The 57,671-nt window shown below is 43.5% G+C and carries 55 protein-coding genes; 21 read left to right on the plus strand and 34 right to left on the minus strand.

Translation table 11 applies throughout. The features are described from left to right. Nucleotides 1-164: 164 nt before the first annotated feature. The gene (gene tsaD / locus FTU03_RS05065; RefSeq protein ID WP_004782431.1) at nucleotides 165-1,181 is read right to left on the minus strand and encodes a tRNA (adenosine(37)-N6)-threonylcarbamoyltransferase complex transferase subunit TsaD; all 1,017 of its coding nucleotides are present in this window, start codon (nucleotides 1,179-1,181) and stop codon (nucleotides 165-167) included. 146 nt (nucleotides 1,182-1,327) lie between these two features. Between tsaD and rpsU the strand changes: the two genes are divergently transcribed. Both rpsU and FTU03_RS05075 read left to right on the plus strand, forming a co-directional pair. Further along, nucleotides 1,328-1,543 (plus strand): 30S ribosomal protein S21, encoded by a 216-nt coding sequence (rpsU, locus tag FTU03_RS05070; RefSeq protein WP_001136722.1) that lies wholly within the window; start codon nucleotides 1,328-1,330, stop codon nucleotides 1,541-1,543. Nucleotides 1,544-1,576: 33 nt separating this feature from the next. After that, entirely contained in the window at nucleotides 1,577-2,023 is a 447-nt protein-coding gene (locus FTU03_RS05075) for a GatB/YqeY domain-containing protein (protein ID WP_004782432.1), read from the plus strand. 80 nt (nucleotides 2,024-2,103) lie between these two features. Here the strand turns inward: FTU03_RS05075 and FTU03_RS05080 are convergent, their stop codons facing one another. The 13 genes from FTU03_RS05080 to FTU03_RS05140 all read right to left on the minus strand — a co-directional run bounded on the left by FTU03_RS05080 (nucleotide 2,104) and on the right by FTU03_RS05140 (nucleotide 15,036). Beyond that, a complete protein-coding gene (locus FTU03_RS05080) occupies nucleotides 2,104-2,463 on the minus strand; it encodes a hypothetical protein (RefSeq protein ID WP_004782434.1) in 360 nt (119 codons plus the stop codon). 101 nt (nucleotides 2,464-2,564) lie between these two features. Further along, complete coding sequence (locus tag FTU03_RS05085) at nucleotides 2,565-4,007, minus strand: M48 family metalloprotease (protein ID WP_171521883.1); 1,443 nt, start codon at nucleotides 4,005-4,007, stop codon at nucleotides 2,565-2,567. An 85-nt stretch (nucleotides 4,008-4,092) separates the two neighbouring features. After that, on the minus strand, nucleotides 4,093-5,073 hold the full coding sequence (locus FTU03_RS05090; RefSeq protein ID WP_004782439.1) for a D-glycerate dehydrogenase: 981 nt from the start codon (nucleotides 5,071-5,073) through the stop codon (nucleotides 4,093-4,095). A 22-nt stretch (nucleotides 5,074-5,095) separates the two neighbouring features. Next, nucleotides 5,096-5,743, minus strand: a complete 648-nt coding sequence (locus tag FTU03_RS05095; protein WP_179992287.1) for a hypothetical protein — start codon at nucleotides 5,741-5,743, stop codon at nucleotides 5,096-5,098. 208 nt (nucleotides 5,744-5,951) lie between these two features. Then, complete coding sequence (locus FTU03_RS05100) at nucleotides 5,952-7,841, minus strand: M48 family metalloprotease (protein WP_171431267.1); 1,890 nt, start codon at nucleotides 7,839-7,841, stop codon at nucleotides 5,952-5,954. A gap of 91 nt (nucleotides 7,842-7,932) precedes the next feature. Further along, nucleotides 7,933-9,468 (minus strand): amidophosphoribosyltransferase, encoded by a 1,536-nt coding sequence (purF, locus tag FTU03_RS05105; RefSeq protein WP_179992286.1) that lies wholly within the window; start codon nucleotides 9,466-9,468, stop codon nucleotides 7,933-7,935. Between the two features lie 24 nt (nucleotides 9,469-9,492). Beyond that, the gene (locus FTU03_RS05110) at nucleotides 9,493-10,074 is read right to left on the minus strand and encodes a CvpA family protein (protein WP_005235088.1); all 582 of its coding nucleotides are present in this window, start codon (nucleotides 10,072-10,074) and stop codon (nucleotides 9,493-9,495) included. Between the two features lie 5 nt (nucleotides 10,075-10,079). Then, nucleotides 10,080-11,081 (minus strand): quinone-dependent dihydroorotate dehydrogenase, encoded by a 1,002-nt coding sequence (locus FTU03_RS05115; protein ID WP_005235085.1) that lies wholly within the window; start codon nucleotides 11,079-11,081, stop codon nucleotides 10,080-10,082. 90 nt (nucleotides 11,082-11,171) lie between these two features. Next, nucleotides 11,172-11,651, minus strand: a complete 480-nt coding sequence (gspM, locus tag FTU03_RS05120; RefSeq protein ID WP_004782448.1) for a type II secretion system protein GspM — start codon at nucleotides 11,649-11,651, stop codon at nucleotides 11,172-11,174. Beyond that, the gene (gspL, locus tag FTU03_RS05125; protein ID WP_179992285.1) at nucleotides 11,651-12,793 is read right to left on the minus strand and encodes a type II secretion system protein GspL; all 1,143 of its coding nucleotides are present in this window, start codon (nucleotides 12,791-12,793) and stop codon (nucleotides 11,651-11,653) included. The genes gspM and gspL overlap by 1 nt, the downstream gene beginning before the upstream one ends. A gap of 29 nt (nucleotides 12,794-12,822) precedes the next feature. Further along, complete coding sequence (locus FTU03_RS05130) at nucleotides 12,823-13,278, minus strand: histidine phosphatase family protein (protein ID WP_179992284.1); 456 nt, start codon at nucleotides 13,276-13,278, stop codon at nucleotides 12,823-12,825. 72 nt (nucleotides 13,279-13,350) lie between these two features. Next, nucleotides 13,351-14,424, minus strand: a complete 1,074-nt coding sequence (locus FTU03_RS05135; protein ID WP_034704062.1) for an NAD(P)H-dependent glycerol-3-phosphate dehydrogenase — start codon at nucleotides 14,422-14,424, stop codon at nucleotides 13,351-13,353. A 33-nt stretch (nucleotides 14,425-14,457) separates the two neighbouring features. Continuing rightward, nucleotides 14,458-15,036 carry a nitroreductase family protein gene (locus FTU03_RS05140; RefSeq protein ID WP_034169994.1) on the minus strand — a complete coding sequence of 193 codons (579 nt, stop codon included), beginning with the start codon at nucleotides 15,034-15,036 and terminating at the stop codon, nucleotides 14,458-14,460. Nucleotides 15,037-15,301: 265 nt separating this feature from the next. On the opposite strand from FTU03_RS05140, the gene FTU03_RS05145 reads away from it, so the two are divergent. Next, on the plus strand, nucleotides 15,302-15,679 hold the full coding sequence (locus tag FTU03_RS05145) for a hypothetical protein (protein WP_171505595.1): 378 nt from the start codon (nucleotides 15,302-15,304) through the stop codon (nucleotides 15,677-15,679). Between the two features lie 60 nt (nucleotides 15,680-15,739). Here FTU03_RS05145 and rhlB read toward each other — a convergent pair whose 3' ends face one another. Both rhlB and FTU03_RS05155 read right to left on the minus strand, forming a co-directional pair. Continuing rightward, a complete protein-coding gene (gene rhlB, locus FTU03_RS05150) occupies nucleotides 15,740-16,891 on the minus strand; it encodes an ATP-dependent RNA helicase RhlB (protein WP_004782458.1) in 1,152 nt (383 codons plus the stop codon). Nucleotides 16,892-16,987: 96 nt separating this feature from the next. Next, nucleotides 16,988-17,203, minus strand: coding sequence for a cold-shock protein (locus tag FTU03_RS05155; protein WP_004782461.1), 216 nt, complete (start codon nucleotides 17,201-17,203; stop codon nucleotides 16,988-16,990). Between the two features lie 383 nt (nucleotides 17,204-17,586). Here FTU03_RS05155 and FTU03_RS05160 point away from each other — a divergent pair, with 383 nt between their 5' ends. The 6 genes from FTU03_RS05160 to FTU03_RS05185 all read left to right on the plus strand — a co-directional run bounded on the left by FTU03_RS05160 (nucleotide 17,587) and on the right by FTU03_RS05185 (nucleotide 21,411). After that, entirely contained in the window at nucleotides 17,587-17,820 is a 234-nt protein-coding gene (locus FTU03_RS05160; protein ID WP_179992283.1) for a sulfurtransferase TusA family protein, read from the plus strand. Between the two features lie 141 nt (nucleotides 17,821-17,961). After that, on the plus strand, nucleotides 17,962-18,831 hold the full coding sequence (gene rpoH, locus FTU03_RS05165) for an RNA polymerase sigma factor RpoH (protein WP_004782464.1): 870 nt from the start codon (nucleotides 17,962-17,964) through the stop codon (nucleotides 18,829-18,831). A 137-nt stretch (nucleotides 18,832-18,968) separates the two neighbouring features. Further along, nucleotides 18,969-19,334, plus strand: coding sequence for a DUF423 domain-containing protein (locus FTU03_RS05170; protein WP_004782466.1), 366 nt, complete (start codon nucleotides 18,969-18,971; stop codon nucleotides 19,332-19,334). A gap of 39 nt (nucleotides 19,335-19,373) precedes the next feature. Further along, the gene (gene thiS, locus FTU03_RS05175) at nucleotides 19,374-19,571 is read left to right on the plus strand and encodes a sulfur carrier protein ThiS (RefSeq protein WP_005235073.1); all 198 of its coding nucleotides are present in this window, start codon (nucleotides 19,374-19,376) and stop codon (nucleotides 19,569-19,571) included. Between the two features lie 17 nt (nucleotides 19,572-19,588). Beyond that, on the plus strand, nucleotides 19,589-20,371 hold the full coding sequence (locus FTU03_RS05180) for a thiazole synthase (RefSeq protein WP_034702140.1): 783 nt from the start codon (nucleotides 19,589-19,591) through the stop codon (nucleotides 20,369-20,371). Nucleotides 20,372-20,685: 314 nt separating this feature from the next. Continuing rightward, complete coding sequence (locus FTU03_RS05185) at nucleotides 20,686-21,411, plus strand: hypothetical protein (protein WP_179992282.1); 726 nt, start codon at nucleotides 20,686-20,688, stop codon at nucleotides 21,409-21,411. A gap of 40 nt (nucleotides 21,412-21,451) precedes the next feature. Here the strand turns inward: FTU03_RS05185 and FTU03_RS05190 are convergent, their stop codons facing one another. The 3 genes from FTU03_RS05190 to FTU03_RS05200 all read right to left on the minus strand — a co-directional run bounded on the left by FTU03_RS05190 (nucleotide 21,452) and on the right by FTU03_RS05200 (nucleotide 23,129). Next, a complete protein-coding gene (locus FTU03_RS05190) occupies nucleotides 21,452-21,763 on the minus strand; it encodes a putative quinol monooxygenase (protein WP_179992281.1) in 312 nt (103 codons plus the stop codon). 15 nt (nucleotides 21,764-21,778) lie between these two features. Further along, on the minus strand, nucleotides 21,779-22,360 hold the full coding sequence (locus FTU03_RS05195; RefSeq protein WP_179992280.1) for an NAD(P)H-dependent oxidoreductase: 582 nt from the start codon (nucleotides 22,358-22,360) through the stop codon (nucleotides 21,779-21,781). Nucleotides 22,361-22,517: 157 nt separating this feature from the next. Next, nucleotides 22,518-23,129: a glutathione binding-like protein gene (locus FTU03_RS05200; protein WP_004782472.1), complete on the minus strand. Its 612-nt coding sequence runs from the start codon at nucleotides 23,127-23,129 to the stop codon at nucleotides 22,518-22,520. 216 nt (nucleotides 23,130-23,345) lie between these two features. On the opposite strand from FTU03_RS05200, the gene FTU03_RS05205 reads away from it, so the two are divergent. Together FTU03_RS05205 and trmB are read left to right on the plus strand one after the other, a co-directional pair. Beyond that, a complete protein-coding gene (locus tag FTU03_RS05205; RefSeq protein WP_179992279.1) occupies nucleotides 23,346-24,791 on the plus strand; it encodes a SulP family inorganic anion transporter in 1,446 nt (481 codons plus the stop codon). 150 nt (nucleotides 24,792-24,941) lie between these two features. Continuing rightward, nucleotides 24,942-25,658: a tRNA (guanosine(46)-N7)-methyltransferase TrmB gene (trmB, locus tag FTU03_RS05210; RefSeq protein ID WP_004782474.1), complete on the plus strand. Its 717-nt coding sequence runs from the start codon at nucleotides 24,942-24,944 to the stop codon at nucleotides 25,656-25,658. Between the two features lie 43 nt (nucleotides 25,659-25,701). Here trmB and FTU03_RS05215 read toward each other — a convergent pair whose 3' ends face one another. From FTU03_RS05215 to FTU03_RS05235, 5 genes are all read right to left on the minus strand, one after another. Then, nucleotides 25,702-26,478, minus strand: coding sequence for a Rossmann-like and DUF2520 domain-containing protein (locus FTU03_RS05215; protein ID WP_179992278.1), 777 nt, complete (start codon nucleotides 26,476-26,478; stop codon nucleotides 25,702-25,704). A gap of 83 nt (nucleotides 26,479-26,561) precedes the next feature. Continuing rightward, a complete protein-coding gene (locus FTU03_RS05220) occupies nucleotides 26,562-27,359 on the minus strand; it encodes a thioesterase family protein (RefSeq protein ID WP_179992277.1) in 798 nt (265 codons plus the stop codon). Between the two features lie 62 nt (nucleotides 27,360-27,421). Beyond that, nucleotides 27,422-28,093, minus strand: a complete 672-nt coding sequence (locus FTU03_RS05225; protein WP_034702126.1) for a class I SAM-dependent methyltransferase — start codon at nucleotides 28,091-28,093, stop codon at nucleotides 27,422-27,424. 242 nt (nucleotides 28,094-28,335) lie between these two features. Then, entirely contained in the window at nucleotides 28,336-30,024 is a 1,689-nt protein-coding gene (locus tag FTU03_RS05230) for an AMP-binding protein (RefSeq protein ID WP_004782479.1), read from the minus strand. Nucleotides 30,025-30,121: 97 nt separating this feature from the next. Then, the gene (locus FTU03_RS05235) at nucleotides 30,122-30,757 is read right to left on the minus strand and encodes a TetR/AcrR family transcriptional regulator (protein WP_004782481.1); all 636 of its coding nucleotides are present in this window, start codon (nucleotides 30,755-30,757) and stop codon (nucleotides 30,122-30,124) included. A gap of 146 nt (nucleotides 30,758-30,903) precedes the next feature. On the opposite strand from FTU03_RS05235, the gene FTU03_RS05240 reads away from it, so the two are divergent. The 8 genes from FTU03_RS05240 to FTU03_RS05275 all read left to right on the plus strand — a co-directional run bounded on the left by FTU03_RS05240 (nucleotide 30,904) and on the right by FTU03_RS05275 (nucleotide 40,389). Beyond that, nucleotides 30,904-32,076: an isovaleryl-CoA dehydrogenase gene (locus FTU03_RS05240; RefSeq protein WP_004782484.1), complete on the plus strand. Its 1,173-nt coding sequence runs from the start codon at nucleotides 30,904-30,906 to the stop codon at nucleotides 32,074-32,076. Between the two features lie 35 nt (nucleotides 32,077-32,111). Then, the gene (locus FTU03_RS05245) at nucleotides 32,112-33,713 is read left to right on the plus strand and encodes a carboxyl transferase domain-containing protein (RefSeq protein WP_004782485.1); all 1,602 of its coding nucleotides are present in this window, start codon (nucleotides 32,112-32,114) and stop codon (nucleotides 33,711-33,713) included. Between the two features lie 12 nt (nucleotides 33,714-33,725). Next, nucleotides 33,726-34,520, plus strand: a complete 795-nt coding sequence (locus FTU03_RS05250; protein WP_004782487.1) for an enoyl-CoA hydratase/isomerase family protein — start codon at nucleotides 33,726-33,728, stop codon at nucleotides 34,518-34,520. A 19-nt stretch (nucleotides 34,521-34,539) separates the two neighbouring features. Then, nucleotides 34,540-36,534, plus strand: a complete 1,995-nt coding sequence (locus FTU03_RS05255) for an acetyl/propionyl/methylcrotonyl-CoA carboxylase subunit alpha (protein ID WP_179992276.1) — start codon at nucleotides 34,540-34,542, stop codon at nucleotides 36,532-36,534. Next, complete coding sequence (locus tag FTU03_RS05260) at nucleotides 36,531-37,433, plus strand: hydroxymethylglutaryl-CoA lyase (protein WP_004782490.1); 903 nt, start codon at nucleotides 36,531-36,533, stop codon at nucleotides 37,431-37,433. Before FTU03_RS05255 ends, FTU03_RS05260 begins: the two co-directional genes overlap by 4 nt. Before the next feature lie 100 nt (nucleotides 37,434-37,533). After that, complete coding sequence (locus tag FTU03_RS05265; RefSeq protein ID WP_159123878.1) at nucleotides 37,534-38,238, plus strand: CoA transferase subunit A; 705 nt, start codon at nucleotides 37,534-37,536, stop codon at nucleotides 38,236-38,238. A 2-nt stretch (nucleotides 38,239-38,240) separates the two neighbouring features. Then, a complete protein-coding gene (locus FTU03_RS05270) occupies nucleotides 38,241-38,879 on the plus strand; it encodes a CoA transferase subunit B (RefSeq protein WP_004782495.1) in 639 nt (212 codons plus the stop codon). Nucleotides 38,880-38,976: 97 nt separating this feature from the next. Continuing rightward, the gene (locus FTU03_RS05275; protein ID WP_004782496.1) at nucleotides 38,977-40,389 is read left to right on the plus strand and encodes a short-chain fatty acid transporter; all 1,413 of its coding nucleotides are present in this window, start codon (nucleotides 38,977-38,979) and stop codon (nucleotides 40,387-40,389) included. A 58-nt stretch (nucleotides 40,390-40,447) separates the two neighbouring features. On the opposite strand, the gene FTU03_RS05280 is transcribed toward FTU03_RS05275, so the two are convergent. The 4 genes from FTU03_RS05280 to FTU03_RS05295 all read right to left on the minus strand — a co-directional run bounded on the left by FTU03_RS05280 (nucleotide 40,448) and on the right by FTU03_RS05295 (nucleotide 44,956). After that, nucleotides 40,448-41,941 carry an OmpA family protein gene (locus FTU03_RS05280; RefSeq protein ID WP_257220190.1) on the minus strand — a complete coding sequence of 498 codons (1,494 nt, stop codon included), beginning with the start codon at nucleotides 41,939-41,941 and terminating at the stop codon, nucleotides 40,448-40,450. A 193-nt stretch (nucleotides 41,942-42,134) separates the two neighbouring features. Then, the gene (locus FTU03_RS05285; RefSeq protein ID WP_179992274.1) at nucleotides 42,135-43,373 is read right to left on the minus strand and encodes a dihydroorotase; all 1,239 of its coding nucleotides are present in this window, start codon (nucleotides 43,371-43,373) and stop codon (nucleotides 42,135-42,137) included. Nucleotides 43,374-43,383: 10 nt separating this feature from the next. Continuing rightward, entirely contained in the window at nucleotides 43,384-44,400 is a 1,017-nt protein-coding gene (locus FTU03_RS05290) for an aspartate carbamoyltransferase catalytic subunit (protein WP_004782500.1), read from the minus strand. A gap of 223 nt (nucleotides 44,401-44,623) precedes the next feature. Then, nucleotides 44,624-44,956, minus strand: coding sequence for a hypothetical protein (locus FTU03_RS05295; RefSeq protein WP_034170006.1), 333 nt, complete (start codon nucleotides 44,954-44,956; stop codon nucleotides 44,624-44,626). Between the two features lie 654 nt (nucleotides 44,957-45,610). Between FTU03_RS05295 and rlmKL the strand changes: the two genes are divergently transcribed. Next, nucleotides 45,611-47,815 (plus strand): bifunctional 23S rRNA (guanine(2069)-N(7))-methyltransferase RlmK/23S rRNA (guanine(2445)-N(2))-methyltransferase RlmL, encoded by a 2,205-nt coding sequence (gene rlmKL, locus FTU03_RS05300; protein ID WP_179992273.1) that lies wholly within the window; start codon nucleotides 45,611-45,613, stop codon nucleotides 47,813-47,815. Between the two features lie 67 nt (nucleotides 47,816-47,882). Here the strand turns inward: rlmKL and clpB are convergent, their stop codons facing one another. The 4 genes from clpB to crp all read right to left on the minus strand — a co-directional run bounded on the left by clpB (nucleotide 47,883) and on the right by crp (nucleotide 53,172). Continuing rightward, nucleotides 47,883-50,462: an ATP-dependent chaperone ClpB gene (clpB, locus tag FTU03_RS05305; protein WP_004782517.1), complete on the minus strand. Its 2,580-nt coding sequence runs from the start codon at nucleotides 50,460-50,462 to the stop codon at nucleotides 47,883-47,885. 253 nt (nucleotides 50,463-50,715) lie between these two features. Continuing rightward, nucleotides 50,716-51,081 (minus strand): antitoxin Xre/MbcA/ParS toxin-binding domain-containing protein, encoded by a 366-nt coding sequence (locus FTU03_RS05310; RefSeq protein WP_179992272.1) that lies wholly within the window; start codon nucleotides 51,079-51,081, stop codon nucleotides 50,716-50,718. A 140-nt stretch (nucleotides 51,082-51,221) separates the two neighbouring features. Next, a complete protein-coding gene (locus FTU03_RS05315) occupies nucleotides 51,222-52,271 on the minus strand; it encodes an NADP(H)-dependent aldo-keto reductase (protein ID WP_179992271.1) in 1,050 nt (349 codons plus the stop codon). 193 nt (nucleotides 52,272-52,464) lie between these two features. Beyond that, nucleotides 52,465-53,172, minus strand: a complete 708-nt coding sequence (gene crp, locus FTU03_RS05320; RefSeq protein ID WP_004782527.1) for a cAMP-activated global transcriptional regulator CRP — start codon at nucleotides 53,170-53,172, stop codon at nucleotides 52,465-52,467. A gap of 147 nt (nucleotides 53,173-53,319) precedes the next feature. Between crp and FTU03_RS05325 the strand changes: the two genes are divergently transcribed. Continuing rightward, nucleotides 53,320-53,742: an OsmC family protein gene (locus tag FTU03_RS05325; RefSeq protein ID WP_004782528.1), complete on the plus strand. Its 423-nt coding sequence runs from the start codon at nucleotides 53,320-53,322 to the stop codon at nucleotides 53,740-53,742. Nucleotides 53,743-53,785: 43 nt separating this feature from the next. Here FTU03_RS05325 and FTU03_RS05330 read toward each other — a convergent pair whose 3' ends face one another. Together FTU03_RS05330 and FTU03_RS05335 are read right to left on the minus strand one after the other, a co-directional pair. Continuing rightward, nucleotides 53,786-54,829 (minus strand): metallophosphoesterase, encoded by a 1,044-nt coding sequence (locus tag FTU03_RS05330; protein ID WP_179992270.1) that lies wholly within the window; start codon nucleotides 54,827-54,829, stop codon nucleotides 53,786-53,788. A gap of 247 nt (nucleotides 54,830-55,076) precedes the next feature. Continuing rightward, the gene (locus tag FTU03_RS05335) at nucleotides 55,077-57,314 is read right to left on the minus strand and encodes an NADP-dependent isocitrate dehydrogenase (protein WP_179992269.1); all 2,238 of its coding nucleotides are present in this window, start codon (nucleotides 57,312-57,314) and stop codon (nucleotides 55,077-55,079) included. Between the last annotated feature and the right edge of the window lie 357 nt (nucleotides 57,315-57,671).

The following is a 57,671-nucleotide window of genomic DNA, read 5'->3' on the forward strand; positions in this document are numbered from 1 at the left end:
GAATAATTCAAGTGAATTTGTTTGAAAGAAGAACTTTAAAAGCTTTATTTTCACCCGATAAAATACCCATAAAACAAGAGGAAGCTCATTTGAGCTTCCTCTTGTGAAAAATTGTGGGACAGCAATGGGCTTAAGGCCCCTTTTCTTCATCCTGAATCTTTAAATCAAGCTTCTGCCGGATTCGTCAATTCTGTCATTGGCCAACGTGGAGTTGTGGTCACAGCCAAACCATCTTGCTGTCCGGCTTTTAGACGTTGATAACCCGCAAAGGCAATCATCGCACCATTATCGGTACACAGCGCAGGTTCTGCATAGTACACGGTGGCTTTGATTTTCGCCAAGTCTGCTTCCAGGCGTTCACGTAAACGCTTGTTGGCACTTACACCACCAGCAATCACCAGACGTTTTAAGCCAGTCTGTTTCAATGCCTTCACTGATTTTTTAACAAGTGTATCGACAATGGCTTCCTGGAAGCTCGCAGCGATATCTGCATCACGTCTTTCTTCACCGAGTTTCTTCATTTGAACAGAAACTGCAGTTTTTAAACCACTGAATGAAAACTCCAAACCTTGATGCAGCATTGGACGTGGGAAAGCAAAGGCGTTCGGATCGCCCTGCTCAGCTAGTCTGGAAATATTCGGGCCGCCCGGATATGGCAGACCCATCATTTTCGCAACTTTATCAAATGCTTCACCCGCCGCATCATCAATCGATTCACCGAGTAATTCATATTGTCCAATGCCATAAGCGGCCATGAGCTGTGAGTGACCACCAGACACCAGTAATGCCACAAATGGAAATTCTGGTGGCGTTTTAGAAAGTAATGGTGCCAGCATATGACCTTCCATATGGTGCACACCAATTGCCGGTTTATTTAAGGCAAAGGCCAAAGTCCGACCAAACAGTGCGCCAGTCATTAACGCGCCCATCAGGCCCGGACCACGGGTATAGGCCACCGCATCAATTTCTGATTTTTTGATGCCACTTTGTTCAAGCAGTTCATTCAGTAAGGGAATGAGTTTACGCACATGGTCGCGCGAAGCCAGTTCTGGTACGACGCCGCCATATTCAGCATGCAGTTTAATCTGGCTGTACAGCACCTGTCCGCGCAAACCCAACTCGCTGTCATACAGCGCAAGTCCTGTTTCATCACACGACGTTTCCAAGCCTAAAACGATCATTAAACTGCCTATAACCTGTATCAAATCTATTGCAGCAACTATTATAGACTTGTGATATGAGATGTAAATGAGTAAAATACTGACCTTCACTTGTGATCGAGGGCAATTCGGCCCTGATCTTATCCATAACTTAATGAGGATTCTTCATGCCACAAGTTAAATTGAAAGAAGGCGAACCAGTAGACGTAGCTATCCGTCGTTTCAAACGCTCATGCGAAAAAGCGGGTGTTCTTGCTGACGTTCGTAAACGTGAATTCTACGAAAAACCAACTCAAGAACGTAAACGTAAAAAAGCTGCTGCTGTTAAACGCTACCAAAAGAAATTGGCGCGTGAATCAGTACGTACTACTCGCCTTTACTAAGATTAATTTGTGATTGACTGCTTGGAATAAATAATGACTACTTTAAAAAACCAGATTACTGACGTATTGAAAGCCACCATGCGTGCCAAAGATATGTCAAAGTTGACGGTCATTCGTAGTCTGCAAGCAGCAATTAAGCAAATCGAAGTCGATGAGCGTAAAGAACTTGACGATGCTCAAGTTCTTGCGGTCATTGAAAAGCAAATTAAACAACGTAAAGAATCGATCAAAGCCTTTGAAGGCGCTGGTCGAGATGATTTAGCTAGTAAGGAACAAGCCGAAGTTGAGGTTCTCTCTCAATTTCTACCAGAAGCTATGACTGAGGAAGAACTTGATTCCCTGATTGCGCAAATAATTGAAGCGCAACAAGCTACTAGCATGAAAGATATGGGTAAGGTGATGAATTCTCTGCGTCCGCTCATAGCCGGGCGCGCCGATCCTGCACAAGTTTCAGCAAAAATTAAAGCAAAACTTGCTTAATTCCCCCATTCTATTTCAAATCTAAATCTGCGTTGAACTGCCTCCATTCCGGACAGTTCTCAGCATTTTCTTATTTATTCTTACTGTAAATTACAATCCACATTATAACGTTTCAGCAACTGCATCTCTTTTGAAGATTTTACCTGCAGTATGACATCCTGCTTGCCTACATTTTGATACTGACGATCCAGATAAGCCCGGTTCTGGTCTGCCGCTTTATATAAACGATCCACATAGCGCTGCACAATCGCGCAAAACTGCTGATTCTGCGATGCGCTAAAACCCTGCTGCTGTGGATTTAAACCTTTTAAAAACTGGCGTGATTCTTTTTGATAATCAGCATTAATCTGCTCAACGGACTGTACGTATTCTGCTGCACTAGCCGCCAATACATTACCGCCGTACCCCAATATCAATAAACCCAATAATATTTTTTTCATAAAATAATTAAAATAGACAACTTAGCTTTGCCCGGATTGTAGCGTGATTTAGTGAACTTCGGCTATATCTACTGAAGCTAAAAATCATTAGAAAAATAGACTTAAATTTTAAACTGTCGCGTTTGCTGCATCTGTTTTAAACGCTGGCCAATCGTTGCCGATAAAGACTGATTGCCTTTGCTGATGCGTTGAGCATGTATTAAGGACTTAATCGCAGTTTCTTCATAGCCTGACCAGTACTCCACTTCAGCCCGATAACGCAAGACATTCGCGGCTTTTATCGATGAATCAGGTGCTGCATTCGCTGCCAGTTGCATTAATCTCCAGCCACTAACATCACGGGTATTGCTATTTAAAAAGCGCTGCACAATCGTTCTGGCCTGATCAGGCTGTTTAGCACGAATCAGGGTTTCAGCATATTTATAATTTAAAGCACGGTTCTCCGGCATGATCCGTGCGGCTGAACTAATGCTTTTTAGCGCATTATCCAGCTGATTTTGTCCCAGATAAATATCAGTTTGAAATAACACCTGCAAAGGATGCATGTTATTGTGCTTTTTGGCTTGATCCAGTGCGACTTGTGCCGCCTGAAAGTCTCCCTGCTGAAGCTGATAAGCCGTTAAAGCCAGCTGGCCAGGAAAATCATTGCGTTGCACCATCAAGTTGAGCTGTTGTTCAGTGGTCTGACGTGACAGTACCCGTGTATACCATTTAATGATTTCAAAATCCTGATCATTTAAATTACGCTTAACCGCAGGCAACTGATTGGCACGCAAACGCGCTTCACTCATACGCTCAGTAGTTAAAGGATGCGTCAGCCAGAAATCTGGCATAAAGCTTAAACGGCTAGTGGACCGATGCATCACTTCAAAGAAATCCGCCATACTGTGCGGACTGTATCCGGCAGCATACATATATTGCATTCCGATCCGGTCCGCCTCACGTTCCTGATTACGGCTATAAGTTAATTGCTGATCAAGTAGTGCTGCCTGAGAACCCATCATCACTGCTGCACCGGCATCACCATCTGCCTGTGAAGCGACTAATGCACCCACCAGAATCCCTGCTAGGGCCAACAGTCCTTGTCCTTTAAAGGTTTCTTGCGAACGACTGTAATGACGTTGTGTAACATGTGCAATTTCATGTGCCATCACCCCTGCCACTTCATCCGTATTTCGAGCAGAATTAATCAAACCCGCATTTAGGGCAAATAACCCACCGGGTACTGCAAAAGCATTAATTTGCGGATCATTGATTAGCATTAAACCAATCGGTTGCTGTAATTTGGTCTGACTGAGAATGTGGGAAAATACGGAAAGCAACTGATCTTCAAGCCATGGATTCTGAATCACAGGCATTTGTTTCTGGACTTGACGATAGACCTTTTCGCCGATCATTTGTTCTTTTTGCTGATCGATCAATCCGACGCCCGCACCAATATCCGGTACAGAAAATTGTGCAGCAGGCTGATTAAAATAATTATTATCACTATGTCCTGCCGTTGCACACAGACCTAACCCGCACGCCAATACCAAACGTTTCAATGAAAAATCTCTAAAATTCAGTTTCAACCTGTCTCGAATATAGCATCGAAAAATGAGCATTGATGCAGGAAAATGTTATTTAATATTACTTAGATGAACCAATCACTTGCGGATTCACCACATAGCGTGGCACCCGCCCTTCAAGTACATCAACCAGATTCTGATAAGCCAGCTCAGCCATTTTTCGACGTGTCGCCACTGTGGCCGAACCGACATGGGGCAAGGTAATGACATTATCCAGTTCAAATAATTCTGATTCTTTTAAAGGCTCTTTCTCATAAACATCCAGACCCGCAGCAAAGATTTGGTTGGCTTTTAAAGCTTCGATCAAAGCCTGCTCATCAATCACAGGCCCACGGGAGATATTTACCAGCACCGCATGTGGCTGCATCTGTGCCAGTTGTTCTGCTCCAATCAGTGCTTTTGACTCAGCATTTAAATCCACGGTAACCACCACGAAATCTGAGCGCTGCAAAAGCTCATTCAGAGAACAATACTGTGCACTGAGCCCTTGAGCCAATTCCGGTTTTTCATGGCGATTATGGTACAAGATATTCATATTGAAACCGTAAAATCCACGGCGTGCAACTGCTGCCCCAATATGCCCTAGCCCGATTATCCCCAGCGTTTTTCCGAAAATATCCATACCAAACTGTGCTTCACGTGTCGTGCGGTGCCATTGTCCCTGTTTGGTCCAGTGATCCAGATAAGCCACTTTGCGTGCAGCTGCCATTAACAGCGTAAATCCCAGATCTGCCGTGGTTTCAGTCAGGACATGGGGGGTATTGGTCAGATAGATATTTTTTTCATTCAGATAATCAACTTCATAGTTGTCATACCCTACACTGACACTAGAAATGATTTTAAGTCGGGTTGCTGGTGCCAGATTATCGCGATTGAGCAACCTTCCTGCCCCGATCATGCCATCGGCATCCCGCACATGTTCCAGCAACTGCTCATGCACATTGCCCAGTTTCGGCTGTAAAGTTACTACATTAAAATTTTGTTCGAGTTTTTTTTGGACATCCTGATCGATCTGGCTAAATACAATCACTTTTTGCTTCATATGTCCCTATTCCACATCAATATTATTCTGAGTTCGCTGGCCTGTTTTGCATAAATTGCCATAAGCGTTTTTTAAGTATGGGCTGATCCAGCATTTCCTGTAAAGATGCCAGTTGAATCATTTTATTATGTGTCACATGCGGAATAGAGCCAAGGGAAATGATATTTTTTTCCAGGCTCATCATGTCCAGAAAACCCTGAATATAAGATTCAACACCTCGGCCATCTTGTAGATTCATCCATGGAAATGGCCAGTTTAATTCATAAAATTCACTTTGCAGAGCACACTGGATATTGCTCCATAAATGCTGGGTTTGCTCGGTCATTTCTGTGGCATCGATGACAATCGTGCAATGTTCCAAGCTTAAAGCCTGCAAGTTGAATGGCGGAATATGCAGAATTTCCCGCTGTTCCTGAATTGATGCAACAATTACTGGTACTTCACTTTTAACTTCAGCTTTTGCTTCAACTGTAACAGGCTCAGGCGCAATTAAAGGAGCTTTTTCTACCGGAGCAATCTGAGTCGGTTGTGGCAGGATGATTTCGCTATGTAATTCTGCTGGGGCCTGATCACGCCAGATCGAAACCTGATGCTGCTGACATACGTCGCCCTTGGGAATCCAGATATCGATTCCTAATGTTGCCAGTATGTCACGCTGATGCCCAATCATCTTTTCTTCATCACCTATTTCAGGTTGAACATTTTAACGGGATTCGCTTTTCTTTGCCGAACTATTTCCAGCTTTTCACTCTCTTTCTTGAGTCATTTTAACTCAGAATAGAAATCAATTTATAAGATTACTTTTTTCTACTGCAAGTTGGCTTATAGATCAGTTCTTGAAAAACTGGAGTTAAATACATCTTATTAATTTAAAAATACTAGATAATCATCAAGCTGTTTTTCTTAAGCATTTGCTGGGTAATTTCATTGGATTCAAAACCCAAGCGCCAGTACAGAAGTTCCATTACATCCAGCTCATCCTGGGTCATGATCCGGTCGCTCCACAGGCAAACTTCTGCAATACCCAACATGCTCAAACGATCACGTAATAACAATCCTGCAATATCATTTAAAATCTCAGCCAAATCAATCGGCTCATCTGAGATTTCACTATACAGATCAAGTTCTCTTGGGCTAAGAATACGATTTAAAATCTTTTCCCGAACCTCTAGCTGATTATCGCTGTTAATCTGCTGCACATGCAGCAAGGCATCAATCAGACGTACAATCTGTGGTTTGACTTCATCTAAAGACGTCGGTGTATGCATCGGCAGCAAATTCAGTTCATACTTCACCCGTTCTAGCAATAAGGCATCCAGCAAACCGATTTCACCATCTTCCTGAATAATCCTTGCCAGCTTCATTAAAAACTGCCGTGCCACCGTGGTAGGCATTCCACCAATATTTTTACAGGCCTGCTGGAAAATCGAGATATGTACCCGTCCATCCAGATTTAATAATGAATCAATAATCGCACGACTGACCTCTGCCTCGGTTGGAATAAACTCACGATATTGCCGGATCATCAGAATCGCGACCATCACCTCACGTGAACCGGTCGAAGTTTGCAAAGCACGCTCAATCAGTTCCGGACGCGGCATATTGGCACGTAGTTCAGGATTCAATGGCTTGATGGCATCTTTAATGGCGAAGCTAATTGGAGACAAGCGTAACAAAGGCAAAGGCTGTGGGGATTCCCAGACTGCTGTGCTTTCAGGTACGACATCTTCCAATGAGCGGAACAGACTAAACAAAGGCTGGTTTTTTAATTTCTTCAGATTTTCAAGCTGCAGATCCTGAATCAAGGCAGGATTTAATTCATAAATACGCTGATTAATATTCGGATGAATATTCAACCAGTTCTGTGGACTTAAAGAATTGGCAAAACACATATGTGAAATGGATTCGGCATATTCACTATAGATCTGTGATCCTGAATGATGCACATGAATGCGCAATAAAGTCTGAATATTGGCATCATTCTGAATCAGGCGTCGGGTTTTCTGGTCATTTTTATAGGTACGTCCGCCCAATGAAATATATTTAATAAAACGTGTAATCAAAATACCCAAGCTGCCAATCAACCAGATGACTGCTCCGATTGAGACATAGAAGGTTTCAAACTTGTTTTCCCGAGGTACATCATTTCGATAAAACCCCAACTTCGCAATCTTGCTGCCCCACTGGCTAAAAGTGGTCAGACTGCTATATAGAATTTTCAGGCGGGTATTTTCAGCTGTTTCACCAGATAGAATCTTGTTAAATTCATGACTGAGCAAGCCATAAAGTTCAATTTCATCAAGAGTTTGTAATGCACCCCAAGTCAGAATAATAGCAGTATCACGTGGACTAAAACCCGCTGTTAATGCATTGACCCCCACTTCATTCGGCAGGACATACATAGCTGGCGGTTCAATCAGGAACGTATCTGCCAGTTGAGTATTGATCCGTAGTGCAGCACTTTCTTCCGGAATACTTTCCATTTGGTTCAGTCGACGCGCGCCCATTTGCTGGGCTAAAGAATAGCCGCCGGCACGAAACGTATAAAATTCATAGATGACCGAAATAATCATCAAGAACAAAACCAGTGCTACCAGATAAGGACTAAGGACATGCCACCATATCGACTGGCCAGGATCAGCATAGAAAACAAACAGGCCAACCACTGTATTGATAATCAGAACTGTTAATAGTATCGCAATCAGACAAAAGCTGGCTAGCAATAGCATATTCTTGTTTTTGACCAAAGCATATCCTACGCTTTTCAATCTACCACCCTAACTGATCTGGTCTTTCCTTGGGCTCATCATAAAACAAAAAAGCGGGAAATTCCCGCTTTTTCATCATGATTTTAATTGCTTAGACTTCGCGTACACCGGTCAGGTCAACTGATGCTGCATCAATATTCACATCAATAAAATTGTCGCCTTTTTTGGCGCCATCACTGCGTTTTTGCTCTAATTGATCGAGGTATTCAGCATTGATTCCACCTGCGACATACACACCATCAAATACAGAACAGTCAAATTCACGCAAATGAGGAACTTTTTTGGTACGTACTGCATCTTTCAGGTCTTCCAGATCTTGGAAAATCAGACGGTCAGCACCAATGATTTCACGGATTTCTTCTACACTGCGTTCAGAAGCGATCAGTTCAGATTTCGCCGGCATATCAATACCGTATACGTTTGGATATTTCACCATAGGTGCCGCAGAAGCGAAGAATACTTTTTTCGCACCCGCATCACGTGCCATCTGAATAATTTCATTACAAGTCGTACCACGCACAATCGAGTCATCGACCAGTAGAACGTTTTTGCCCTGGAACTCGAGCTCAACCGGGTTCAGTTTTTGACGTACTGATTTTTTACGCAGTTGCTGACCTGGCATAATGAAGGTACGACCGATATAACGGTTTTTCATGAAACCTTCACGGAATTTCACGCCTAGCATATTGGCTAATTCTAATGCCGAAGTACGCGAAGTATCCGGAATTGGAATCACCACATCGATGTCATGCTCATCGCCCCACTCGCGCAGGATTTTTTGTGCCAGTTTCTCACCCATTTTCAAACGGGCTTTATACACAGAGATCCCATCAATAGTTGCATCTGGACGAGCAAAGTACACATATTCAAAAATACATGGACGATATTCTGGATTCGCTGCACATTGCTGGGTAAAGAAGTTACCGTCAGAATCAATGAAAACTGCTTCACCTGGTTCGATATCACGTTCAACCTTAAAGCCTAGTGCCGTAATCGCTACAGATTCAGAAGCAATGATATATTCCATACCACTTTCTGTTTCGCGCGAACCGTAAATTAATGGACGGATACCGTTTGGATCACGGAAGCCTACCAGACCTTGACCGGTAATCATCGCAACAACGGCATATCCACCTTTACAACGCTCATGTACACGCGTTACAGCCTGAAAAATATCTTCAGAGGTAGGTACCAGCTTGCCACGTTTTTGTAATTCGTGCGCCAGTACGTTTAGTAGCACTTCTGAATCTGAATCAGTATTCATGTGACGCAGATCAGTTTTAAACAGGTCATCATGAATTTCTTCAGCATTGGTCAGGTTACCGTTATGCGCCAGCGTAATCCCATAAGGTGAGTTTACGTAGAATGGTTGCGCTTCGGCACTGCTTGAAGTACCCGCCGTTGGGTAACGCACATGACCAATACCATAATTACCCTGTAAAGCACGCATATGACGGGTATGGAATACATCACGGACCATACCGACATCTTTACGCAGGAACAGGCGGCCTTCCTGACAAGTCACAATCCCAGCTGCATCTTGTCCACGATGTTGTAACATCGTTAATGCATCAAACAACATTTGGTTAACAGGTGATTTACCAGCTATACCAACTACTCCACACATAGCAACCTCGCAGACAAGCTAGGATTAATAAAAAGGATTATTCGTTGACGCATCTGAACTCTTGGCCTTGGATGCCGGTTCAGATGAGGAATCTGAAGGTTTCTGTGCCCCTTCAGACTTGATATGTTGCAGGGCGCCATTTGCGGCTTCTTTGGAGAGCTCTGTTGCCCAAGGCGCATATGGCAATAAGACCTGTATAAATTTGGACTGCTTCCAGTGCGGCGAACTTTCCACCCAAGGGCCAATCCCCTGCATGGTAATCAGAACAATCAGCAAACCTTTCAGGCTACCGAAAACACCGCCCGCAAGACGATTCAGCGGACCGAGTTTCAGGGTTTTTAAAATGCGGTTGAGCAGAAAGGTGACAATCCAGGTGAGTACCACAATCATCAGAACGATAAAGGCAAAGGCTGCAATCTTCTGTACCACTGGATCTGTACTGAGAGCAACCATTGAGGGCGCAAGTAGTGTTGAATATTTCGCCGCAATAATCAAGGCAAAAATCCATCCCACTAAGTTCGCAAAGGCTTTAATAAATCCTTGGCGCAAACCGTTGAGCCCTCCAATGAGCAAGATAATCAGTAGAAAGATATCAATGGCATTCATAGGATTTAAAGCGCGGCTACACAGTCTTTAACCAGTTCCGGCCCAGTATATATGAGGCCACTATAGACTTGTACAAGGCTTGCACCAGCTTTTTTCTTGGCCAGCGCATCCGCACCTGAAAGAATACCACCCACACCAATCAATGGAATTTGTCCCTTTAATTCCTCTGCAAATGCAGCCAGACATGCCGTGCTTTTCTCAAAGACTGGCGCGCCTGATAAACCGCCCGCTTCTTCTGCATGCTCCAGACCTTCCACACCTTCACGTGACAATGTGGTATTGGTCACGATCAGACCATCAATCTTGTATTGCAATAACTGCTTGGCAATAAAGGCAATATCTTCAGCTTCAAGATCCGGTGCAACTTTTAATACCAGAGGAACGTAATGCTGATGTTCCTGAGCCAGTTCCAGCTGACGATTCTTCAGCGTTTCCAGCAATTCAGTCAGTGCATCGCCACTTTGTAAACTGCGCAGGTTCTTGGTATTTGGAGAAGAAATATTAACGGTGATATAGGAAGCATAATTATAGACTTTTTCTAAACAAATAAGGTAATCATCTACTGCTTTTTCTACCGGAGTATCAGCGTTTTTACCGATATTGATTCCCAGTACACCTTTAAATTTTGCAGCTTTAACGTTTTCAATCAGTTTGTCCACACCATCATTATTAAAACCCATACGGTTAATAATCGCTTTGGCTTTCGGAAGACGGAATAAACGTGGATGAGGATTACCAGGTTGCGGGCGTGGAGTAATGGTACCAATTTCAATAAAACCAAAGCCTTGACTGGCCAAGGCATCAATATAGGCACCATTTTTATCTAACCCTGCTGCAAGACCGACCGGATTAGGAAATTCGATTCCCATACAGGTCACAGGTTTCACAGCAACATTTTGACGCATCATGCCCATTTTATGGGATGATTTTAATAGTGATAGTGTCAGCTCATGTGCACGCTCTGGTGCTAAAGAAAACAACAAAGGGCGGGCTAGAGAATACAACATATCTAGAAAAGTCTACTGCTTTTTAAGTCGGCATATTATAGGCATAGGCTGACAAAAAAACCATGCTTTGCAAATCTTTATTTTTACCAGTTATTGCACAGTCGCTGTTAATTTAATCTGCCCTGCTTCATTATTTAGTTCCATTTTCTCGATACTTAGCCCCATTTGTGCCAACTGTGTCAGGAAGTTGGCCAGCACAGAATAATTTTCATGAGACAGCATCAACTGAATTTTTCCATCCATTTGCTGTGATGCGACCGACAGCCCTTGTTGCTGAGCAATACGCTGCACTTTTTCTGCTGCATCTAATTGCAAGTCTCCTGCCGGCTTCATAGTAACAGCATTGCTTTGCATCCAGACCAGCGTATCTTTTAGATCATTTAAACGTTTCTGCTGGGTATCTGCTGCCTGATGCATTGCCCAGAGTGCACTCGCAACAGCGGTCACCAGCACAAAGATTGTGGTAAAGATTACCAGAATGCGTTCACGTGCTGACAAACGATCCAGATAATCGGTCAGTTTTTCAATTTGCAGATCCATGCGGTTCTGTAAGGTTTCAATAGCTTTCATTATTGTATTTTCACCAGCCCTACGGCGCCTGTTCCATTCGCCTGTATATTCCCCAATTCTACTTTAAAGCCCTGCTGCCCCAGTTGCTTGGTCAAAGTATTTAAACTTTCAGATGAATTGGACTGTAACTGCAGACTCAATCCAGACGGATCATAATTGACACGCTGTGCCACAATCTGGTTTTGCATCAACACCGGCCCGACTCGGCTAATGAGCTGCAAAGCCTGAGTATCCGCAGTCTGACTTTGACGAAGCTGGGCTTCAAACTGACTTTTAATATTCTGCTCAGTGACCGGATAATTTTGTCCGAACCAATATTTAAACTGGTCAATCGCCTGCATCGCAGTGGTATTGGCGACTTTTTTATATTGATACCAGCGCACCGCATCATAAGTAAACTGTAGTACTAAAATCCCAAGAAAAACCGCCGCACAGGCTTTCCAGTAACCGGAAACAGTATGATCCGATTTACCCTTTGGCAGGATATTAAATGGATGCTGTTTCAGTTTTTTTAGCATTGGCAACGTATATTGGAACGAGTTTAATTGTTCACGTGTTGCTACCGCTTCTAAACTGCTCATTTGTTCAGGGCTGAGATTGCTGACCTGATATTCCAGATCTTTAGACTGAAAATCCAGATAAAGGCTCAGATCATCCACTGACTGGCCGATATATTCAGCTTCACGTACCAGCAAATGCCCACCAATTTGTGCAATAACGCGCTGCTGCGCATGTTCAGGCACTGGCAAAACCAGAAAGTCTGGCAATAATGCAGCGAGTTTAACAGGAATCAAATTCAGGGCATGCTGCAAAGTTTCAACTGTAGAATTTGCAATCCCCAGAATACTGATCTGGTCAGGCTGCTGAAAATGATGCAGCACTTTCATGGTATCGACAGGCAGTACTACATATTCTTCTAACAGATATTTAATGCCATCATTGCCCATTTTTTTATATTGGCTCTTTGGCAAAGTCTGCTGCAAAATTTGCACATGACGACTTGGAAAAAAGACCGTCGCCTCTTCTCCATGATAAGCCTGAATATCCTGAATCAGCTGCTCAAGTGTTGCAGCAGTGTTCCAGAACTCCCCCTTTGACCATTGCCAAACCCCATTGGCTTCCGGCATCCATAAATACAACATCGATTGTGTTCTACCGTTTTAATTGGTTTTTATACTGTTGGAATAAAGCTTTTAACTTGTGTTGATAAGCCTGGTGCAATCACGGCCTGATCATAAATACGTGCTTCTGATAAATGAAATGGATGAAAAGACTCAGTCACGAGAATGGAGGCAATATGCGCCACAACATTCATATGACAAACCACCGCAATGGACTCATACGGCAACTGCGATAACCATTCAACTGCAACTTTAGCATCATCATCAGGCTTGATGGTATTACAGATCACCACGGGCACATCTTTAAAATAGTGCTGTAAATGCGCCAGAGTTTCCTGCGCACGCAATAAAGGACTGACCACAAATACTTCCGGTTTAATGATGTCCTTTAAATACTGCGCTGTCTGTTCCGCCTGGTGATGCCCGCGTTCCGTTAGGGGACGTTTGCTATCATTCCCACTCACTGGTGGCGCGGCTTCGCCATGTCGCACTAAAGTCAGTTGCATCTTATTCCCTATTTATTTTGTCGCTACGGTCATCAGTCAGCATTATAATCATCGCTCTTCCTGTGTTATAGATCAGACTTGATGATGTGGCAAGACAAATTCCACATCACTGCGATGACCATTTTTCATCAAAGATAAAGCGATCGTCAGCGGCGGCGCTCCTTCAAAGATCACTTCATACAAGGCAGTTGTAATCGGCATATAAACATCCAGCTCTTCTGAACGCGCTTTTACCTGCACAATGGTGTTGATCCCTTCCGCAGTTTGACCCAGTTCAGTCGTCGCCTGCTCTAAGGTTTTACCCTTACCTAATGCATAACCGACCTGATAGTTACGACTCAGCGGACTGTTACAAGTGGCAAATAGATCACCTACACCAGAAAGCCCCAAGAAAGTTAGCGGATTTGCACCCAGCTTGACTGCAAATCGGCTCATTTCAGCTAGCGCACGAGTTAGAATCATACTTTTGGTATTTTCACCGACATTATAGGCAGCCGCCATTCCCATCGCGACCGCATAAATATTTTTCAATGCGCCACCCAGTTCTACGCCATGCACATCATCACTGGCAAAGACACGGAATAATGCACTATGGAGTGCCTGTTGCACTGCATAACGTACCAGTTCAGATTCACTGGCAATCACCGTACCTGCCGGCTGACCTGCGACAATTTCTTTGGCCAGGTTTGGACCAGACAGCACACCATAAGGCACTTCCGGTAGTTCTTCACGAATGATGTCACTCATAAAGCTGAAGGTATTGGCTTCGATCCCTTTTGTCAGGGAAATCACCGCTTGAGAGGTTATAAAGGGCTTGATCTGCTGCAACACATCACGGAAAGAATGGCTTGGAATCGCGACTAGAATAATATCGCGATCACGAACAGCCTTCTCCAGATCGGACACAGCAAGCAGATTTTCTTCCAGCTTAAAATCCGGTAGATAGCGTTTATTGATATGTGTTGCATTAATATCTTCAGCTACTTCCGGATCACGAATCCAGATCATGGTATCGCAGCCATTTCGAACCGCGGTATTGGCCATTGCAGTACCAAAACTACCACCGCCTAAAACTGTAATTCTTAAAGCCGTATTCTGGTTGACCACTACCGGTTCAATCAAATCGGTAAAATTTAATTCTGACATCTTGTTTTCTAATATCCTGTGTCTTGAAATGCCTTAGTTTTGATTCCAATAACTTACATAATTCTGGGTCTGGATTTCAGCACGTGGTGCAATCGCTTTTGCCGCCGTACCGATATAGATAATGCCAGAAACCAGATCATCCTTACCAATGCCGAGCGACTGCTTGAAAAATTTTGATTCTACTACTGCGCCACTACGCCACATAGTTGAAAAACCTTGAGCCTGCAAAGACAGCAAGAAGTTTTGAATAGCGGCACCTGAACTCAAAATCTGCTCAAAATGTGGCACTTTCGGATGATCCTGCAAACGGGTTAATGCCAGTACCAGCAAAGGTGCACGAAAAGGATGATTCTTGACCCGTTCAATCTGAGCTGATTCAGTTTGACCCAGATCTATCAGTGCTTGCGATAACAGTTCACCAAATGCTTCACGTTGCGCATCCGGGATGATCACAAAAGTGGTAGGTTTTAACCGGTGATGATCCGGTGCTGTCAAAGCAGCTTTAAATGCCATTTCTAACTGTTCTGCATTCGGCGCAGGTGCCAGCAAATGTCCTATTGATTGACGTTGGTGAATATTTTGATGAACGATGTCGACCACAGATTCCGTCATTGCTTTATAGATCTATAACTTAAAAACTACGGTCAAGATTAGCATATTCCACTAACAATACTCTAGAAACTTGCAAATACCTCTACCCCGAAAATATTTAAGGAAGATTACAATATTTTCCGTGGAATCAATAAAATGTCTCTTTCATTCACTTTTCTCTCATAGAGCAACATCAAAAATTGCCAAACTTATACAACAGCTCCTAATTCTGTGCTTTTTACTGTGTTTCAATATTCCCAGTTCTGTTTTCAAGCGAGATTTTATGATGAAAAAAACAATTGCGATCAGCGGATTAGCAGCTTCAGCTCTACTTTTAACTGCCTGTGCATCTAACCCGACTTCAGTAGCGGTTCAAAAGGAAAATAATCAGTTTGAAGTAACAGGATTAGGTAAAAACCAGTTAACCTCTAAAAATAATGCAGTGAATGCAGCCAGCAAAACATGTGGCTCTAAAGCAACTGCGATTATTCTGGATGAAAAAACTTCTTATAATGGTGCACTAAAAGGTGTAGTCGATGAACAGACCGGACAAATGATTCAGGCTGCTGCGACTGTATTAGGCAATATTGCCGGCACCAACACCGGATTGAACCAGAATGATGATTATCAGACTGTTTTAACGTTCCGCTGTGAAGCCAAATAAGCTTCAACATATGCAGTAATAAAAAACCGCTCTTAAAGAGCGGTTTTTTTGCAGTTTAGATTAGCAATAGCCTTCCAAACGGGTCAGCGGTAATTTTTGTCCAATCGCTTTTTCAATCTCTGGCAAATAGAACGCATCATCTTCCGCCAGGAAACTGATACTTACACCACGCGTTCCCGCACGACCAGTACGACCAATACGGTGTACGTAATCATCGGACTGTTCAGGTAAAGTGAAGTTAATCACATGAGATACGCCATCCACATGAATACCACGACCGGCAACGTCTGTCGCAATCATGATGTTATGTTTACCATTTTTGAACTGGTCTAACATTTTTAAGCGTTTGTCTTGGGCAATTTCACCTGACAGCATTACCACCTTATAACCATCACGTTTTAAATGATCATATAGCTTACGTACCTGATCACGACGGTTAGCGAAAATCATGACCTTTTCAATCGGCTCATCACGCAGAATGTCTTGCAGCAACTTATATTTGTCTGCTTTCGCCACCATATACACACGCTGTTCTACGTCGGCATTGGTTTTTTTCTCTGGCTCAATTTCGACAGTGACCGGTTCAAATAACCATTGCTGTGCCAGATTCAAGACATCATAGCTAAAAGTTGCAGAGAACATCAGCGTCTGACGCTGCTCTTTGCGTGGCGAGAAACGCACAATACGTTTTACTGATGGAATAAAACCCATATCCAGTAGACGGTCAGCTTCATCAATCACCAGGAATTCAATCTGATCCAGCCAGACTTCTTTTTGCTCGACAAAATCAATCAGACGCCCTGGAGTAGCAACCATGATATCCACTGGCGCTTTATCCAATTGAGCTTTCTGCTTGTCAAAATCTACACCACCTAGAAGTGTTACGACACTCAGGTCAGTAAACTTGGTCAGCTCATGCGCGTCGCTTTCGATTTGCAGGGCAAGTTCACGTGTTGGTGCCAGAATCAGTGCACGCGGTTCACCACGATAACGCTGTTCTTTTACCGGATTATTCAGCAAGTCATTAATCACGCTAATCAGGAATGCGGCTGTTTTACCCGTACCCGTTTGTGCACGACCAATAGCATCATGTCCTGCCAAGGTGAATTTTAAAACCTTCTGCTGAATCGGCGTCATGGAAGTAAAGCCTAAAGCATCAATTGCCTTTTTCAGTTGGGGATGTAAATTTAAGGTTTCAAAACCAGATGACATAAAGCGCTGCTCTAATTTGATAATCACTAAGATGGAATAGTATAAACAAAAAACGCCCCAATTTATATTGGGGCGTTTATTAGCTTAATCCGAAGATTAGTCTAATGGTTGAACTTCTTCAGCTTGGAAGCCTTTTTGGCCTTTAACTACACTGAATTCAACACGTTGGCCGTCACGAAGTGAACGGTGGCCTTCGCCTTGGATTGCACGGAAATGAACGAATACGTCATCACCGCCGTTGCGTTGAATAAAGCCGAAGCCTTTAGTGTCGTTGAACCATTTAACTACGCCTTGTTCACGAGCAGCTGTCATAAGTTAATCCTCATTGATACTAAAAAAAGGACCACCCGGTGTTGCAAACAGCAGAGCAAACAAGTTTGAAAATATTATTTTTAAGCTTGTAATCATTCTGTAAAACTATTAACAAAATCCCGGTTACATCCATTGTGTATAGGGCGAAAAACAATCAATTTGTTTATCTGAAATCCTAAATACGCAACGAGCTTAACATGGGTTTATGACAATTAATAGATATTTTTTAGCTTTGTTCCTTTTGATTTAGTTATTTTTTTCACAATATATATCAGAAAAATTATATATATTATTTCATGTAACTTTTTAGCCAAATAGTTGGGTTTTGGCATCCTATTTGCTAATATTTATAGCCTTTTTTTTGCGATATGAATAAAACGGAAATGAGTGATAACCACAGTCAAGCGCATATTATTGATGCCATGGGTAAGCCCTGTCCGATGCCGCTCCTGATGTTAAAGCGTGCATTAAAAGCAGATCAGGGCAAAACATTCTTGCTAAAGTCATCAGATCCACATAGTCAAACTGATGTTACACGGTATTGCCAAATGCATCAGTTAAAATGCGAATCTCAACAGATTTCTGCAACCGAGTATCACTACCTGATTGAATCTTAAAAATTTTCAATTAAACTGGATGCTCTCCATACTCGTATAAAAGTTTACATTTCTCTACCCAAATATCCATTATTTGAGGAGAGTTTGGATTAAGATAAAACCTAGTTAAGGGTTAAATCCCCCGCACTTCAAGGAGAACACATGAGTGACAGCCGCAATCAATTGATGCCCCTGTCATTATCGGCGCCAGGTGTCAATCTTGGTGCTTATATTAGCACTGTCAATCAAATTCCTATTTTGACGGCCGAACAAGAAAAAGAGTTGGCCGAACGCTATTACTACGACCAGGACCTGGACGCAGCAAAAATGCTGGTCATGTCTCATTTGCGTTTCGTGGTACATATTGCACGTAGTTATGCAGGTTATGGCCTGCCTCAAGGTGACCTGATCCAGGAAGGCAACCTTGGCCTGATGAAAGCCGTTAAGCGTTTTGACCCTAGTATGGGCGTACGTCTGGTGTCATTTGCGGTGCACTGGATCAAAGCTGAAATTCATGAATATGTAATTCGTAACTGGCGTATTGTCAAAATTGCGACCACTAAAGCGCAGCGTAAACTGTTCTTCAATTTACGTAGTCTGAAAAAGTCTTCTAAAAAGTTAACGCTTGAAGAAGCTCAGTCGATTGCCAATGACCTGAATGTAACACCAGAACAGGTGTTGGAAATGGAAGGCCGATTGACGGCTTATGATGCAGCATTTGAAGCATCAGGTGACGATGATGACGAAAATTCAACTCACGTTGCTCCAGCACTATATCTGGAAGACAACCGTTATGACCCGGCACGTCTGATTGAAAATGAAGACTATGAGGAACAAAGCACCTCTGCTCTGCATGAAGCGATGGAACAGTTAGATGACCGTTCCCGTAATATCTTGCAGCGTCGCTGGCTGGATGATGAAAAATCAACCTTGCATGAACTGGCAGCTGAATATAATGTTTCCGCCGAACGTATCCGTCAGCTTGAAAAGAATGCAATGGAAAAGATTAAAGTAGCAATGTCTTCAAACTGATGTATTGAATTAATAAACTACTAATCTTAAGAAAAAGCCTTCATATATGAAGGCTTTTTTTGTCTTTTAATGCCGTGTTTCAGCCTTAGCTTTTATGCTAAGGTTAAGCGCAAACTTTATTGGGAAGGTCAATTCAAATGTGGATTGCGATTTCAGCACTGAATCTTGCGCTTGCAGTCATGCTCGGCGCATTTGGTGCCCATGGTTTAAAGACTCGAGCGACTGAAGCACAGTTGACCTGGTGGCAAACGGCCACAGATTATTTCTTCTACCATGCTCTTGGCTTACTTATTCTAGCAGTGATCAGCCGAGTAATTCCTGAATTGCCAATCAAATGGAGTTTTCTCCTGATCCAGGCGGGGATTTTCCTGTTCTGTGGCTCACTCTATGTCATGGCACTGGGTCTGCCGCGCGGTTTAGGTGCAATTACGCCAATTGGTGGTGCCTTAATGATTGCTGGCTGGTTAATTCTGGCCTGGAATGCCGTAAAATACCTCAAATAGGTCTGATGCTTTAATCAATAATCATGGAGGGTTGCCAAGATGCTGGTGTATATCAATGGCGAACAACAAGAAACTCAATGCAAGAACCTGCTGGAACTGGTTCAAAGTCTGGCGCTTGAGGGTAAACGCTTTGCAGTTGAGGTCAATGAAATGATTATTTCTAAAAGCAGATTGGGTGAAACGCCCATTTGCGAAGCGGACAAAATAGAAATTATTCACGCAGTCGGTGGCGGCTAATAACACTTGGAACAATTATGCAAGATTTATTACAGATCGGTTCACGCCAATTCCAGTCTCGTCTTTTAGTAGGCACAGGCAAATATAAAGATTTAAATGAAACAGATCAGGCCATTCAGGCCAGTGGTGCAGAAATTGTAACGGTTGCTATTCGCCGGGTGAATATTGGTCAGCATCCAGACCAACCGAACCTGCTTTCAGTGGTTCCACCAGAAAAATACACCATTTTACCAAATACTGCGGGCTGTTTTGATGCCAATAGCGCAGTACGCACCTGTATGCTAGCACGTGAACTGCTGGATGGTCATAACCTGGTAAAACTGGAAGTTCTGGGTGATGAAAAGACTCTTTATCCAAATATTACCGAAACTTTGAAAGCAGCGCGTACCCTGATTGATGACGGTTTTGAAATCATGGTCTATACCTCAGATGATCCGATCGTGGCACAAGAACTGGAAAGTATGGGCTGTGTAGCAATCATGCCTTTAGGTAGTCTGATCGGTTCAGGTCTGGGGATTCTGAATCCACACACGATTTCGATTATTAAAGAAAATGCCAAAGTGCCTGTGCTGGTTGATGCGGGTGTCGGTACTGCCAGTGATGCAGCGATTGCCATGGAACTAGGCTGTGACGGCGTACTGATGAATACTGCGATTGCTGCTGCACAAAATCCGGTCTTGATGGCCTCTGCGATGCGTAAGGCGGTTGAAGCGGGTCGTGAAGCATTCCTGGCCGGTCGTATGCCACGCAAACGCATGGCCAATGCCAGCTCACCTGAAACCGGTTATTTCTTTAAATAATAATCGAGGCTAGAGGCCCAAAAAATTATTTAAATCATGTCGATCTGTTCAGGAGTTTCCAGCAAACTCCTGGACTTTTAAATTTAGATACCCAATACCCCGGTCAACTTTGAAAATTAAATATTAAAAGTTCACGTCTTGGTTCGGATTAATTCGAATAGGAACTTCAAATCCATAGTTGAATTTATAAAAAAGCTTTAAAGTTCACCATAAATATCTATCCAATATTCAAAGAGATGACTTAACCTATTTTGCTAAACTTATCACTCAGCTTTGATCATCAATAAAATTATAAATAAAAGGAATTTAAACCGATGCTTTATCAGATCAAACTGCCTTTCCTATTTAGCACCCTGCTGTGTCTAGCATTTACACAAAGTGCTTGTGCGAAACCTCAGACAGGTAGTTCTCCTAAATCAAGCTATCAATCTTTTGTTCCGAAAAACTGGAAAGTTCTAGAAAAAGCACAAGGTGATTTAAATCAGGACGGTCAAGCGGATATTGCCCTGATTATTGAAGATACTAATCCCGAAAACTTTGTTGCAAATGCAGGTGTAGGTAATCATGTTCTGAATACCAACGAACGAAAACTTTTGATTTTATTCAAGCAGGCAAATGGTTATCAGCTTGCAGCTAGCAATACTACTTTGCCAACCGAAGGTGATGTAGAGTCGCCTTGCCTCACTGATCCACTTGGTGAATCCGAAGCCTTAAGCATTCAAAAAGGTGTACTTCGGGTTCATTTACACTACTGGCTAAGCTGTGGTTCATGGTATGTCACCAATTATACTTATACCTTTCGATACCAAGATAATGCTTTTAAATTGATTGGCTATGATGTAGATGATTTTCACCGTGCCTCGGGTGAGAGTACAGCACGAAGCATTAACTTTTTAACAGGCAAGCTAAAAACTACAACAGATGAAAATGAATTTTCAGAACAGACGCAACTTGCCAAAGTTCAATGGTCCACCTTAAAACACCGCTACGCACTGAAACTTGAACAGGTTCAATTTAATCAGCCACAAGAGTTCGAATAAAATTAAATATTACAAACTCTTTCAAACTGAGAATTACAGCTTAAAGTGCTTCTAAAATCCGAATCTTTACACTCGCAACCGCACCTTGAGTGGCTTTAGCATGTTGCTGCATATTTACACTATGCATGTGGGTTTCCAGATGCTGAATACTTTCCCATTTTTCAAACATCATGATTGAAAAAGGCACTTTGGTCTGTAATCGGCTCTCAATTGCCGGATGATCAATATAGACATCATAAAGATGACAGCCTGGCTCTTGTAATACCTGTGTGCGGATGTTGTTAAATGAATCCAGCACTGTTTTCATATCTTGTTCCGAATGACAGATGATTTCAGCAATAACGGTTAGCATGGTCATATCTCCTGATTAAGCAAAAATTTGAGTTAAATGTTCACGATACTGTGCGATATACGCTTCAACTTCAGGGGCTTTAATTACATCATTCACAATAAATGTCGGTAAAGCTTGCATCCCCAGGAATTGGTTGGCTTTATGAAAAGGTAGGTAAACGCCATCTACACCCACGCCATGAAAAAACTGCTCGGTATCTGTAAACGCATCCATCGGTGCATTCCAGGTAAGAGATAACATATAGTTTTTATCGTGAATCAGGCCACCTGAGCCATATTTTTTTGAAGCATCTGAACGTGAGCGACCATCATTTGCATACAGGCTGCCATGCCCTTCGGTAAAAACATCATCAATATACTTTTTCACTGGCCACGGCGCACCCATCCACCAGCCTGGCATTTGGTAAATGACCGTATCTGCCCAAAGGTATTTTTCTACTTCTGCTTTTGCATCATATTCATTGTCAGCACGAGTTACCTGAACCTGATGCCCCAGCTTTGTTAATACTTCTTGAGCCAGTTCGGCCAAAGTATCATTTAACTGACCATTTGAGTGGGCAAAAGCTTTTGCGCCATTAATTAATAAAATATTTTTCATGGAAAGAACCTGAAACCAAAAATTTATGCAGGCACTATATAGACTCTGCTTATTGCTAAAAAGCAGTGATTTTGCAAATCATTATTGACTAAATATCAACAATTACTTTGGAAGCAATAAAAAAAGCGCCTTATGACGCTTTTTCAAAATTTTAGTATTAAGGAATCAAACCTTCATCACGCATTGCAATCTGTACAGACTGACGTTCTGCAACCTTATTACGGATATGAATAATATTTTTATATGGACTCAGATCATGTTCAATCTGGTTCGACCAGTTGGTGAGAACAAACAGGTAAGCATCTGCCGGACCGAAATTATCATCGACCAGATAATCATTGTCCGATTCACCAATCGCCTTATCGATATAACTCAATAAACGGTCAATTTCTGCATATGCTTTTTCTTTGGCTTCATCTGATAATTTTCCAGTGAAGAATACAGCATAAGCATCATGCAGTTCTGAATTGAGATAACCTAACCACTCCAGCACTTTGGCACGTCCCATGCCAGAAGGTGGAATCAGATCTTGTTTTGGATCGTGTTGAGCAAGAAACGGTAAAATTGCAACATTTTCTGTAAGAATTAAACCCGGATTAATTTCTAATGCTGGTACATAACCTTTTGGGTTAATTTCGTAATAATCTGCACCTTTTTCTGTTTTATGGGTTTTTAAGTCAACACGTTCCAAATCAAAATCGACATTAATTTCATTTAAAATAATATGAGCTGCCAAAGAGCACGCGCCTGGCGAATAGTAAAGCTTCATTTCTGATCCTTGTTATACACTTCTCAATGTTTTAAATCGCTTCTGACAAACTTTCAAGTGATCAAACCTGTAAATTGCAAAAAAGCGTAACTGTGATTCAGCACAGTTACATATTCAATATTGAGGAATTTACAGGCTTTTGCAAGTCAATCTTGTGTAGATTTTTATCTGTATCTGTTTAAGATACGCAGGTTCTCAAAATTTAGATGATATTTCGTGATTAACCTGAAAAAAGAAGAATGGTTTTCCAATATCCGGACTGATGTACTGGCAGGTTTGGTGGTTGGACTCGCCCTGATTCCTGAATCTATTGCCTTTTCTGCGATTGCCGGTGTCGATCCGCAAGTCGGCTTATATGCCTCTTTCTGTATTGCCGTGTCCATTGCCTTTTTCGGTGGTCGTCCTGCCATGATTTCTGCGGCTACAGGTGCAATGGCACTATTGATGATTACGCTGGTCAAGGATCATGGCTTGCAATACCTGCTTGCAGCCACGATTCTGACCGGAATCATTCAGGTGATTGCGGGCTTTTTTAAAGTTGCCAAGCTGATGCGTTTTGTGTCGCAGGCTGTGGTATATGGTTTCTTGAATGCCCTCGCGATCCTGATTTTTGTGGCACAAATCCCGGAAATTCACCGGATGGACAGTACGGCTTATCTGTTCATTTTAGTAGGTTTGGCAATTATCTATCTGTTTCCTTATATCCCGAAAATCGGTAAAGCGATTCCATCGCCTCTGATCTGTATCGTCGTACTGAGCGCACTTGCGTTATTGCTTGGTGCAGATATGCGTACTGTGAGCGATCTGGGACAGTTTCCAGATACCTTGCCAGTCTTTCTTCTTCCAGAAATTCCACTGAATCTGGAAACTTTGCAGATTATCCTGCCTTATTCCTTTACTCTAGCCACTGTAGGTCTGCTTGAAAGTATGATGACGACTACAGTGATTGATGAAGTGACTGGAACTGAAGGTGACCGACATCAGGAATGTCGTGGTCAGGGTATGGCCAATATTGTCAGCGGTTTTATGGGCGGAATGGCCGGTTGTGCCATGATTGGCCAGTCGATTATCAATGTCTCATCAGGTGCTCGTACACGTTTATCGACATTAGTTGCTGGCGTATTTTTACTGTGTCTGGTGGTCTTCCTGAAAGACTGGCTGGCTTATATTCCTATGGCAGCACTGGTAGCTATTATGATTATGGTATCATTTACCACCTTCCAGTGGGGTGCAATCAAACAGTTTGGCAAGCATCCGCTAGAATTTAATACCGTGATGATTGCAGTGATAATTGTCGTGCTTGCTACTCATAATCTGGCGCTCGGTGTATTTGTCGGTGTATTGCTCTCTGCTCTGTTCTTTATTAATAAGCTGGAAAGAACTGTACATGTCTCGACTTATTTGCATAAGCCTAATTCACGTAGCTATATAATTTCTGGTCAGATTTTTTTCAGTAGTACAGAAAAGTTCTACCAGTTTTTTGATTTTAAGGAAAAGCTAGATCATGTTGAGCTAGATCTGACGCATGCACATATCTGGGATGTAACTTCAGTAAATATGCTCAATAACGTCATCCAGAAGTTTAAAGCCCAAGGCATAGACGTGACTGTAATTGGTTTAAATGAAGCCAGTAGCACTTTGATCGATCGTTTTAGTACCTGATCAAGCTTGATCTATAAAAGAGCCAACTGGCTCTTTTATTTTGTCTGAGATCTCTGGCTCGATTTTTATGGAGAAATACCGAGAAAAGTTTGACTTGCACCGCTCAGGACTTAAAATACCGCATTCTGAATTTTTAGATTTGCCAAAATTATGTCGAACGATCAATTAGACCAGCAAGTCGTGGAGCTGGACAATTTAAGCGAGCACCGTGAAATTGTGACGTTTATGCGCCGCTCAGCGCCATTAAATACCTCTCAACGTACTGCGCTTGAACAATATGGTCACTTAATTTTGGAATATCCGGTAGGTGATTTGCGTCAGCATTTTGAACACCCTGAACGTCCGCTGACTGTCGAAATCGGTTTTGGTATGGGCCGCTCTCTGGTTCTCATGGCGAAAGCGAATCCAGAGCGTAACTTTGTCGGAATCGAAGTGCATGTACCGGGTATTGCGCAGTGCGTGTATGAAGCAGGTATGGCTGGCGTGACGAACTTACGTGTACTGGATGCTGATGCGATTCAGGTACTTCGTGAAATGCCAGACAATAGCATCAACACCGTTCAGCTGTATTTCCCTGATCCATGGCAGAAAAAACGTCACTTTAAACGCCGTTTTGTATCTCATGACCGCATGCCATTGGTTGAGCAAAAACTGGAACTTGGCGGTACTTTCCATGCTGCAACAGACTGGGAACCGTATGCTGAGTGGATGCTGGAAGTTCTGGAAGAACGTCCACGTTTAGAAAACCTGGCGGGTAAAGGAAACAGCTACCCTCGTCCTGAATGGCGCCCACAGACCAAATTTGAACGTCGCGGGATCGAAGCTGGCCACAAGATTAATGACTTTATCTTTAAGAAAATTTCTTAATATCTATAAGTCTAAAAAGCGCTGATTATTCAGCGCTTTTTTATTAGCTCTGATGGCGTTCTAAAATCTGCTGGCTGAGTAATCTATATACATCTGCCAAGTCTTGTCGCTGAGACTGCTCTAGCATCTGCTGATGCATATTCAGAATATTCTGATCACCACGCATCGCAGGTCCAGTCTGCCCCGGGCGTGGATCATTTTGCGTCGCTTTATGGGCTGTTTCCAGAATCAATGGATAAAGCAGGCTAAAGTCTACCTGCTGTGCATCTACTACCTGCTTGGCCATGTCATAACAGTAGTTGCTAAAATTGCAGGCAAACACTGCAGCCAGATGCAAGCTCAAACGTTGGTCCGAACTATATTGATAAACTCGTTTGCTTAGGCTATTTGCTAAATGAGTTAAGATTTCTTGATCTTCTGGCTCAGACGCTTCAATAAATAAAGGCGTATTTTCCCAGTCAATTTCACGTTCCAGACTAAAGGTTTGCAATGGATAAAAGACGCCAGACTTTGCATGTACATCTGCTAGAACATTCAGGTGAGAACTGCCTGAAGTATGGACAATCAGCACATCTTGCAAGTAAAAATAGACTTGTCTGATGACCTCAGCAATTGATTGATCACTCACGGCAATGATCATCAAGTCTATATCCTGATTCAGATTTTCAGGTTGAGCGATGGCTTGCGCTTTAAATTGATCAGCCAGTTGCTGTGCTTTATCCAGAGTCCGGCTGTAGATCTGTACAATTTCATGTTGTGCTGACAATGCATGGGCAAGATGATAAGCCACTCGCCCTGCCCCAATAATACTAATCCGCATTCATCAATATTCCTGAACCATTGCGCACAGCATGCCAATAAAAAAAGGATGAATCAATTCATCCTTTTGCTTTTAAATCAGTTTTAGAATTTTCGTAAGGTCAGAATCTGTTCACTGCGACCGAAAGGCCCGTGAATATCATGCAGCACACCGCTGGTGAGACCAATCCCATCTTCACCATACTGTTGCACCACTTCCAGCCCCAGCCATTCACCTTGCGGCAGACGGTGCATATGAATCTGCAAATCCAGATTCGGGAATCCCCAGCCCGCATTTGGATCCTGACGTGGCACAATGCCATTCGCGGTATCGACCATACCGAGTAAACGACTAAAATCTGTAGTCGGTTGTCCTTCTACCATATCCAATGAATTTCTGAGCCAGACAATGCCTTTGCCTGCACGATGATCAGGATGTGCACGGGTTTCAATACTTTGAATATAACCGCCCGGCCAGCAACTCATACCCTCCCAAACCGGTAAAAACTCAGGGCTTTCAATCGGAAAATCTTCGATACCTGCAATGGCCCGGCTATCCGAAGTCAGCATCCTCCAGGCACGAGCAACGATACAGGTTTTTCCATTGGCACACATTTCCGCCTCAATCAGTTCAATAGTTTTGCCAGGACGGATCATGCGTGTAGTAATAGAAAATTCACCAAATGCAATCAACCCAAAAATATCCAGTCCAACCCGGCCAATGCGCATTTCTGATCTAGGCTGAAACTGTTCTAGTTCAACACATAGAATACCGGTTGCTGGCGCCATGTGCTGTTCATGAGGATTCCACGCACCTTGAGCATGAATATTGGAACGATAATAGGCAGTATTACTGCCATCTGTATGCTGCTCGCGCTGGATCAAACTATAATATGCTGACATTATTCTTAAACTTCCTTGATTATTCTCTTAAACTTTAAAATTCATATAAAGTTTCATGATCTTTATTTTCTGAGTAAAAAACCATAATAATTCATGATTTGACTATAAATTTTGCGCTGTTTAAATCCGACTTTTGTTAAAAGTTCATTTGAATCTTCTACTGAAATCAGGAAAAAGTCCTGCTGCAATCTGGCCAGCATATTTTCGCTTTGCTGCACACTAAGTCCGGTTTGCTGTGCCATTTTTTGCATTACCTTTAATTCATTCTCATCTTCTGGTTGCATCAGATCATAGGTCAATCCGATCCCGCCAGCTTTAAGGCTCTGATAGATAGCCTGAAAAAAATCAGATTTCTGAGGTTCAGGAATAAAATGGACGACTAAAATAGCGAGTGCAGCATCGAATGAATTTTGTTGATCCAGTTCCTGAGTGGTGCACTGTATAAACTGAACTCGTTGTTCAGCGCCAATAGAAGCCAGCTGCTTCCTTGCCTGCTCAAGCATTGCAGCGGAAGGATCAATCGCAGTAAATGTCCAGTTTGGATGCTGTTGCAATAAATAAGATAGTTCATAACCAGTTCCGCAACCCACAATCAGGATATGTGCATTTTCTGGAAGCTCAGTACTGAGTATTGCTTCAATCTGTTGATGCACCAGTTCATAGCCAGGAATCAGTTTACGGATATGATCATCATAACTGGCGACCACCACTTCACTGTGAAAGTTTTTTGCCATCTGTTTACTCTGATTTATATAGAAATAGATTTTTATCTATTAAAAGAAATTGCTAAATACATGACCTCAATTTGCAAGATGGATTCTTCTTCCATTGTGCAGGTGCTTCGTTACTTTGACTGGGCAAAGTAACCAAACCCCTCTGTTTCATTGATATGGCATCCTTGCCATACAATGAAACGGCGGCATCCATGCCGCCAGGTCATCTGATCAAATACTATTTAAACTTAGCTTTAATTAATTTAAGCAATCTCTTTTAAATTTAATTCTTCACGCATAAATTCACGCAACTTGAACTTCTGTGCCTTACCTGAAGCCGTCATTGGAAATTCATGGAAGAAACGCACATAACGCGGCACTTTATTGTGAGAAATATGCTCGGCACAATACTGGCGGATGGCTTCTTCGGTACATGGATCATTCTCATGCAGGATAATGCAGGCACAAAGCTCTTCACCATATTTATGGTCTGGCACGCCAATCACCTGCACATCCGACACCGCTGGATGGGTATAAAGGAAATCTTCAATTTCTTTCGGGAACAGGTTTTCACCGCCACGAATGACCACATCCTTGATACGTCCCTTAATTTTGACAAAACCTTCATCATCCATTTCAGCAATATCACCGGTATGCATCCAGCGTGCTGCATCAATCACTTCCTGCGTCTTGTCCTGGTCCTCCCAATAACCGAGCATCACGGAATAACCACGCACACACAGTTCACCCAATTGACCGCGCGGCACCACCTTACCATTTTCATCGACAATTTTCACTTCCAGATGCGGATGGACACGGCCAACTGTACTGACACGACGTTCAACACTGTCTTCAGTAGAACTCTGGGCACTTACCGGAGCAGTTTCAGTCATGCCATAACAGATGGTAATTTCGGACATATGCATCCGCTCAATCACGCGCTGCATAATTTCCTGCGGACACGGGCTACCCGCCATAATGCCGGTACGCAGACTGGATAGATCAAATTCGTCAAACTGCTCATGTTCCAGTACGGCAATAAACATGGTCGGTACGCCATAAGCTGCCGTACATTTTTCCTGCTGAATGGCTTTTAAGGTTTCCAGCGGATTAAATACGGCAGATGGATAAATCATGGCTGAACCATGGGTAATACAGGCCAGATTGCCCATTACCATGCCAAAGCAGTGGAATAGTGGAACAGAAATACAGACACGGTCTTCTGGACTTAAGTGAATCGCCTCACCGACAAAGTAACCATTATTTAAAATATTGTTATGGGTCAGCATTGTACCCTTAGGGTTACCTGTAGTTCCCGAAGTAAACTGGATATTGATAGTTTCATCGAACTGCAAATCAGTGGAGATCTGTTGCAGCTGTTCCAGCTCTTGAGCACTTGGTGTAGGCATTAAATCCTGAAAACGATGAATGCCAGTATGCTGCTGCTCATCAATTTTAATGACATGCTTTAAATGTGGGAGACGCTCTGCATTCAGTAATTTATTTTCAGCCTGTTTTAATTCAGGCGCAATTTTGGTCAGGATTTCCTGATAGTCCGTGGTTTTAAACTGCGATGCAATGACCAGTCCCTTACAGGACACTTTATTCAGGACATATTCCAGCTCATTGCTTTTATAGGCCGGATTCAGGTTAACCAGAATAATGCCTGCCTTGAAAGCTGCGAACTGGGTAATAGTCCATTCCACACAGTTCGGCGACCAGATCGCCAGACGGTCACCTTTTTGCATACCCAATTTCAGCAGCTGACAGGCAAAGGCATTGACCTGATCCTGTAGCTGCCGATAACTCAGGCGTATGTTCTGATGCATACTGACAACTGCATCGCGATCTGCATATTGTTCGCAAGCCTGATCAAATTTTTCACCAATCGTCATACCCAATAAAGGCTGGCTGCTGGTTCCATAGGCATAGCTTAACCGTACTTGTGTCATTGAATCGATCTCCTTGATTCTTTGTAATTCTGATTTTCAACTTTACTAATTGTTTTATGACCACGACGACCTTGTCTATGTGCCTGTTTTTGTGCGTCTATGCTGCTGAATTTCCCTCCTGTCGATGTACTGCGTTAACACAAAAATCGGCAATCTGTTTGACAAAGTGATCCTTGTAGTTCTGATCAAACATTACATTACGGGACGGATTTAAAGGTTCAATCACGACAAAGGTCATGGCACCGACCACACCCAAAGCTGCCGTATTTAAATCTTCAAACTCGAACTCTCCATTCACCTTTCCTTCGGCCAGGATTTCCTTAATGCTTTGTTTAAGCAGCTGTTTACTGCGAAAACGCTCATGTTCCATTTCCGGATCAACCGGTTCAAACATAAGTGAATACGCCAACTGGGGGCTATTCATGGCACGTTTCACAAAAGTTGTAACAGATTTTTGCAATTTCAGTTTTGGCGACAAATCCGACCCGGCAATGGAAACAAGAATTCCAACTTCGTGCTGAATCGCTGCCGACAAAACCTCAATCAAAATCTGGCTTTTGTTTTCAAAATATCGATATACCAGCCCTGTAGAAACGCCTGCGCGTTCTGCAATCGCCTGAATCGACGCCTCTTTAAAGCCCCCTTGAGTAATCAGTTCACGAGCAGACTGTAAAATCGACAAACGATTTTGTTCCATTCGTTCCTGCATCAGTGATGATCTTTTATAACTCATAATCTTATTCTCAACCAGATAAAATGAATTGTAAATCATTTTGTGAATATAGGTTCACTTTTTTAATTTTTCGTTGTATGTTAAAAAAACAAGCACAACAAAAATGCTTTTGGACACAACAAATATAATCTCAGGATGGATGAAGAATGAATTTACAAAGCTTAGATTTCGGTTTGGATGAAACTCTTATTGCGCTTCGTGATTCAGTGGCCGCTTTTTGCGCCAAGGAAATTGCCCCAATTGCCCAGCAAGTTGACCGTGACAATGAATTCCCGGCTCACCTCTGGAAAAAATTTGGTGATATGGGCCTACTTGGTTTAACGGTCAGTGAAGAATATGGCGGTACCAATCTGGGGTATCTGGCCCATATTATTGCCATGCAAGAAATTTCCCGTGCTTCAGCATCCATTGGTTTGTCCTATGGCGCCCATTCTAACCTATGTGTTAACCAAATTAAGCGAAATGGTAATGAAGAACAAAAACAGCGTTATCTGCCAAAACTGATTTCTGGCGAATATGTTGGTGCATTGGCAATGTCTGAGCCGAATGCCGGATCAGATGTAGTCAGCATGAAACTGAAAGCTGAAGATAAAGGCGATCATTATCTACTCAATGGTTCCAAGATGTGGATCACTAACGGTGGTGATGCCGATGTACTTGTCGTCTATGCCAAAACCGATTTACAAGCTGGTGCCAAAGGCATGACTGCTTTTCTGGTTGAGAAAAATATGCCAGGTTTTAGTCACGGCACTCATTTAGACAAATTGGGCATGCGTGGTTCGAATACTTATCCCCTGTTTTTTGACAATGTTGAAGTTCCGAAAGAAAACGTGCTTGGCGGTGTCGGCAATGGAACCAAAGTGCTGATGAGCGGTCTGGACTATGAACGTGCGGTTCTCAGTGCTGGTCCATTGGGCATTATGGATGCCTGCATGGATACCGTGATTCCTTATATTCATGACCGCAAGCAGTTTGGTCAGGCACTGGGTGAATTCCAGTTGATGCAAGGCAAAATTGCTGACATGTACTCTACCTGGCTGGCATGTAAGGCACTGGTTTATGCGGTCGGCGCTGAATGTGACAAGGCCGATCATAGCCGTAGCCTGCGTAAAGATGCTGCCAGTGCCATTTTATATGCCGCTGAAAAAGCCACCTGGATGGCGGGTGAAACCATTCAGACCCTAGGTGGGAACGGTTATATCAATGAATTTGCTGCAGGCCGTTTATGGCGCGATGCCAAACTCTATGAAATTGGCGCCGGAACTTCCGAAATCCGCCGCATGCTCATTGGCCGTGAGCTCTTCAACGAAACAGCCTAAACATTAACACTTAGAATAAAACAAGGATGTTCGTCATGAATCAGTTACAGAGCAAAATCAATATACGTAGTGAAGAGTTTAAGACCAACCAGGCTGCCATGCTGCAACTGGTGGATGACCTGAAACAGAAAGTAGAAAAAATTGCCTTGGGTGGCGGAGAAACTGCCCGTCAGAAACATCTGGATCGCGGCAAATTACTGCCGCGTGAACGGATTAATCATTTAATTGATCCAGGCACGGCTTTTCTGGAAATCGGTCAACTGGCTGCCTATCAGGTTTATCAGGATGATGTTCCTGCAGCAGGTGTAGTCGCTGGTGTGGGTCAGGTGAATGGCGTAACCTGCATGATCGTGGCCAATGATGCCACAGTCAAAGGCGGTACTTATTATCCACTTACGGTGAAAAAGCATTTACGAGCCCAGGAAATTGCCGAGCAGAATCATTTGCCATGTATTTATCTGGTCGATTCTGGTGGTGCTTATCTGCCTTTACAGGATGAAGTATTCCCGGATCGTGATCACTTCGGTCGTATCTTTTACAATCAGGCACGTATGTCGAGTCTGGGTATTGCCCAGATTGCAGTGGTAATGGGTAGCTGTACGGCAGGTGGTGCTTATGTGCCAGCGATGTCAGATGAAACCATTATTGTGCGTAATCAAGGCACGATTTTCCTCGGCGGCCCTCCTCTGGTGAAAGCGGCAACCGGTGAAGTGGTTTCTAGTGAAGACTTAGGTGGTGGTGATGTACATACCCGTTTATCTGGGGTTGCCGATCATCTGGCAGAAAATGATGAACACGCAATTGCCATTGCCCGCAACATTGTGGCGAACCTGAATAAAAAGCCAAATAAAACTGCAGATGAAATTGAAGCACCGCGTTTTGACAGTTCAGAGCTGTATGGCATTGTGCCAAGCGATGCACGTAAACCGTTTGATATCCGTGAAGTGATTGCGCGTATTGTCGACGGTTCACGCTTTGACGAATTCAAGGCACGCTTTGGGACTACCCTGGTCACTGGCTTTGCCAAGCTCTATGGAATGCCAGTTGGAATTATTGCCAACAATGGAATTTTATTCTCTGAGTCTGCGCAAAAAGGCGCGCATTTTATTGAACTATGTACCCAGCGCAATATTCCGCTGATCTTCCTGCAAAACATCACCGGCTTTATGGTGGGTCGTCAGTATGAAAATGAAGGTATTGCTAAAAATGGTGCCAAGCTGGTGATGGCCGTCGCGACAGCCAATGTGCCTAAACTGACTCTGGTGATTGGCGGTTCTTTTGGTGCCGGTAACTATGGCATGTGTGGCCGTGCTTACTCGCCACGCTTTATGTGGACCTGGCCAAACTCGCGTATTTCAGTGATGGGCGGTGAACAGGCCTCTAGCGTATTGTCGACTTTGAAACGCGATCAGATTGAGCAAAAAGGTGGAACCTGGTCAGCTGAAGAAGAAGACCAGTTTAAACAGCCAATTCGTGACCAATATGAACGCCAAGGCCATCCTTATTATGCTTCTGCGCGTTTATGGGATGACGGTGTCATTGATCCAGCGCAATCGCGTGAAGTCCTGGCCCTAAGTCTGGCTGCAGCGATGAATGCACCAATCCAGCCAACCAAATTCGGCGTGTTCCGCATGTAAGAGGTGACAAAAATGGACTATCAATTTTTACAGCTCGAACAGCAGAATCAGGTAGCAACGGTCTGGATTAATCGCGCTGAATTGCACAATGCATTTAATACCCAGGTCATTGAAGAGCTACATGCCTGTTTCCAGTCTTTAAATCAGCGTGATGACGTACGCGTGGTGATTCTGGCAGGCCGAGGCAAAAGCTTCTCTGCGGGTGCAGATCTGAACTGGATGAAACAGGCCGGTCAGGCCTCACAGGCAGACAATGAAGCCGATGCTCTCAAACTGGCAAAAATGTTGCAAAGTCTGGCGACATTAAAACAACCGACGATTGCCCGTGTCCATGGAATTGCTTTTGGCGGCGGTATGGGACTGGCATCCGCTTGTGATATCTGTATCGCCAGCACTGATGCCAAGTTTGCAACGTCTGAAGTACGTTTAGGATTAGCCCCTTCGACCATTAGTCCGTATGTGATTCGTGCGATTGGCGCCCGTCAGGCGTCACGTTATTTCCTGACTGCTGAGCGAATCTCAGCTGAACAGGCGAAAACCATTGGTCTGGCACATGAAGTGACTGCACCAGAACAGCTCGACAGCAAAATTGATGAGATTGTGGAAGCGCTCTTACTCGGTGGACCAGCAGCGCAAAACGCCTCAAAACAGCTGATTCAACTGGTCGATCAACAGGTCCTGACTGAAGATCTGCTGTTTAAAACCGCACAGCATATTGCCCATGTTCGCCAGGGAGATGAGGCGAAAAATGGACTGAATGCATTTTTAAACAAACAAAGCCCGGCCTGGATTAAGACCACGGCATAACAACAAGAAGGATCGTAGGATGTTTGAAAAGATTTTAATTGCCAATCGTGGTGAAATTGCCTGCCGTGTGATTCGTACAGCGAAAAAGTTAGGGATTGCCACCGTTGCCGTATATTCCGATGCCGATGCACAGGCACAGCATGTCAAACTGGCAGATGAAGCCATCCATATTGGTGAATCACCTGCTGCACAAAGTTATTTACAGATTGAACGTATTATTCAGGCAGCAAAAACTACCGGTGCTCAGGCCATTCATCCAGGTTATGGTTTCCTGTCTGAAAATGACCAGTTTGCCCTGGCCTGTCAGGATAACAACATTGTCTTTATTGGTCCGCCAGTGGATGCGATCTTAGCAATGGGTCTGAAAGCGACCTCTAAAGCCTTAATGGAAAAAGCTGGTGTACCTTTAACCCCCGGCTATCATGGTACCAATCAGGATGCCGATTTCTTGAAACAACAAGCTGACAGTATTGGCTATCCAGTACTGATCAAGGCTAGTGCTGGCGGTGGCGGTAAAGGCATGCGACTGGTCGAGCGTAGTGAAGATTTCCTGAGTTCACTCGCTTCCTGTAAAAGCGAAGCACGTTCCAGCTTCGGCAATGAAGATGTGCTGATTGAACGCTATGTCGTGCAGCCACGCCATATTGAAGTTCAGGTCTTTGGTGATACACATGGCAATTATGTGCATCTGTTTGAACGTGATTGCTCCGTGCAGCGTCGTCACCAGAAAGTTCTGGAAGAAGCACCTGCACCTAAAATGCCAGAAGACAAACTTGAGGCGATGCGCCAAGCCGCAATTGATGCTGCACGTGCTGTAAATTATGTCGGTGCCGGTACAGTCGAGTTCATCGTTGAGCAAGACGGTACTGCTTACTTCATGGAAATGAACACCCGTCTGCAGGTTGAGCATCCAGTCACTGAAATGATCACCGGTCAGGATCTGGTGGAATGGCAGTTACGTGTAGCGTTCGGTGAACCTTTACCGAAACAGCAGCATGAATTACAGATACACGGTCATGCACTGGAAGCCCGTGTTTATGCCGAAGAACCAGAAAAAGGTTTTATTCCTGCCATCGGTCAGATCAGCTATTTGCACTATCCAGAACAAAATGACAGCGTGCGTGTGGATAGTGGCATTGTCGAAGGTGATGAAATCAGCACCTATTATGATCCGATGATTGCCAAACTGATTGTTTGGGGCAAAAACCGTGAAGCTGCTTTAACCCAGATGCATCATGCCTTGGGTCAGTTTCATGTCGATGGTCTTGGCAATAACATCGCTTTTCTTGATCGCTTAGTATTATGTGATTCATTTAAAAATGCCCATCTCGATACTGGCCTGATTCAACGTGAAGAAGAGTTCCTACTCAAACCATCTGCTGATATCAGTGCAGAATTAGTGGTCACTGCAGCCTTGGTTGAACTGTTATCGCGTCTGGCTCAAAACCCGACTAGCAATAATCCCGTCTGGCAGCAAAAGGCATTTTGGCGTCTGAATCAGCAAAATAACTACACAATTAAATTACAATGTAATGACGTTTTACGTGTGGTGAGCTTTAAAGCGCTAGAAAATAGTTTCCTGGCAAATTATGAAGGCCAGACACTTACCATCCAGGGTGAGCTGCTTGATCAACACCTACTCCAGTTAAATCTTGCGGGTCAGCAGCAGAAACTGGCATTTAGCCAGACTGAGCATGGCATTACCCTGTTCCAGAATGGTCAAAGCTACAAGTTCAATTATTTGAAAAATGACTTTAATAACCAGGATGAACAAGGGACTGAAAATAACTTGACTGCGCCAATGCCTGGCGTGATTACTCAGGTTCTGGTCGCGGCAAATGACAAAGTGAAAAAAGACGATGTACTGCTGACCTTGGAAGCAATGAAGATCGAATATACCATTCGCGCTCCGCATGATGGCATTATCGCAAACTCATACTTCCAGAAAGGTGATCAGGTTAAAGCCGGTGATGAACTGGTTGAGTTTCAGCCTCTAGCGGAGGAAGTTGCATGACAGATTTCGTTAAAATCGTAGAAGTCGGGCCACGCGATGGCCTGCAAAACGAAAAAACACCTTTAACACTAGATGACCGTAAAAATCTGATTCTGGACCTGATGAAAACAGGTTTGCAGGCGATTGAGGTCGGCTCCTGTGTTTCAGCCAAATGGGTTCCACAGATGGCAGATAGCGATACGCTATTTGCCAGCTTGCCTAAAGATCCGAATATCCAGTTCAGTTTGCTGACGCCAAACATGAAAGGTTTTGAATCAGCGCTGGCTGTGGATTGTAAAGAAGTTGCGGTATTTACCGCAGCTTCTGAAAGCTTTACCCACAAGAATATCAACTGCTCGATTGATGAAAGCTTTGAGAAGTTTGCAGATGTGATGGCAGCTGCCAAAGCAAATGATGTCAAGGTGCGTGGCTATGTCTCTTGTATGGTGGACTGCCCTTATGAAGGTGCAATTGATCCGAAGCAGGTCGTCAAAGTTACACAGCGTCTACTAGACATGGGCTGCTATGAAGTGTCATTAGGTGAAACCATTGGTACGGCAACTCCGGATCGCGTGAAGAACGTCTGGGATGCCTGTCTTTCAGAAATTGATAGTAAAGTGCTAGCCGGTCATTTTCATAATACCTATGGCATGGCCATCGCTAATATTTACCAGTCATTGCTGCAAGGGATTCGGGTATTTGACTCCTCTATTGCCGGTCTCGGTGGCTGTCCTTATGCCAAAGGTGCTTCCGGCAATGTTTCAACTGAAGACCTGTATTACCTGCTCTCCAAGATGGGCTTTGAAACCGGTATTCAACTGGATGCTTTGATGCAGGCCAGCCGTAATATCAGCGAGGTATTACAACGCAATAATCCATCCAATTATGCCAATGCCTATTGGCAAAAAGCCTGTGCTTAAAAACTTGAAATAGCCGGACACTCTATAAGTCCTCATGGATAGAAATCAGCAGATCTTTAGATGAAAGAGATCTGCAAGAGAAGAATAAATCGAGGTAAAAATGTCAAATAAAGTGTATGACAGTGCAAAAGCCGCTTTAGACGGCGTGGTTCAGAATGGACATACCTTGGCGGTAGGCGGTTTTGGTCTATGTGGTATTCCAGAAGCCCTAATTGCAGCTTTAAAAGAAACCGGTGCCAAAAGTCTCACCTGTATTTCCAATAATGCCGGTGTCGATGGCTTTGGCTTGGGGCTATTGCTGGAAACCAAACAGATTAAAAAGATGATCTCTTCCTATGTGGGCGAGAATAAGGAATTTGAACGCCAATACTTAAGCGGTGAACTTGAAGTAGAATTGACTCCACAAGGCACGTTGGCGGAAAAATTACGTGCCGGTGGTGCAGGTATTCCCGCTTTCTATACCGCGACTGGTGTCGGTACCGTTATTGCTGAAGGTAAAGATGTCCGCGAATTCAATGGTAAGTCTTATATTCTGGAAGAATCCTTAACTGCGGATGTGGCTTTGGTGAAAGCTTATAAGGCCGATAAAGCCGGTAACCTGATTTTCCGTAAAACTGCCCAGAACTTCAATCCGGTCTGTGCCATGGCTGGCAAAGTGACCATTGCTGAAGTCGAAGAAATTGTCGAGATCGGTGCCCTTGATCCAGATGAAATTCATCTTCCCGGCATTTATGTGAACCGGATTGTACTGAATACCCAACCGGAAAAACGGATTGAACAGATGACTTTAAAGGCGGAGGCTTGATCATGGCTTGGACACGTAATGAAATGGCGCAGCGCGCCGCACAGGAACTTGAAGATGGTTTCTATGTGAATCTGGGTATTGGTCTGCCAACCTTAGTCGCAAATTATATTCCAGAGAATATTAATGTCTGGCTACAGTCTGAAAATGGCCTGCTGGGTATTGGAGAATTTCCAACGGCCGATACTGTGGATGCAGACCTGATCAATGCTGGCAAACAGACGGTAACTGCCCGCAAAGGTGCTTCTTTCTTTTCTAGTGCCGACTCCTTTGCCATGATCCGTGGCGGTCATGTCAATATCGCCATTCTGGGGGCTATGGAAGTCTCAGAAAATGGTGATCTAGCCAACTGGATGATTCCAGGCAAGAAAGTCAAAGGCATGGGTGGTGCCATGGATCTGGTCGCAGGTGTGCAAAAAGTTGTGGTGCTGATGGAACACTGCGCCAAAGATGGTACGCCTAAAATTGTCTCACAATGTAGTCTTCCGCTTACTGGTCAGGCCGTAGTGAACCGGATTATTACTGACTTAGGTGTATTGGATGTCACACCTGAAGGTATTCAACTTGTAGAACTGGCACCCGATGTCAGTTTTGATGAAATTCAGAAAGTCACCGGCGTACCTTTACTCCGTAAAGCAGCCTGATTTTTTCCAGCCCTTAAAATGAAAATTTTTAAGGGTTTCTTTTTGGCTGAAGAAAGCCACTTCTTAATAACAAATGCAGAATAAATGGATTTTAATCATGCAAACTCAACAAAATATCTTGCAGCGCTTTGCCATGCGCGTCAGCGACTGGTCTGAAAAATGGTTTCCGGACTCTTATATCTTTGCCCTACTCGGTGTCATCATCGTTGCGATTGCCGCGATTGGCATTGGTGCGCCGGCACAAGACGTCGCGATTTCATTTGGTGACGGATTCTGGAGTCTGATTCCCTTTACCTTACAGATGTGTATGCTGATCGTGGTGGGTTATGTAGTTTCGGTTTCCAAACCGATGCAATTACTGATTCAGAAAATGGCGCGCATTCCTCATTCTGGACGTGGAGCCATCGTTCTCGTCGCCACTGTTAGTCTACTGATTTCCCTGATTAACTGGGCGATGAGTACGGTTCTAACCGCACTTCTGGTGATTGCGCTAGCGCAGCGTAAAGAACTGAATATGGATTACCGTGCGGCTGCCGCAGCAGCGATTATCGGGATGGGCGCAACCTGGGCACTGGGTATCAGCTCTTCAGCAGCGCAATTACAAGCCAACAAATCCAGTCTACCAGAACCACTTTATAATCTGACTGGTGTGATTCCATTTACTGAAACGATTTTCCTGCCGCAATCCATGATCATGACAGCAGTCTTGATTATTGCTTCGATTGCCATTGCCTACTGGTCTGCGCCCAAAGGCAATCATATTAAAACTATTGATCACTTCCCGATCCAGATTGAAGAAGAAAAGACTGAAACCGTGACCCATAAACGGCCGGGTGACTGGCTGGAAAACTCGCCAATCTTAAGTATTCTGATTGTGGTTCTGGGTCTGGTCTGGATGTTTAACGAGTTTTCCAAAAGTAATCCTATTCTGGCAATCTCCAGCTTAAACACCTATAACTTTATCTTTCTGATTTTGGGTGTAGCTTTACATGGTACACCACGTAATTTTCTCAATGCTGTGTCCAAAGCTGTGCCGGCCATTTCAGGGGTGCTGATCCAGTTTCCGCTTTATGGCAGCATCGCCTTTATGATGACCAATGCCCTGAATTCTGCTGACCTGTCCCTATCGCACTATATCGCCGAGTTCTTCGTTTCGATTGCCTCGCAGGAAACCTTTGCAGTGGTGATGGGAATTTATTCAGCTATTCTAGGCTTCTTCATTCCTTCTGGTGGAGGAAAATGGATTATTGAAGCGCCTTATGTGATGCAGGCCGCACATGACCTGAAAGTGCATCTGGGCTGGTCTGTCCAGATTTACAATGCAGCCGAAGCCTTACCCAATCTGATTAATCCTTTCTTTATGCTCCCCATGCTGGGGATCCTAAAGTTAAAGGCTAAAGATGTGATCGGTTTTACAGTGACCCAACTGGTCTTTCATCTTCCGTTGGTACTGTTCTTACTCTGGTTCCTGGGAAGAACCCTGACTTATACCCCACCTGTCTTCTCTTAATTTATAACAAATAAAAAAGGACGAATCATTCGTCCTTTTTTTATGATGAAAGAATTATTTAGCTGGCTTTCTTTTCAACTACGCCTTCATTATCTACAGTATGGACACGGCCATCTTCGGTACTCATAACTTCAAAAGTTACACGACGGTTTTGATACTGACCGTTTGAAGTCGCATTCGGTTGAGCAGGCTGATTCGCCGCCATACCTACTGGTTGTAACTGCGCCGGGTTCACCCCTTTCTGCACCAGATAATTCACAATGGCTTGAGCACGTTTTAAAGACAGCTCCTGATTTTGAGTGCTGCTGCCTTCCGTATCAGTATGGCCTATTACGGTTAGACGTACATCTTTGGCATATTGCAATAAAGCTGCGGTCTGATCCAGCAAGCTTTTATTCACTTCAGGAATTTCTGTAGAACCTGTCGCAAAATGAATAATTTGCAGGTTTAAGGCAGTTGCAACATCCAGCGCCTCAATATTTTCCATCTGAAGTTCGTCTAAAGCTTTTTTAGCCTCGGTATTGGCTGTATTTATCGCCTCATCCATATCAACTGGTTTTTGGGTCACGACTTCTACATTTTTAGCCAGACCACGAATCTGACCTGCCAAACGCTGTGCATCCGCACTGTTTGCTGCCTGTACAGACACCTGATTACCCGCCCAAGTCAAAGTCACATTTGACATGCCTTGCAGCAGTTTCAATACAGATGGAATCGTATCCTGATCAATAAATTCTGAGTGGTAATTCTCATTGGCTACTGCACCACAGCCAATACTGTAATTAAAGATCTGTTTGATTTCATTTTGCAAAATCTGCATATATTTCGGATCATTCATCTGTACCTGACAGTTGACGATTTCACCCTGACTACCTGTGCTGATTTTTAAAATTGCAGGGTTCGTTGCAGCAGCTTCACTCACCGCTTGAGCATTTCGCAATTCATCCGGATCATCATCACGCAGGCATCCACGGAAGAAGAATAAGATAATTGCAGCAATAATCACGAGGAGAATAAATGGCCAGAACACTACTGCCTTTTTCTCTTCAGTCAGTACCGGCTCTGCCTCCGGTTCAGAAGCCAGACCCGGTGCGCGGTTCAGGTTTTGTCCCGCCAGCGGAGATACGCCTAGAGATGCCAGTATGGGGCCAGCCCAGACTGGTAATGCCCGTTGAATCGAGTCTGCATGGGTATCTAACAAATGGCCTACTGCTTCAGCAGTGGGTGCACCCGCTTCTGCTTGCAAGAAGTTCATGGTTGGAACAATTGCCCGGTTCAGGGTCTGTTCAATTTCATCTTGAGGTGCAGTTGAATCTAACTGAGCCAGGAATTGTTGTTTTAGGGTCGGATTATTATTAAATAATTCATCAATCTTGGGATTAAGTTGCTGACCGAAACTTTCAATCCAGGCCGGTCTTGCACGAAGAATACTTAACAATACAGGATAGAATTGGGCTAAGGCCTGATCCTTGGCAAATAGATGTTCAGTTTCACCTTGCAGCACAATGGCGGTCACATCACTCTTTAAACGTTCAATTAAATCTGTATTCATCAAGATCACCATTATTCTGATTTATAATGTTTAATATTTAATCAGTGTAGCGACCCACCCTCTTTGGAATGTTAATAATTGTACTGATATCATAAAGTTTCACTGTTTATATAGGGCTAACTTTTCTACTATTTTAATTAAGATATAAAAAAGTCAGCCGAAGCTGACTTTTTGTAAACGCGAAATGTAAGTGTTATGCAGCAATAAAAGTTTGCAGCACTTTACCTTTCACTTTTTGATTGAGCAGTGGTGTATTTTTACCTTGAGAAACGATCGTTTCTTTGCTTAATGTCCACTCCTGTTCTGGATCAACCAGTACCCAGCCTGCTTCCGCTTTCCAACGCTCAAACATACTGGCGACTTTCGCAGGAGCAACTGTGACTTTCTCCACCCATTCCAACGGCGTAAAGAAGCCTTCATTCACTAGTTGGATACCGAACGGTACGTAGGTATCAAACGCGGTAAAGCCAGGCTGTGTTTCCGCAAAGGGTGCCATTTTGGCAGAGCTGCTCAGGGGTTCATGATGGGTACAGATCGCATCAATCACACCAGATTTTACGCCCTGACGCAGTAATTCTTTGTCAGATTCAGAACGTAATGGTGGACGCACGTGTGCAAGAGAGTTAAAGCCATCAATCAGATGGTCAGTCAGATGCAATTGGTGCATAGCGACATCACAAGTTACTGGCAAGCCTTTTTCTTTAGCAATACGAATCAGTTCTACTGATGCACCACAAGATAACAAGCCAAAATGAGCACGTACTTTAGTTGCTTCAATCATGAGCAGGTATTTGGCAATGGCCACAGTTTCCGCTAGCGATGGAATCATTGGCAAGCCTTGGCGTGAAGCAATAAAGCCTTCATGCACACAACCATCTTTGGCAATTTGCGGCTCTTCTGCATAGAACACTACAGTCAGGTCCAAGCCCGCTGCATATTCAAGTGTACGCAATACCACATCATCATTGGCAAACGGCGCACTGGCATTAGAAACCGCAGTACAACCACCCTTTTTTAAACCTGCCATATTGGCTGGTTGCTGACCTTGCAAACCTTGAGTTTGCGCACCGATCACTTGCAAATAAATGCCACCATCCAGCATGGCTTTTTCAACCAGACCATGAATCAGCGCACCATTATCCTGCACAATCGGTTTGGAATCTGGCGGGGTAAAGACATGCAGAATACCGTTTTCACGTGCAGCCTTACCTTCAGACTTTAAAGTTCCGTGTTGCTGCTGGCCCGGTTCTCGTAAACGTGCACACAGATCCACCATGGTTGGCATCAGCCATTTGCCCTGCCCATCAATGGTTTCAGAGACGTGAGCAGTTTCTGCAATACGTTTACCATTTTCCAGAAAAACCGTTTCGACTGAATCAGTGTTTTGGATTGGGTCAAGAACACGGACATTTTCAATTTTTACAATAGACATGACTTATTCCTTATACCGCAATCGCTTCAATCAAACCCTGTTCCTGTAACTGACCCTGCATCGCAAGAGCCAGTACCGCCATACGTACTGCAATCCCGTTAGTAACCTGTTTCAGAATCACGGATTGCGGACCGTCTGCAATACTGGAATCAATTTCCACACCACGGTTCATTGGTCCTGGATGCATCACGATACAATCCGGCTTGGCCATGGCGAGACGTTCTTTATTCAGGCCATACATTTTGTAGAATTCAGCCTGAGAAGACAGCGCTGGCGAATCAATACGCTCGTTTTGAATACGTAAGGTAATGATCACATCACAGTCTTTGATGCCATCTTCCATATTATTGAACAGGCGTACATCTTCACTGTAGTCATCAAAACCGTATGGCAATAACGTATTCGGTGCAATCACGCGAATATCTTTACAGCCTAAGGTTTGCAGTGCCGCCACATCTGAACGTGCTACACGCGAATGCTTGATATCGCCAATAATCGCAATCGACATATCTTCGAATTTTTTATTGGTCTCGCGGCGAATAGTCAGCATATCCAGCATCGCTTGAGTTGGATGGGCATGACGGCCATCCCCTGCATTAATAATAGCGACATTTGGACAGACATCTTTGGCAATAAAGTGTGCTGCACCTGAAGATGAATGACGTACCACGAAAATATCTGCCGCCATGGCTTCAAGATTCCACAAGGTATCACGTAAAGTTTCACCTTTAGAGGTACTTGAACGGGCAATATCGATATTCAGCACGTTGGCAGACAGACGTTTGGCCGCTGCCTCAAATGTAGTACGCGTTCGGGTAGAATTTTCAAAAAATAGGTTCATCACCGTTTTGCCTTCGAGCAAATTATTGGTGATCAGCTGATTTTGGTCATTAAAAAAGGACAACGCAGTGTCCAGTATTTTTGTAAGAGTTTCTTTAGAAAGACCTTCGATGGTCAGGAAATGTTTAAGATTACCTGCTTTGTTGAGTTGAATCTGGCTCGGTGTATGCAATGCCGCCAAGTGCATGAGAGATTCCTTATACGTTAAGTCAACGTATTATACAGAGATTAGCGAATCTTTATAGTTGATAAAGAGCTCGGTTGTACAAAAACCATCTCGGTAATAAGAATGGAAATTTAAATTCCCATGTATTTTTTCAATAAGATAATTTAACCTGTCTATCTATATGCTTGTTTTTTCATTTAAACATGAGTGCTTCAGTCTGGAGCATCCACACCCAATCCCCCAATTAGCGCAATGCGCCAATATAATGATGTGAAACCTGTGCGCGATAGATATCTTCTTCACTTGGTTCCACAGAAATCAGTTCCTTTTCCGCCTGTTCTTCAGCCTGCAGTTCTGAAAATGACGATAAATCCAGAGTGGTTTTTAAACGATTGACCAGATGTAATAACTCAGGATCTTCAGTCTGCTCTGCCAGCCCAATCACATGCTTTGCATAGTGGATATTTTCTGCAAGATACATGGCATCAATTACTCGCCCAGTCACTCGTCTTAAACGTGCATAGATCAAGGTAGCGATTGAAAATGCCTCATTCCTGCGTAATTGAAGATCCAACATCTAAGCCCCTCCGAAATAATAATTAAGAATAAAGATGAAGCTGTAATGATTCCCCTCAGCATTACAGCTTCATTGATATTAGATAGAGCAATAAACGTACCAAAATTAATAAATAAGTTATGTGAGTTATAAATTGATATGAATGAAAATTGTTCTACCTCGAGCAATCGTAGATCAGTGTCTTTTTTGTTTTAGATTCACTCCTCGTCTGGCTAATCAATTCTTAGTCTCGATCACTTGACATGAGTGACCAAATTTTAGCTTTTACTTTTAGAGTAATGTTGATGCCATATGGTGCATATAAACGATCCGGCATCAGATCCATCACATCAATAACCCGATTATTTATTTTTTAAATCACACATACAACATGGCTGCAATTGAAGATCTAGATTGCGAATTAGTTTAATACCCATTACATATCCATCTGTAAAATAAAAGTTTTATTCAAAATATTTTCATTCTTGGTATTTTGTAATTTTACATCTCTCGTCAATTTTTAGTTTGCTTTTTAAGTTAACATTTAGTGCTTTTTAGGAGGAGTAACACTAGGCTACATATGCTCGAATTTAAAAAATTTCCAAAGCTTTAACAGGCAAAATACGCTAAACTGAGCGCAGTTTTTTATTTATTCTTTTCCGGTCTCTCTATTTTATGAATACCTCTTCACGTTTAAGCAATTATTGGGTCACCTGTGCCGATGGTCTGGAAACCTTATTAGAAGAAGAAATCAAAGGTTTAGGTGTTCAGGATATTGAACGTTTCCCAGGTCGTCTGACCTTCAAAGGCACGCTTGAAAATGCATATCGCATTTGTATGTGGTCTCGTCTGGCTTCTCGTGTCCTGATGCCAATTCACACGCATGAAATCGAATTCTCCCACGATGCGCGTGATGTTGCAGAAGAGCTTTATGAAGGTGCGATGAGCTTCGACTGGTCACTGATTTTTGCACCACAAAGCACCTTTGCGATTCGTCTGCACGTTGAACGTGATATTAAGGTCAACACCCAGTTTGCAACTCTACGTGCCAAAGATGGTGTTGTCGATTCCTTTATGGAAGCTGTGGGCAAACGTCCAAGTATTGATACCAAACAGCCAGAAATTACCATGTACATTCTGGCCGGTAAAAAAGAACACACTTATTGTTTAGATTTATCTGGTGATTCCCTGCATAAACGTGGCTATCGCCGCTTTATGACTGAAGCACCAATTAAGGAAAATCTGGCGGCTGCGATCCTGCAAAAAGGCGGCCTGAAAGACATCAACCCGGATATTGTGGTTGATCCAATGTGTGGTTCAGGGACGTTTATCATTGAATCCCTGATGATTCTGACGGATCGTGCCCCAGGTCTGGTTCGTCGTTTCGGATTTAATGGCTGGAATGGTCATGATCATGAATTGTGGATGGGGATTAAAGCTGAAGCGGCTGAACGTCATAAAGCTGCGCTAGAAAACCCATTACCGAAATTCTATGCTTTTGATGCCGACTGGGAAGCAGTGAAAGCCACTAAACAGAACATTATTGCGGCAGGTTTTGAATCAGCCCTCGATCAGATCAAGATCGAAGAGCGTACTTTATCCGACTGGCCAGATTTCCAGGCTGAAGGCAAGAAAGTCTTCTTTGTGACGAATCCACCATATGGTGAGCGTCTGGGCGATAAGGCATCTAACCGTGCCTTGTATCTGGGCCTGTCTAATCTGCTGCAAAAGAATTTCCCGAATCAAAAAGCCGCAGTCATTGCTGCTCAGGTGGAACAGGCCGATGTCTTGGCGTTCAATGATCCACAAATTCTGCGTTTGATGAACGGTAAACTGCCAATCTATATCCGTTTCGGTACGGTAAAACCGGCAGCAGTCACACGTCCTTTCCTGGAAAGCTGGCAGCCGCAACAATTCGAGCCGATTGAAGGTGCGATGGAATTTGCTAACCGCCTGACCAAGAATATGCAAACCCTGAAAAAATGGGCGGTAAAAGAAAATATTCACTGCCTGCGTTTGTATGATGCCGACCTGCCGGACTTTAATGTAGCAGTTGATCTATACGGCGAACGTCTGCATGTTCAGGAATATGCACCACCGAAAAAAATCGATCCTGAAAAAGCAAAAAAACGTTTTAACCTGGCTCTACAGGCAATTCGTGCCGTGACCGGTTTGGGCCGTGATGCGATCTTTATCAAGACGCGTGCCCGTCAGGAAGGTAAAAACCAGTACACCAAACAAAGTACAGCGTCTAAACGTTTTATCGTCCAGGAAGGCCAAGCCAAGATTCTGGTCAACCTGACCGACTATCTGGATACCGGTTTGTTCCTGGATCACCGTCAGATACGTTTGCGTATTGCCAAAGAAGCCAAAGGCAAGCACTTCCTGAATCTGTACAGCTATACCTCTACCGCGAGCTTACATGCAGCTTTAGGCGGTGCAGCGAGTACCACCAGTGTCGATTTGTCTAATACTTATTTGAACTGGTCAAAAGAGAACTTTGTTCTAAACGGCCTGACTGTAGACCATGCCGATCAACAACATCAATTCTTTGCATCTGACTGTTTTGAATGGCTGAAAGAAGGTCATGAACAATATGACCTGATCTTTATCGATCCACCGACATTCTCTAACTCGAAAAAATTCTACGGGACTTTCGACGTTCAGCGTGACCACGTCTCTTTATTGAAACGTGCCATGAACCGTTTAACCACTGACGGTACGTTGTATTTCTCGAACAACTACCGTGGTTTCGAAATGGATGAAATGATTGAAGGTTTATATGACGTGGAAGAAATCACGCATGAAACCATTGGTCCAGACTTCAAGCGTAACCAGAAAATTCACCGTGCCTGGAAAATTACTCATCCAAAAATGTAAGGTGTGAATATAAGATAAAGAAAAACCCAGCCTAGGCTGGGTTTTTTTGTTGCGAGGAGAACTTCTATTAGCTGAGTTTCATTTTTTCAAAGACCAGCTCGCCACTTTCACCACGAACGACGATGGTATCACCAGGGCCAAACTCACCTGCCAGGATGCTTTGTGCCAAACCATTTTCAATACGTTGCTGGATCGCACGTTTTAATGGACGCGCACCATACAACGGATCGAAACCAGCTTCGATTAACTGATCGAAAGCACTGTCATCCACAGACAGACGCATATCGCGTTCTGCCAGACGTTGACGCAAGCGGTTCAACTGGATATCGGCAATACCACGGATCTGGTCTTTTTCCAGTGCATGGAACACCACTAGCTCATCAATACGGTTGATAAACTCTGGACGGAAATGTTCCGATACCGCATTCATCACCACTGTACGGACTTCTTCACGAGTTGCTTTATCGCCCAGTTCACGGACATCCTGTGAACCCAGGTTCGAAGTCATCACAATCACGGTATTTTTAAAGTCCACCACACGACCTTGCGAGTCAGTCAAACGACCATCATCTAGCACTTGCAGCAGAATGTTAAATACATCCGGATGCGCTTTTTCGACCTCATCGAATAACACCACGCTATATGGTTTACGGCGCACCGCTTCAGTCAGCACACCACCTTCTTCATAACCGACATAGCCCGGAGGTGCACCGACCAAGCGGCTCACCGAATGTTTTTCCATAAATTCGGACATGTCGATTCGGATCATGGCATCGTCACTGTCGAACAGGAAGTTCGCCAAAGCTTTAGTCAATTCTGTTTTACCCACACCTGTTGGGCCTAAGAACAGGAATGAACCACTTGGACGGTTAGGATCGGACAAGCCAGCACGTGAACGGCGCACAGCATTAGATACAGCCACTACGGCTTCTTCCTGACCAACAACACGGTTATGCAGGAATTCTTCCATATGCAGCAGTTTATCACGCTCACCTTGCAGCATTTTCGCCACAGGAATACCGGTCGCAGCACTGACTACTTCAGCGATCTCATTGTCAGTGACTTTGTCACGTAGCAGTTTTGGTGCTTCACTTTCTTCAGCCGCTTCAATGCGTTCCAGCTGTTTTTGCAGTTCCGGAATCACACCGTATTGATAACGTGCTGCTTCAGCCAGATCACCTTCACGCTGGGCTTTTTCCAGCGCAATACGAGCCTGATCCAGTTTCACCTGAATATCTTTGTTGCCTGCTACCAGCGCTTTATCGGCACGCCAGATTTCTTCCAGTTCGCTGTACTCTTTCTCTACAGTGGCAATCTGCTCTTCCAGATGTTTCACTTCGCCCTGTGCACCAGAATCTGCATCTTTTTTCACCGCTTCAAGTTGCATCTTCAGTTGAATCAGACGGCGTTCGAGTTTATCCAGTGCTTCAGGTTTAGAATCCAGCTCCATTTTGATACGAGATGCTGCTTCATCAATCAGGTCAATAGCTTTATCTGGCAATTGACGGTCAGTGATGTAACGGTGTGACATTTTCGCCGCAGCAATGATCGCAGAATCCAGAATCTGTACCCCATGGTGAGTCGCATAACGATCTTTCAGACCACGCAGAATCGCAATGGTATCTTCTACGCTTGGTTCATCCACCAGCACTTTCTGGAAACGACGCTCTAAAGCTGCATCTTTTTCAATGTACTGACGGTATTCATCCAGAGTCGTTGCACCGACACAGCGTAGTTCACCGCGCGCTAATGCAGGTTTCAGCATATTACCCGCATCCATGGCTCCATCGCCTTTACCGGCACCGACCAAGGTATGCAGCTCGTCAATGAACAGGATGATTTCGCCTTCATGTTTAGCCAAGTCTTTCAGAACAGCTTTGAGACGTTCCTCGAACTCACCACGATATTTGGCACCTGCCAGCAAAGAACCTAGGTCCAGAGATAAGACACGTTTGCCTTTCAGGCCTTCTGGAACTTCACCATTGACAATACGTTGTGCCAGACCTTCGACAATTGCAGTTTTACCGACCCCTGGCTCACCGATCAGTACCGGGTTATTTTTGGTACGGCGTGACAACACCTGAATCGTACGACGGATTTCATCATCACGACCAATCACCGGGTCAAGTTTGCCTGCCATGGCACGTTCAGTTAAATCAATCGTATATTTATTCAGTGAGTCCCGTTGATCTTCATGATTATTGCTCATGACTTTTTCATCGCCTCGAATTTGATTAATGACCTGTCGTAAAGTTTCTGTTTTTACGCCAACACTATTTAATAAGGTTTTGGTGGCACCCGTTTCTGCAAGTGCCAGTAATACCCAGTCTGTAGACAGGAACTCATCTCCTGCTTTCTGTGCATAACTGTCCGCAAGATGCAGAGCTTTGGCTGCTTCCTGACTGATGTTGATATCGGCAGAGGGATTACCGAGCGTAGCTACATTATTTAGCGCAGTTTGTACTTTGCTTTGCAGGTCACGCAGGTTCGCTCCTGCCTGTTGCAGCAAGCTCACATTCGATGCTTCTTCCATCAAGGTGGACAAGATGTGAATCCCTTCAATGGCAGCATGATCCTTGCTCATTGCCAGAGATTGCGCATCGGAAAGGGTTTGCTGTAAGCGATTGGTAAATTTCTCAAAACGCATTCTTGTTATTCCTCACAACAAATTTTCTACTTGATGGATATATGGGTGCTGGAAATAAAATTTCAAATAATTTTTTATATATTTTTCAAAAATTTAATTAAATAAAAGACAGAGTTATCAGTATTAATATTGGTATTCAATGAAAATATTTCAAGTGAGCGAAAGTAGAATTTTTAAAGTGAAGATCAATAATGAATATCTGATTTAATTTACTCTGCTATTTTTCGGATGGGTAGAAAATAGAGAAAGACCTTTAGTGCGGTTGCAAGCGTCCTAGTAATCGCAATACTGCACTCAAACCATGTTCTGTTTGCATCAAGGATCTTGGTATTTGCTGATCCAAAAGCTTGTTAGGTGAATTGATAAACTGGCGCATCCAGCTCAAGTCTCCACCATTCAGACCAAATAACGCTTGATAGATATTGATTAAAGTTATCGCTCTTTTACCTGCGCTAGTATCTGGTTCTAATTCTTTTTGATTTATGATTGACGATAATTCTGCTTCAGATAGATCCAGAACTAATGCAAGCTCAGATTCTTGCAATTGCAACTGTTCAGCGAGATTGAATATTGCTATAGCTAATACTTGGGATTTAGAAATATCCGTTTCATTATTCATTTTTGTCAAATTCTATAGATGAATCTTGTTTTGATTATGCTGCCTTTATCCTTTTCTTGCTATGTTGTTTATCATCAAATTTACTCATCAAATTAAAAGCACCCTCGCTTAGAGGGTGTTTTAGAATGGTAATATCGTGATTATGGTGCCGGATTGGGCTGCTGACGGTGAATGGCTTCAATGCCCTGCAAGACTTCTTCAGACAGATTCACGTCAAACGCCTGAATGTTTTCTTTGAGCTGATCCAGATTGGTCGCACCGATAATGGTACTGGTCACGAAGAACTGCTGTTTAATGAAAGCCAGTGACAACTGGGTTAAGGTCAGGCCATGCTGCTCAGCCAGTTGTGCATACTGCTCGACGGCCCACTCGCTTTCCGGATTGCTATAACGGCTAAAACGTGAAAATAAAGTCACACGTGCATTGGCTGGACGTGCACCATTGCGGAATTTACCAGTCAGATAACCGAATGCCAGTGGAGAATAAGCCAGCAAACCTACACCTTCGTATTTGGCAATTTCCGACATACCAATTTCATAAGTCCGATTCAGCAAGCTATACGGATTTTGCACGCTAACAAATTTAGAAAGTCCCAATTTCTCTGCCAGATGCAGGAACTTCATGGTGCCCCAAGGTGTTTCATTGGACAGGCCAATATAACGGATACGACCTTTCTTAATTTCGTCATGCAAAGCAGTCAGGGTTTCTTCCAGATTCGTGACAGCACGATCATCTGCAGCTTCTGCATTGCCATAACCCAGCTTGCCAAAGAAATTGGTTGCGCGCTGAGGCCAGTGCAATTGGTACAGGTCGATATAATCAGTTTGCAAACGTGACAATGAATTATCAATTGCTGATGTAATTTCCGAAGCCACAAACCGGGTCTGACCATCACGGATATGGCTCCCACCTTGTGACGGACCCGCAATTTTCGAAGCTAAAAACAGTTTGTCACGACCACCCCGTGAAGCAATCCAGTTACCAATGATGCGTTCAGTTGCCCCTTGCGTTTCAGGCTTGGGTGGCACCGGATACATTTCTGCGGTATCCCAGAAATATAAACCTTGATCCAAGGCATAGTCTAATTGCTGAAAAGCCTCTTCCTGAGTATTTTGCTCACCAAAAGTCATGGTGCCCAAACAGATTTCTGGCAATAAAATCCCAGTATCCGCCAATGGTCTGAATTGCATAAAAATATCCTTTAAGTTTATCTGTTATTTATCAAGAGCAAGTGTGCTATAGCCTATCGGAATTATAAGACGGACTTAAATCATCTTTTCTAACAAGCTTGTGCCAATTTGTTATGTTCTGAATCAGGCTGAAATTTTTAAACAGGAATAAAAAAAGCAAACCCGAAGATTTGCTTTTTATCGTGCTTTTGGCTTATTCGTCTTCGAACTCGCCAGCACCCACTGCTTCAGGTTCTTCCAGCGATGCATCAAAAATCAGAATCGCCTTACCATCGGTTTCAATCATGCCCTGTTCTTCTAGAGTTTTTAGAACACGACCGACCATTTCACGTGAACACCCAACAATACGGCCAATTTCCTGACGGGTAATACGGATCTGACGACCATTTGGCAAGATCATCGCTTCTGGCTGAGATGACAGGTCAATCAGACAACGTGCAATACGACCAGACACATCGATAAATGCCAGGTCAGTCACTTTACGTGTGGTATTTTTCAGACGGCGAACCAGCTGGGCAAAAACTGCATAGCTAAGGTCTGGATATTGTTTACTAATTTCATGAAAGTTTTCATAGGTAATTTCAGCAATTTCACAGACATCACGAGTACGCACTTCTGCAGTACGCTGTGGATTTGCTTCGAAAAGACCCATTTCCCCAAAGAAGTCTCCCGCATTTAAATAAGCTACCACAATCTCACGTTCATCATCTTCACGAAGAATGATAGACACAGACCCCTTCAGAATTAAATACAGAGATTTAGATTCTGATCCTGCATCCACGATCGTGGTACGTTTTGGATAGCGATTGATATATGCACGTTTTAATAACGCCTTCACTGATTCAGGTAGTTGCCCCGGCGAAAGTGCGTCTGTGCTTAATTGTGAAAAGTTTGAAGTCATGCTTACAGTTCCGAATATGGATAATTTATAGATCGCACAAGACCTAATGTGAACTTGTCACACAGTGGGATTGAAATTCCTTATCAACCCAATTTATGTTAGTGTACAGTTACTTCGTAAATTTATAGCTTTTTTTAGGTAGTTGCAATGCAAACGAGTGTTCATTGGCTAGAGAATGTTGCTTTTGAAGCAAAAACTCAAAGTGGTCACAGTATCATCATGGATGGTTCACCTGAATATGGCGGTGAAAACCGTGGTCCTCGCCCAATGGAACTGATTTTAACCGGTCTGGGCGGTTGTGCTTCTTTTGACATTGTGACAATTTTAAAGAAAGCACGTCAGGAGATTACTGATGTTCGCTGTGAATTAAAAGCAGAACGTGCCGATACAATTCCTGCGGTATTTACCAAAATCCATCTACACTTTGTGGTCAGCGGTAAAGGCATCAAAGAGAAACAGGTCGCTAAAGCCGTAGAACTTTCTGCTGAGAAATACTGTTCTGCCAGTAAAATGCTATCTGACGGTGGGGTCGAAATTACTCACGATTTTGAAATTGTAGAAGTGGAATAATCCGCTAATTTCAATAAAAAAGCAGTCTTCGTGGCTGCTTTTTTTACGTCATTTTTTGAGTGAAATACTGCTGGCCATCTTCAAAAATCACCAGATTTTCAGGCCATCTTAAAGCCCCGAGATGATGGGCAAACTCAGCCTGTTGCTGACGATCGCGATAACGCCTGCCCACTGAATAGTCGACACAAAATACATTCTGCTGCTGACCAAACCATTGCAAGGCATCAATATGCTTAAACAGACCGGATTTTTCTTCGGTGGTTTTAAAGTTTCTCCAATAATGGCCAATCACCACAGGTATCCTATCTGTATAACGCTCCCACCATGGCAAACGGTCAATCATACGCCAGCGCCCCCCTGCATAGACTGGACGTTGTGCAATTTTTTCTGCGCCTGAGCTTAAGGTACGAATCGGATTTTGCATCTGGTCGCGTAACTCTTTTTCAGCGATATATTTTAATAAGGGAATACTGGCTGCTGGATCCTTGAATTGTTCCTGATATTGCTGCTGTTCACTCTGGATATATTCATCAAAGCCTAAAGTCTGTAACTCAAGCTCATTTTTCAGGACAAAATGATCATAAGCCTGTCTGATTGAATTAAAAGGAACAGATTTCAATTGTTGAATTGCCTGCGTATCCCAGCAAGCATGCACAATTCTTAAATGGGGTGCATCTAGAGCCAAAGGCAGGCTGTTTAGAAATTCTAGAATCCATGCACGATCCTGAATTGAAGCCTGAACTGAATCAAAAGTTTTGAGATCATCCTGATGCGGTGAACCAAAAAACCAGCCATTACCTTCCCGTAGCGTATCGGTTAACAAGTTGATTTCATGATTACCCAGAATGCATTGCGCATTGCCATTTTCTATTAAGGTTTTAACCTGTCTGATGACAGCGATACTGTCCGGTCCACGATCACACAGATCTCCGACAAAAATCAGTTTACGCTGTTCAGGATGACGACCTTGCAGATCGTAGCCCAATACTTTTAATAATTGATGTAGCGCATCAATCTCACCATGAATATCGCCAACAATATCCACCGGACCATCAAAAGTCTGCTGTATGAATATCTGATTACTCATGGCTCTACCCTACCCAGGTCAATAAAACCTTTTTTTAATATAGCGCTTATACTTTAAATCAATATAACAAGTTCAGAATTATTTTTTAATCATTTCGATTATTCAATCAAATAACGATAGATCAGAAACTTAACTGAAATCTCATTTCTTCATTTCTTATCTAAATGTATATCTAAAAACAATAAAAAACCGGCGCCTAAGCACCGGTTTTATTCACTTTACGAGCTTTAAAGCTAGTACAGCCTGATTAAGCATTTAGTGATTCAATGATTTGGTTCAATGTAGCACTTGGACGCATTACAGCATTTACTTTCGCAGGATCAACCGCATAGTAACCACCGATATCTACAGATTGGCCTTGAACTGCATTCAATTCGCTTACGATCTTCTCTTCATTTTCAGCAAGAGACTGAGCGATCGGTGCAAATTTCGCTTTCAATTCTGTATCTTCGTCTTGCGCTACAAGTTCTTCTGCCCAGAATTTAGCCAGGTAGAAGTGGCTGCCACGGTTGTCTAGCTCGCCAGTACGACGTGATGGAGACTTGTCATTGTCAAGCAATTTACCAGTCGCAGCATCCAGTGTTTTCGCGAGCAGTTTCGCACGTGCATTGTTTTCTTTAATGCCCATTTCTTCCAGAGAAACAGCCAATGCCAAGAACTCACCTAGAGAATCCCAACGTAAGTGGTTTTCTTCTACCAATTGTTGTACGTGTTTAGGCGCAGAACCACCAGCACCAGTTTCGTACATACCGCCACCTGCCATTAGAGGCACGATAGACAGCATTTTCGCAGAAGTACCAAGCTCCATGATTGGGAACAGGTCAGTCAGGTAGTCACGCAGGATGTTACCAGTCACAGAAATCGTATCCAGACCGCGAGCAACACGTTCAAGTGTATAACGCATCGCACGTACTTGAGACATGATTTGGATGTCTAGACCTTCTGTATCGTGGTCTTTCAGGTATGTTTGAACTTTTTTGATCAGTTCGTTTTCGTGTGGACGGTACGGGTCAAGCCAGAAGATTGCTGGCATGCCAGAGTTACGTGCACGAGTTACAGCCAGTTTCACCCAGTCGCGGATCGGTGCGTCTTTCACCTGGCACATACGCCAGATATCACCTTCTTCCACGTTTTGAGACATCAACACTTCACCAGTTTCAAGGTCAGTGATGTTCGCAACACCCGCTTCAGGAATTTCGAAAGTCTTGTCGTGAGAACCGTATTCTTCAGCTTTTTGAGCCATCAGACCAACGTTAGGAACTGTACCCATAGTACGTGGGTCGAAGTTACCATTCCATTTACAGAAGTTGATCATTTCCTGATAAATACGTGCGAATGTAGATTCAGGCATAACTGCTTTACAGTCGTAAGGTTTACCGTCAGCACCCCACATTTTACCGCCAGTACGGATCATTGCAGGCATAGAAGCATCTACAATCACGTCGTTTGGAGAATGGAAGTTGGTAATACCTTTTGCAGAATCAACCATCGCAAGTGCTGGACGGTGTTCTTGACATGCATGAAGATCTTCAATGATTTCTTCACGTAAAGAAGTCGGTAAAGATTCGATTTTTTCGTAAAGACCAGCCATACCGTTGTTTACGTTAATGCCGAGCTCGTCGAATAATTTACCGTGTTTCTCAAACGCATCTTTGTAGTAAATACGCACACAGTGACCGAATACGATCGGGTGTGATACTTTCATCATGGTCGCTTTAACGTGTAAAGAGAACAGGATGCCAGCTTCTTTACAATCTTCTAATTCTTTTTCATAGAAGTCGCAAAGGGCTTTTTTGCTCATGAACATTGAGTCGATGATTTCGCCGTCTTGAAGCGCAACTTTTGGCTTAAGAACGATAGTTTCACCAGACTTGGTGATCAGTTCCATTTTCACATTACGTGCACGGTCTAAAGTCATAGACTTTTCGCCATGGTAGAAGTCGCCTTCTTGCATGTGAGAAACGTGAGTTTGTGACCAAGGTTTCCATTCACCCATAGAATGTGGGTGTTTTTTCGCGTAGTTTTTCACTGCTGTCGGCGCACGACGGTCAGAGTTACCTTCACGAAGTACTGGGTTCACTGCTGAACCTAGGCACTTGCTATAACGCGCTTTAATTGCTTTTTCTTCTTCAGTAGTCGGGTTTTCCGGATAATCAGGCAGTGCATAGCCCTTAGACTGAAGTTCTTTAATGCATGACGTCAACTGAGCAACAGACGCACTAATATTAGGGAGTTTAATGATATTAGTATCTGGGTCCTGAGTAAGACGACCTAATTCTGCCAGGTTATCTGAAACTTTCTGCTCATCGCTTAGATAGTCTGCGAATTCTGCAAGTACGCGTGCGGCTACAGAGATGTCTGTCTTAACAATCTCAACGCCCGCCGGCTTAGTAAAGGTCTCAATGATCGGCAGTAGAGAGTAAGTCGCCAATAATGGCGCCTCGTCGGTCAGTGTGTAAATGATTGTTGACTTTCCACCAGCCATATATAGCCCCTTGCTTTGGATTGAGTTTCTGATCATCAGGCTTTTGGCCTAATTTCAGCGAACCGGTTACTTAAATAAACTTTGAAAGTAGTGGTGCTGGTTGCACCTCAGTCAAAGGAATATCAATACATATTCAACTTTGCCTGAAAAATTCGTAAAAATTGTCAGCGTGATTCACCGACAGCAGTATTCTACGTGAAAATGAACCTTTTTTCGAATCGGCACATTGCCAAACCATGCGATTTGTGCATTAGAAGGTTAATTTGCAGATTTTGCTTAATTTTACCAAAAATTATAATTTAATCATTATGATTCAATTACTTAAATTAAAAATCAGACAAATTCACCTATAAACTT

It is taken from the genome of Acinetobacter sp. YH12046 (assembly GCF_013419905.1).
Lineage (GTDB): Bacteria > Pseudomonadota > Gammaproteobacteria > Pseudomonadales > Moraxellaceae > Acinetobacter.

Excerpts from the sequence above, each read along its gene's own strand:
- tsaD (WP_004782431.1), bottom strand. The coding sequence starts at position 1,181 with ATGATCGTTTTAGGCTTGGAAACGTCGTGTGATGAAACAGGACTTGCG.
- rpsU (WP_001136722.1), top strand. The coding sequence starts at position 1,328 with ATGCCACAAGTTAAATTGAAAGAAGGCGAACCAGTAGACGTAGCTATC.
- FTU03_RS05075 (WP_004782432.1), top strand. The coding sequence starts at position 1,577 with ATGACTACTTTAAAAAACCAGATTACTGACGTATTGAAAGCCACCATG.
- FTU03_RS05080 (WP_004782434.1), bottom strand. The coding sequence starts at position 2,463 with ATGAAAAAAATATTATTGGGTTTATTGATATTGGGGTACGGCGGTAAT.
- FTU03_RS05090 (WP_004782439.1), bottom strand. The coding sequence starts at position 5,073 with ATGAAGCAAAAAGTGATTGTATTTAGCCAGATCGATCAGGATGTCCAA.
- FTU03_RS05095 (WP_179992287.1), bottom strand. The coding sequence starts at position 5,743 with ATGATTGGGCATCAGCGTGACATACTGGCAACATTAGGAATCGATATC.
- purF (WP_179992286.1), bottom strand. The coding sequence starts at position 9,468 with ATGTGTGGAGTAGTTGGTATAGCTGGTAAATCACCTGTTAACCAAATG.
- FTU03_RS05110 (WP_005235088.1), bottom strand. The coding sequence starts at position 10,074 with ATGAATGCCATTGATATCTTTCTACTGATTATCTTGCTCATTGGAGGG.
- FTU03_RS05115 (WP_005235085.1), bottom strand. The coding sequence starts at position 11,081 with ATGTTGTATTCTCTAGCCCGCCCTTTGTTGTTTTCTTTAGCACCAGAG.
- gspM (WP_004782448.1), bottom strand. The coding sequence starts at position 11,651 with ATGAAAGCTATTGAAACCTTACAGAACCGCATGGATCTGCAAATTGAA.
- gspL (WP_179992285.1), bottom strand. The coding sequence starts at position 12,793 with ATGTTGTATTTATGGATGCCGGAAGCCAATGGGGTTTGGCAATGGTCA.
- FTU03_RS05130 (WP_179992284.1), bottom strand. The coding sequence starts at position 13,278 with ATGCAACTGACTTTAGTGCGACATGGCGAAGCCGCGCCACCAGTGAGT.
- FTU03_RS05135 (WP_034704062.1), bottom strand. The coding sequence starts at position 14,424 with ATGTCAGAATTAAATTTTACCGATTTGATTGAACCGGTAGTGGTCAAC.
- FTU03_RS05140 (WP_034169994.1), bottom strand. The coding sequence starts at position 15,036 with ATGACGGAATCTGTGGTCGACATCGTTCATCAAAATATTCACCAACGT.
- FTU03_RS05145 (WP_171505595.1), top strand. The coding sequence starts at position 15,302 with ATGAAAAAAACAATTGCGATCAGCGGATTAGCAGCTTCAGCTCTACTT.
- rhlB (WP_004782458.1), bottom strand. The coding sequence starts at position 16,891 with ATGTCATCTGGTTTTGAAACCTTAAATTTACATCCCCAACTGAAAAAG.
- FTU03_RS05155 (WP_004782461.1), bottom strand. The coding sequence starts at position 17,203 with ATGACAGCTGCTCGTGAACAAGGCGTAGTTAAATGGTTCAACGACACT.
- FTU03_RS05160 (WP_179992283.1), top strand. The coding sequence starts at position 17,587 with ATGAGTGATAACCACAGTCAAGCGCATATTATTGATGCCATGGGTAAG.
- rpoH (WP_004782464.1), top strand. The coding sequence starts at position 17,962 with ATGAGTGACAGCCGCAATCAATTGATGCCCCTGTCATTATCGGCGCCA.
- FTU03_RS05170 (WP_004782466.1), top strand. The coding sequence starts at position 18,969 with ATGTGGATTGCGATTTCAGCACTGAATCTTGCGCTTGCAGTCATGCTC.
- thiS (WP_005235073.1), top strand. The coding sequence starts at position 19,374 with ATGCTGGTGTATATCAATGGCGAACAACAAGAAACTCAATGCAAGAAC.
- FTU03_RS05180 (WP_034702140.1), top strand. The coding sequence starts at position 19,589 with ATGCAAGATTTATTACAGATCGGTTCACGCCAATTCCAGTCTCGTCTT.
- FTU03_RS05185 (WP_179992282.1), top strand. The coding sequence starts at position 20,686 with ATGCTTTATCAGATCAAACTGCCTTTCCTATTTAGCACCCTGCTGTGT.
- FTU03_RS05190 (WP_179992281.1), bottom strand. The coding sequence starts at position 21,763 with ATGCTAACCGTTATTGCTGAAATCATCTGTCATTCGGAACAAGATATG.
- FTU03_RS05195 (WP_179992280.1), bottom strand. The coding sequence starts at position 22,360 with ATGAAAAATATTTTATTAATTAATGGCGCAAAAGCTTTTGCCCACTCA.
- FTU03_RS05200 (WP_004782472.1), bottom strand. The coding sequence starts at position 23,129 with ATGAAGCTTTACTATTCGCCAGGCGCGTGCTCTTTGGCAGCTCATATT.
- trmB (WP_004782474.1), top strand. The coding sequence starts at position 24,942 with ATGTCGAACGATCAATTAGACCAGCAAGTCGTGGAGCTGGACAATTTA.
- FTU03_RS05215 (WP_179992278.1), bottom strand. The coding sequence starts at position 26,478 with ATGCGGATTAGTATTATTGGGGCAGGGCGAGTGGCTTATCATCTTGCC.
- FTU03_RS05220 (WP_179992277.1), bottom strand. The coding sequence starts at position 27,359 with ATGTCAGCATATTATAGTTTGATCCAGCGCGAGCAGCATACAGATGGC.
- FTU03_RS05225 (WP_034702126.1), bottom strand. The coding sequence starts at position 28,093 with ATGGCAAAAAACTTTCACAGTGAAGTGGTGGTCGCCAGTTATGATGAT.
- FTU03_RS05230 (WP_004782479.1), bottom strand. The coding sequence starts at position 30,024 with ATGACACAAGTACGGTTAAGCTATGCCTATGGAACCAGCAGCCAGCCT.
- FTU03_RS05235 (WP_004782481.1), bottom strand. The coding sequence starts at position 30,757 with ATGAGTTATAAAAGATCATCACTGATGCAGGAACGAATGGAACAAAAT.
- FTU03_RS05240 (WP_004782484.1), top strand. The coding sequence starts at position 30,904 with ATGAATTTACAAAGCTTAGATTTCGGTTTGGATGAAACTCTTATTGCG.
- FTU03_RS05245 (WP_004782485.1), top strand. The coding sequence starts at position 32,112 with ATGAATCAGTTACAGAGCAAAATCAATATACGTAGTGAAGAGTTTAAG.
- FTU03_RS05250 (WP_004782487.1), top strand. The coding sequence starts at position 33,726 with ATGGACTATCAATTTTTACAGCTCGAACAGCAGAATCAGGTAGCAACG.
- FTU03_RS05255 (WP_179992276.1), top strand. The coding sequence starts at position 34,540 with ATGTTTGAAAAGATTTTAATTGCCAATCGTGGTGAAATTGCCTGCCGT.
- FTU03_RS05260 (WP_004782490.1), top strand. The coding sequence starts at position 36,531 with ATGACAGATTTCGTTAAAATCGTAGAAGTCGGGCCACGCGATGGCCTG.
- FTU03_RS05265 (WP_159123878.1), top strand. The coding sequence starts at position 37,534 with ATGTCAAATAAAGTGTATGACAGTGCAAAAGCCGCTTTAGACGGCGTG.
- FTU03_RS05270 (WP_004782495.1), top strand. The coding sequence starts at position 38,241 with ATGGCTTGGACACGTAATGAAATGGCGCAGCGCGCCGCACAGGAACTT.
- FTU03_RS05275 (WP_004782496.1), top strand. The coding sequence starts at position 38,977 with ATGCAAACTCAACAAAATATCTTGCAGCGCTTTGCCATGCGCGTCAGC.
- FTU03_RS05280 (WP_257220190.1), bottom strand. The coding sequence starts at position 41,941 with ATGAATACAGATTTAATTGAACGTTTAAAGAGTGATGTGACCGCCATT.
- FTU03_RS05285 (WP_179992274.1), bottom strand. The coding sequence starts at position 43,373 with ATGTCTATTGTAAAAATTGAAAATGTCCGTGTTCTTGACCCAATCCAA.
- FTU03_RS05290 (WP_004782500.1), bottom strand. The coding sequence starts at position 44,400 with ATGCACTTGGCGGCATTGCATACACCGAGCCAGATTCAACTCAACAAA.
- FTU03_RS05295 (WP_034170006.1), bottom strand. The coding sequence starts at position 44,956 with ATGTTGGATCTTCAATTACGCAGGAATGAGGCATTTTCAATCGCTACC.
- rlmKL (WP_179992273.1), top strand. The coding sequence starts at position 45,611 with ATGAATACCTCTTCACGTTTAAGCAATTATTGGGTCACCTGTGCCGAT.
- clpB (WP_004782517.1), bottom strand. The coding sequence starts at position 50,462 with ATGCGTTTTGAGAAATTTACCAATCGCTTACAGCAAACCCTTTCCGAT.
- FTU03_RS05310 (WP_179992272.1), bottom strand. The coding sequence starts at position 51,081 with ATGAATAATGAAACGGATATTTCTAAATCCCAAGTATTAGCTATAGCA.
- FTU03_RS05315 (WP_179992271.1), bottom strand. The coding sequence starts at position 52,271 with ATGCAATTCAGACCATTGGCGGATACTGGGATTTTATTGCCAGAAATC.
- crp (WP_004782527.1), bottom strand. The coding sequence starts at position 53,172 with ATGACTTCAAACTTTTCACAATTAAGCACAGACGCACTTTCGCCGGGG.
- FTU03_RS05325 (WP_004782528.1), top strand. The coding sequence starts at position 53,320 with ATGCAAACGAGTGTTCATTGGCTAGAGAATGTTGCTTTTGAAGCAAAA.
- FTU03_RS05330 (WP_179992270.1), bottom strand. The coding sequence starts at position 54,829 with ATGAGTAATCAGATATTCATACAGCAGACTTTTGATGGTCCGGTGGAT.
- FTU03_RS05335 (WP_179992269.1), bottom strand. The coding sequence starts at position 57,314 with ATGGCTGGTGGAAAGTCAACAATCATTTACACACTGACCGACGAGGCG.